Raw genomic sequence first — 57,671 nt, 5'->3', positions numbered from 1 at the left:
AGTTTTTTGCAGTTGGTGTAGCTACTTTACTTAAGTCGGTAGCTTTTCGTTCAATAATACCTATACCTTTAATGTAACTATCAACGAAGCCTTTCTTCCCATTTTTTAGAGAAACAAATAGTTCTGATCTAAATATTTTACCTGCATTTGTTGCTAATTCTTCTGTAAAAGCATTCATTACATTATTAAAACTATTTCCCCTCATAATATTCTGAAACCATTTCTGAGATTCCAAAATCATTTGAGACAAACATCTACCAGAATTATGAACCAGTAAAGCTAAGAGGCCTACAAAATAGGTATGAAAATGGGCTACCGTAAAGTTATAAACTTTTTTAGGTTCATAGCTATATTCTGTTTTTTCAATGGTAACTTTCTCATCATTTTTGGTTAGAATTTTTTCGCCTACTTCTAATTCTGAGGCATCTTTCCAGCCTTCTTCAGTATAGAAAGGATGGGTAGCCGTTGTTTCAATCACTTCAGCTTCCGTATAAATACTAATGGTATGGTCACTTTCATTAATGATAAGATCAATAACCGGCTGAAGAGCTACAGTATCTGTATCTTCATCATAAGCCCACACCTGATCTCCGATTCGGATATCTTCAATATTTTTAATTCCGTGTTCAGTATGCACGGGTGTTCCAGCCGGAAAACAGGCAAAAACACAGGTCTTAAGCAATTTTTTGGCTACATCATCTACACTTTTCTTCAAAGCTTCTTTGCTAAGCTTTTTCATCGCTGCTTTTCCCATCTGCTGAAGCGCTTCTTTAGATATGGCTTTTGCACCGGCTTTTATAGCGCCTTTCAATCCTGCTTTTGCTCCTTGCATAGCTACCGTTCCGGTTCCAAAAGAAACCACACCTACCGCAATAGAGGCTACATCCCATATTAAAAATCCGGCATTCATAAGGCTGCCGCCTACATCTCCGGTTTGTATATCATTGATAAGGTCACGACCGCTTCCCCACACAGGAATCATTCCTTCCACAAAACCTGCTTCCCCTACACTATTACCATTTCCGCTGTCATCAAGTTCACGCTGTGCCTGATCCTGCATATCTTTTACCTCCTGGGCAGCATCTTCCGGAAGAGGAACCTGTCCGCTGGTCATAAACTCTACCTTTCCTCCAACAGGACATTGACACGTACTTTTTCCTATCAAAGACCGGATTCCGTTAATTTTCACCTGCCAGGTATCCTGCCAGGTCATAGGAACTGTGGCAGGGGTACAGGGGCCACCACTAATCTTACATACCTTGAAGGAAGGTATGTTAACCAAAGGAGTAGCATCTTGATTCGTTGCTACAAGACAGCCATGAATCTTCACCTTTGTATTAAACGTAGGTTTGAAGAAATCCGGAGCTGCTCCCTGGTCACACATCATCAGGGCATTGAGGGTTATGTATTCTAACTCATCCATGATTTCTGTTTTAGCATTACATAATATTGGTATCTCCTGAAGACATTACAGCACTTGGTCCTCCTGTAATCGTAAGTGGTGAATCTGTACTAATATCCATTGGACCGCCTTTGCTTGACAATCCTAATGCTCCTGTAAGCGCGGTGATATCAATCATTCCTTTTCCTGCTGATGCCGTAATTCCTGCTTCGGATATCGTAATAGAATTATCTCCTACCTGTAATGTAATACTTGTTTTTCCGTCAAGAGTGATATTTCCGCCGGCATCCATTTTTAACAAGGATTGTGGTGGAGCATCTTTCTTACCTCCTACATTGATTACGTTAGTACTTCCTGCATTCACAGTATGGTTGCTATTGGCATTGGTGGTTGCATTTCCGGTTCCGTCAAAATTCATATTGGCACCACCCTGATCTTTAAGATTCATAGATCCTGCACCATTGTCATATTTTAATTCTGCGCCACTTCTGCCGCTGAAACTCATGATATTATTTCCTGAACCACCACCAGCTCCAATTCCGCCATGATACATTCCGCCCATTACAAAAGGACGGTCCGGATGAAGATGTACAAAATTAACAATCACCTGATCTCCCACTTCAGGAATAGACATAAATCCTCTGTTTTTGCCAACCTTTTCACTGCTTCCGGCGTCAGGAGACATTACACGGATAAATTCCGTAGTGTCTTGCCCACTCTGCCAGTCAAGCTGAACCTGTACTCGGCCTTGATTTTCAGGATCGGTATTGGAAATTACCTTTCCAAACTGAGGTTCTGCCACAGGAACAGTAAATTCCGGTCTTGGAATAAATCCGGTATCAGAAGCTATGGCCTGGAAAGATCCGTCATAATACCCACGGGCATCTACCTCATGAGTAACCTCTATGAGCATTAACTTTGTAAAATAGGAAGTATTGTTGGTATCTGTTTTACGCATTTGAATATCCGCAATACAGCCCGGATAAAGAAACGGGACCGTTGTATTTCCAGAAGTGATAAAAACCTGTGAAGCATTGCTTCCTGCTGTTCCTTTTTGAGAAGCATCAATATCCATAAAAGAAGAAGCTTTGATGGGAGCTACTCTTAAAGATGGCGTTTGAAAAGTCTTTTCTGAAATTTCATACGCGCGCTTAGCAATATCTGAGGTATGGGTTATTTTTGAACTTCCACCTTTAAATTTTTCATTTTTGCTGCTGTTGTATCCATAGAATGAAGGATTCACATGCTGAGCTTTCATTTTAATTTTAACATCGGTCAGGTTACTGCCATAGGTCAGCATTACAGGTTTTTCCTGTGGTGGAAGCTGTCCGAAGTGTAAGACTTCCCCATCGTAGAAAAATTGTTCCCCATAAGCTTCAGCAATTCTTGCCAGATAGTTATAATGGGTTTCTTCGTATTGAGAACTGTAAGAGACATTCCCATGACGGGCATCTACCCTAAAATCAAATTTTCCCTGTCCCAATCCTTCTTTAATCACTTCATTGGCAATACTGTTCAAACTGATAGGCTGTGCTCCTCCAAAACTTTGAATATGAGGTGCCGCATCTAGTAAGATTGTTGGGCTGAAGCCTGACAACACAAGATTACCCAGACTTCCTTTTTCCTGACTGAATCCGACTTCTGTGATAACTCCTACAAAATTTCTTTCCGCACCTCCTTCCACATCTTTATATTTGAAAACAACAGTAATCCTCTTTCCAAGAAAATTCTGTACTTCTTCAAGATTATGGTTTTCTGCACTTCCTAACGTATCATGGGCTAGAATAAGTTCAAATTCATGATGTTTAGTAGCGCTTTGCGTAAGTTTAAAATGTTTAAAATATTTTATAGGCTTACCTTCCACATGGATATCAAGCTTTACAACACGGTTGATTCCTGCTATCGCACTCTCCGGAATACTGTCTGCGTTGAATATTTTGGAAGTAGGCTGTTTTGCCCAAAGCTTTTCTTTGATAATAGCAGGTTCGTTTGGTAACAAAGGCTGATTCAGAAACTGTTTTCCTGTATTCACCACATTGACTGCATTATTTACTTTTGAAGCAACTTTCTTTACTTCTTTAATTTTCTTATTGTCTTGGATTTTGTTTACAAAACCTGTCTTGTCCGAATCTATTTCCGGTTTGGGAAGATTATTCTTTTCCTGAAACATGACATCTTTTTTTGGGTGTATGACTTAATTGGATATTCAACCTTTACAGGTGAGACCCTTTAGCTCAAGGAACCAATCTATAGCTTGCAACGGCCTCTGGAACAAGCCTTTCGATGATTGATCTGAGATGGGTGCAGTTGGAATTTTAGAAAAATAATTCCACTTTAAGTACTTAGTAATACTTTAAAAAGGGGTTGATTTCGGTATTTTTTCATAAGTTTTTTTAGTGATTTTGGTAATGCAATATATCACCTTAAATATTCACATCAAAATGAATTACCGATTATTTGAAAAATTGTAGTAGAACTACGACAATGAAATTTACAATGACTTTTCAACAAAGCTTTTTTCTCATTACTGAACAAAAAAATCCATGTTACGCTCAGTGTATCAGTAACATGGATTTTTAAATTTTAGTTGAAACTTATTAAAAATAGATTAAGCTTTATTTGAATTCTTAAGCTGTAAAGCTCTCTGATAAAAAGATTGACTGGCAATTTTTTCTTCAGCTTCATCAATGGCTTTTAGGAGATTATTTTCATTATCTGCAATTTCACCCAATACGATCGTAACCAGTTCCCATACTGGTTTCATTTTTTCAACTAACTCATTTCCTTTAGAAGTTAATAGAAATAACCTTTTACGTTCATCATTTTTATCTTTTTTCCATTCTAAAAGTTTGAGTTTTTCAAGTTCTTTGAGCAAAGTAATAGTAGAGGGATGGGTATAACCAATTTCATTAGCAATTTCAACAACACTGGCTAATTCTCTTTGATAAATAGTGTAAATTACAGGAAACCATTTAAGTTCGAAATCAATTCCAAAAGCTTTATAGATCAAGGCACCATCCTTTCTCAGCTGTTCACTGAGGCGGTGGAGCCTGGTGGATATGGCAAGAATTCCTGCTTCGTTGATAACATTCATGTTCAGTCAATATGTAAGTGATAAAAGATATCGTCAGCACTCATTAACGGAAAATATTCCGGAAGGTTTTCTTTTTTGATCTTCACAAAATTATTTCTTTCATAAAAACGCTGAGCTGCTTTTAATACCGTTATGGTTCCCAAATATAAATCATCTATTCCATTTTCATCACAGAAAGAAATTAAAACTTCTAATAATTCCTGTGCAATATTCAGCTCTTTTCCCCGGAATTCTTTTTTTACAAACATTTTTCTGATGGCTCCTGCTCTTTCGTCAAATTTGACCAAAGCAATGGTTCCCACAAGCCCTTCATCTATAAAAGCACCCCAAAAGTTTCCTCCGGCTTCAGTATAAAAACTTTCTATCTCAAAAAGATCCGGCTGGTCATGGATCGTAAGCGGAACATTAAATTCTTTTTGCTGAATATTCAAAATCAGGTCAATAGCCTGTTCTGAGTAAGCATTTCCTATAGGCTGAATGTATAATTTCATAGTATTCTATTTTAAAGTATAAAACTACGTAGTTAAATACATATATACAAATTAAATTTTGTATTTAACAGATATTAAGGTTTTTAAAGGATGGAAGTTATACTTGTCGTATTATCACTGTGAAGAAACCAATAAGTTTATCCAATTCGAGACATACTATTCAATTATTTTGAAAGCTTATTTAAAATAAAAAACGTGTGTCATTACTGACACACGTTTTATAATTGATCACAAAATATTTTTTATTTCCAGCCTCCACCAAGAGCCTGATACAGCTCTACGGCAGCCTTCATTTTATTATATCTTGCATTGGAAATATTAAGTTCTGCATTCAATGAGTTTACACTGGCATTTAAAACTTCAAGATAATTGGCCATCCCATAATTGACCAATTCCTGAGAATAGTCTACTGATTTTTTGTAGGCATCCAATTCTTTTTGTTTTAACTCAATAAATGAATCCTGAACAGAGAACACCCTGATAGCATCGGAAACTTCTTTTCCAGCAGTAAGAACTGTTTTTCTGAAGTTCAAATAAGCTGTTTCCTGGTTAGCAAGACTCACATCATAGTTCGTCTTGATCGTTCTTTTATTCAGAATAGGTTGTGCCAATCCAGCCACCACATTCGCAAATAATGAGTTTACATTAAATAGGTGGTCAATGTCTACAGACTGAAGTCCTCCTGTTCCTGTAAGCTTCAATGTTGGATAGAACTGAGCTTTTGCAGCATTGGTCAATTCAAATGCATTCATTAAGTTGTATTCTGCTCTCATGACATCCGGACGGTTAGCTAACAATTGAGCCGGGTATCCCAATTTCAAATCGATTGGAAGATTCTGGCCTTCCAAAGTAGATCTTTCAATAGTGTGTGACGGTTCTCCCATTAAAAGGCTCATGGTGTTTTCCAGCAGTTGAATCTGTGTATCAATATCAATCAATAAAGATTTTGCATTGAAAACAAGGGCTTCACTCTGTTGCACCGCTACCTCTGTAAGGGTTCCGGAAGCTTTCAATGCCTTTGTCGTTTCCAGATTCTTCTCACGAATCGCAATCGTTTCTGTGATAATCTTCTTCTGAGCATCAAATGTCAGCAACTGATAATATGCAGAAGCAATGGAAGAAACAAGACTGCTTTTTACTGCTTTATGAGCAGCAACAGTTCCTAAATAAGCCGCTAATTGTGCTTTTTCCTGTGCTTTCATTTTTCCCCATATATCAGCTTCCCAACCGAGACTTGCTGTAATGTCAAATTGATTGACATATCGTCTTTCTCCAATGATCTGTCCAAACTGAGTATTGATAGACTGTGTCTGGAAAGTATAATTGGGTCCTACCGAAAGAGTTGGAGCATAGGCTGCCTTACTTTGTTTAAGGTAAGCTTCTGCAGAAGTAATACTTTGTAAAGCAATTCTGATATCCAGATTATTATCTAGAGCTTTTGAAATATGTCCCTGAAGCAGGGGATCTGTAAAGATTTCCTTCCAGGAAACATTGGCAACGGTAGCACTGTCTGAAGGAAGCATATCTGTACGGAAAAGCTTTTCGTCAACAACGTTCTTCGGCCTTTCGTATTCCTTCCTGGCCATACAGGACGTGATGGCTCCCAGCATAATCGCTGAGAAAGTTATTCCTTTTATGATGTTTATTAAACTTTTCATTATTTGAAATTTAAATGTTCAAGGTTTCCGGCTTACCGTATTAAACTTTAAACCAGAAAACCTTAAACTAAATTAATTTACTCTGCTAAATTGATATCTTCTTTTTTGATAGGCTTAATCTTCTCCTGTATGCTTTCAAAAATCACATACAATACCGGAATTACAAAAAGTCCTAAAACAGTACCTATCAACAATCCTATGGCTGCTCCTGTTGCGATTGATCTGTTACCCACAGCACCAATTCCACTTGCTAACACTAACGGTAATAAACCGAAGATAAAGGCAAATGAGGTCATCAGAATCGGCCTTACTCTCGCTTTTGCTGCATTGATGGCAGACATCACGATTGTTTCACCATGATGCCTTCTCTGGACGGCAAATTCAACAATAAGGATCGCATTTTTCGCCAACAATCCGACGAGCATAATTAGAGCAATCTGGAAATAAATATTATTTTCCAAGCCCATAATTTTCTGTCCGAAATAAGCTCCCATTACCCCAAGAGGAAGAGAGATAACAACGATAAGCGGAAGGATATAACTTTCATACTGTGCAGAAAGGATAAAGTAAACAAAGACCAAACTTAACCCGAAAATCAGAAGGGTCTGAGATCCTGAATTTAATTCTTCTCTGGTTAACCCTGTAAATTCTACTGCATAGTTTTGATTCAGGGTTTCATCAGCTACCTGCTGTACAGCAGCAATAGCATCCCCGGAACTGTATCCGTCAGAGTTTGCTCCCGTCACCTTCACTGAAGTAAACAGGTTATAACGGCTTACAGATTGTGGTCCGTATGCTTTTTTCAATGTTACAAACTGTGAAATCGGAGACATGATACCTGAACCTGTTCTGACATAAAGCTGGTTCAGATTCTCAATATTCTGTCTGTTCTCTGGAAGTGCCTGAACCATTACTCTGAACTGTTTTCCATACTTGGTAAAGTCGGCAGTATAAATACCTCCAATATACCCTTGCATGGTAGCCAAAATATCATTCACAGAAACGCCAAGCTGTTTGCTGAGTGGAACATTAATTTCCATCTGATACTGAGGATATTTTGTGTTAAATGAAGTCTGAGCAAACTGAATTTCAGGTCTCTGCATCAGCTTACCGATGAATTCATTGGTTTTATTATCCAAGTCAGCATATTCTCCCCCTGATTTATCCAGTAATACCATTTCAAAACCAGCACTGTTACCAAATCCCGGTACACTTGGCGGTTGAAAGAATACTACTTTGGCATCAGGAACAGATCCTACAATTCCAAATAATTTTTTGGTGATATCTTCAGAAGTCTGACCATCTTTTTTCCTTTCTTCAAATGGCTTCAACTTAACAAAGGCAAGACCATTGTTACTTCCGTTTCCTGATAAGAATCCTCTACCTGTAGAAATCGTTACATTCTGTACTCCCGGAACTTTCAATGCTTTAGCCTGAAGTGTTTTCAATGCATTATATGTTCTTTCCATAGAAGCACCCGGAGGAAGCTGAACATCGGTAAAGATAATTCCTCTATCTTCTGTAGGAACGAAACCTTTCTTCATGGTTCCACTTGCCCAATATAGAATACCTCCTGTAACCGCAAAGATTACCAGGGTTACCCATTTATGTCTTAACAAAAATACAAATCCCCTTCCGTAACGCTCAGTTGTTGTTTTAAAAGCAATATTAAACTTATAGAAAAACTTCTGTAGCAGGTTTAAGTTCTTATACTCTGCATGATGCTCTGCGTGAGGCTTTAAGAATAATGAACATAAAACCGGACTCAACGTTAATGCATTAATAGCAGAAATGATGATCGCGATGATCAGCGTAATACCAAACTGTTGGTAGAATACTCCTGTCGGACCTGTAATAAACGTCACAGGGATAAATACCGCTGCCATTACTAAAGTAATAGAAATAATAGCTCCTGTAATCTCATCCATCGCTTCCACCGTTGCTTTTTTAGCATCGGAAATACCATGCTCCATCTTCGCATGAACGGCCTCCACGACGACAATCGCGTCATCCACCACAATACCAATGGCAAGTACCAATGCAAAAAGGGTTAACAGGTTTAATGAGTATCCGAATAAATTCAGGAAGAAGAACGCCCCTACGATAGATACCGGAACCGCAATGGCCGGAATTAAAGTAGATCTGAAGTCCTGAAGGAAAATATATACTACAATAAACACCAGGATGAAAGCTTCAATCAGTGTATGTACTACTTTTTCAATAGAAGCTTCTAAGAACTCGTTGGTATCAAAGTTAAAAGTATATTTAATTCCTTTAGGGAAAGTACTTTCTGCAGATTTCAGAGACGTTTTGATATTTTTAATAATCTCCTGTGCGTTGGAACCCGGCGTCTGGAAGATCCCCATACTGATGGAAGGACTGTTTCCGTTCTCCCCAATCCCTGTATAAGACTGGCCTGCCAATTCTACTTTAGCAACGTCTTTAAGCATAAGGTTTTGTCCGTTTGGAAGAGATTTGATGATGATATTATCATACTGTTCTTTATCGTTGAATTTACCTACATATTTGATAATATATTCAAAAGAACTTCCACTGTTCTGCCCAATGGAGCCCGCCGCAGCTTCTCTACTCTGCTCATTGATCGCATTGGTAACATCCGTAGGGGTAACACTATAAGCCGCCATTTTTGCAGGATCCAGCCAGATTCTCATGGAATAGTTTTTACCCCCGAAAACGTTGGCATCTCCTACACCATTTACCCTTTTTAGGTTTGGAATAATATTGATATTCAAAAAGTTCTGAAGGTATACATCATCAAGATCTTTGTTTTCCGAATAGAAAGACATATACATCAAGGCACTCGTCTGTTGCTTTTGAGTTACAACCCCTGAACGCGTCACTTCGGACGGCAACAAAGGAGTAGCTCTAGCCACACGGTTTTGTACGTTTACCGCCGCAATATCAGGATCTATTCCTTGTTTAAAGAAAACCTGGATCTGGGCAGAACCATCATTTCCTGCAGAGGAAGTAATATAGTCCATACCTTCTACCCCGTTGATCTGCTCTTCTAAGGGAACGACCACACTTTTCATTACAGTTTCCGCATTGGCTCCTGTATAGTTTGCAGACACACTTACTGTAGGCGGTGCAATATCCGGATACTGTGTAACCGGTAACGAGATCAGCCCTAGCACACCGAGAATCACAATCAAGATTGATATTACGGTAGATAAAACCGGTCTGTTAATAAAGTTTTTTATCATTAGAATTTCGGTTTTATTGATTGAACAAGACTATCCATTTTGATTGGTTTCGGTTTTACAGCTGTTCCCGGTTTCAATCCTCCGATACCTGCTGCAACCACTATTTCACCTTTATTAACTCCTGATTTTATAAGAGCTAAATTGTCGATTCTGTCAATAACATTTACTACAACGTTTCTTGCAGTATCTCCTTTTTCTACTTTATATACGTATACAATACCTTGTTGCTCGTAAGTAGCACTTTCAGGAACTACAAGAACATTATCATAATTCTGAGGGAATCTGATCGTTCCACTGTTACCATTGCTTAATAATTTTTGAGCATTGGTAAAGGCAACTCTGAACTGAATGGTTCCCGTAGTAGGATCTATCTGACCGGTAATGGCTTCAATTCTTCCTTTTTCAGGATAAAGACTTCCGTTGGCTAACTGAAGCTCAACCATTGGTAAGTTTTTGATTTTCTCAGGCATAGAAGCTCCTGGAGATTTTTCAAGGAAATCAAAATACTCCTTTTCATTCATCGCAAAGTAGGCAAAGATTTCAGAAGTATCAGAAATGGTTGTTAAAGGGGTCTGGTCAGACGGCCCTACCAAACTTCCGACTTTTAACGGAAGTCTTCCTACTACTCCTGAAATAGGCGCACGAATAATGGAATATTCAATATTAGCTTCTACTCCTTTGTAGTTGGCTTCAGCCTGTCTTTTTGCAGCATGTGCCTGCTGTAACTGAGCCTGAGCCTGGGCTAACTGAGCTTGTGCAGATTGTAACTGTACGTTACTGATAATATTTTTCTGAACCAGAGGTTTCAGTTTGTTGACTTCAACCTGAGCAGCATTTACAGATGCCTGTGCAGCGGCAATAGTAGATTCAGCGGCCCCGATTCCTGCTTTAGAAGCAGCGGCATTTTCGGTAAGGATATTGGTTTCCAAACGGAACAAAGGCTGTCCTTTGGTAACATATTGTCCTTCATCTACCAATACCTGGGTAATATATCCCTGTATTTTAGCACGTACATCATTGTTTACTCTACCTTGAATGGTAGCCGGAAACGTCTGATATCCTACTATATTTTTTGACTCCACAGAAACAACAGGGTACGGTTTGGCACCATCCTGTTTCGGAGCTTCTTTTTTGCAGGCTGTGAGAGAAAGCGCTGCAATGGAAAGTATAACTAGCTTATTATTCATTTTATAGTTTATTAAGAGATTCCTGAATATTTTCTATGTTTTTGTTTAAGAGTGCTTTGTAAACTTCTATTCTTTCGTTGTATCCATCGTCTTTACTTTTTTTAAAATTGTTTAAATCATCTAATAGCTTTAATTCGTCCTGCATTTTCTGGACAATTTTCTCAAATCGGATCTTTTTGTATTCATCATTGATAAAAAAATACCGTTTCCTCTCATCCATCTTATTATGATCTACGATGAGCTGTGCATTTAACAATAATGAAATACTGGTGGAAACGGAACTTTTGCTCGCAGAGAGCACTTCAACAAACTCGTCAAAAGTAATTCCTACTTTCTCATAATCAAAAAGAAGGTAGGAATAGATTTTTGAAGCTAAAGGAGGTAGGCTGAACACAGTGCCATAAAACTTTACGGCATCCTGAAATATTTTTTCATCAATTCCTATACTTTGGTGCATAATATAAAAATTTGAACAAAAGTAAAAATTAGTTCAGAACCAAACGAACAAAGCTGATAGAGATTATAAATACAGGGCGTTTTAAAAATTCAATGAAAATTGATTTAACTTTTGCCTTAAATTATAATCTTCTCAAAAGCTTTCCTTAATCCATCGGCTAAAACTACTTCTCCGCAATAAGAATATCCTTTGCTTTCAAGAATCTTCAGCATTGCAATATTATCATAGTTTGTATCTACCTTAACACTCTGGATACCATTAGCTCTCGTAAAGTCCTCTATATGATCGAAAAGTTTTTTAGTGATTCCCTGCCCTGCAAATTTTTCATCAATGGCCACACGATGTACCACCACAAATTCTCCGTTGCTTAACCACTCTCCTTCGATTTTGCTATAGGCAGGTTCATCGTTAAGGATCAAAGCCGCATATACTGCAATTTCCCCATCTACTGTAAGTACATATCCGAAACCTTTTGCGATATCACTTTCTACTGTTCCAAGATTGGGATAACCATTCTGCCATTGTGTACTTCCGTCCTGCTTTCTTCTTTCAATGGATTGCTGGATGATTCCCCAAATAATGTCTCTGTCTTCAATTTCCGATTTTCTTAGTTTGATTTCTGGATTCATGTTGTTGATTTTGATTAAAAAATATAGAGTTTAAAAGACTAAAATCAGAACTATTTACCTGTTGATCTTCTGAATTTAAAACTGATTTTATTAACGCAAAGGCTGCGACTTCGTCATAGAAGAAGCGATTGGCTATGTGATTACTTAATAAGAGGTTGTCTCAAAAGTCAATTAATTTGGCTTTTGTCATTCTGACGTAGGAAGAATCTTATTTGAAATCAATCGTTTGAGATTCTTCATTACATTTCATTTCATTTCATTCAGAATGACACTTTTGAGATAGCTTCTGTCTTTGCTTTCTTAAAAATATACCATAAGGTTACTAAAGCTTTGCGTCAAATTTTAAATCACCAATATAAGTTTCTATTGATCTAACTTTGGCTGTGATATAAAATAATAATTCTTCAAGTCATCTTTTAAATATTTAATTTTTTAATGTTTTAATGTTTGATTTAATTAAAAAACCGAAAACTAATTATAAAATTAATTTTCGGTTCGAAGTAGTAAAATTTAAAATTATGAAATTGTTTTATTAATTTTCACTTTGTTGAAGATAAGCATCAATAATTTCAAATGCTTTCTTTTCATCTTCCAGATCCACCATTACCTTTAGCGATGTTGCTGTAGGTGTTGTGGTAAATGTCAGATAGTTGTTTTCAATAGTGTTTGTAATTTGCGCATCATCCAATTTAGACTTAACCAACTGAATTTCTGAAGGGTTATCACTTTCGTAAACTGATACTCTCGTACTTCTTTCCATATTCTAATTGTTTGAGTATCTAAATGTACAATGTTTTTTTGAAAATTACAAATCTTTATTTTTAAATTTTATTAATATTGTTTTCAATTTTATCTAATGCCAATTGAATTTCTTCTTTGGTAACATTAAGATGTGGTCTGAAACGTAAAGACTGATCTCCACACGGAAGAATAATCAGTCCGTCATTAAATAATTCAGTCATCATTTTGTTTCTTTCTGCTCCGGATGGAAGATCAATAGCACACATTAATCCTCTACCTCTAGCATTGGAAATTTTTGAAGGATATTTCTCAGCCATTGCTTTTAAGCTCTCCAATAGGAAGTCTCCTACTACTCTTGCGTTTTCTACAAGGTTTTCTTTTTCAATAACTTCCATTACCAGTTGAAAACGAAGCATGTCGATAAAATTACCTCCAAATGTAGAGTTGATTCTTGAGCTTTCTCTAAAAACATTGTTCGGAATTTCGTCAAACTTTTCTTTGTTGGCCAATACTCCGCAAACCTGAGCTTTTTTACCGAAAGAAATAATATCCGGCTTCGCAGTAAAGTGCTGGAATGCCCACATTTTCCCTGTAATGGCAATACCCGTCTGAACTTCATCAAAAATTAGTAAGATTTCATTGTCGTCACAGATTTTTCTTAATCCTAACAAGAATTCATCTCTGAAATGGTTGTCACCACCTTCTGCCTGGATAGGCTCAATGATGATACAAGCTACTTTATCAGGATTCATCAGAATAGCTTCTTCAATCTGCACTAAAGCTAATTGTTCATTTTTGATGGTTTCTGCCAGATTTTCTTCTGTGATTGGGAATGATAATTTCGGATTTAAGATTCTCGGCCATTTAAACATTGGGAAATATTGATACTTCCTAGGATCCGATGTGTTTGTTAAGCTTAAAGTATACCCACTTCTTCCGTGGAAAGCCTGTTTGAAATGAATACAGATTCCTGCTTCAGTATCAAGACCTTTTTCGAAGTTCTTGCGGGTCTTCCAGTCGAAGCAAGCCTTCAATGCATTTTCAACGCCTAAAGTTCCGCCTTCAATAAAGAAAGCGTATTGTAGTTCTTCAGGAATCACTACTCTTTCGAATACTTCTAAAAAGTGAGCATATTCTTCTGAGTAAACGTCTGCCAAAGTTGGTTTATTGACAGCCATTCTTCCCAACCATTCTGATCTTTCTACAAGATACGGGTGGTTGTACCCGATGGAAGCTGATGCAAACATAGAGAACATATCCAGGTATTCTCTGTCTGTAAGTTTATCGTAAAGCCATGATCCATGAGATTTTTCAATGTCCATCACGAAATCAAAACCGTCAGCCAACACATGTTTTCCAACTGTTTCCTTTACTTTATTTGCTTGTATATCTAATGTGTGTTCCATAATAAATTGTTGTGTGATTTAATAAGTGAATGATGAAACGATCAAAAGGCTGAGTATCTAATCATTCAGGTTATTAAGTTTTTTTTTTTGTTTTTTTGGGTGCTTTAAGTAAAGCTTTTATAAATCAAATTTAATTCCCTGTGCTAAAGGAAGTTGTGCAGTATAATTTATAGTATTAGTTTGCCTTCTCATATAATACTTCCAAGCATCTGATCCTGATTCTCTTCCACCTCCGGTTTCTTTTTCACCTCCGAAAGCTCCTCCGATCTCAGCACCTGAAGTCCCAATATTTACGTTCGCAATACCACAATCTGAACCTGCATGGGAAAGGAATAATTCTGCTTCTCTAAGATTTTGTGTCATGATGGCAGAAGAAAGTCCCTGTGGAACATCATTCTGAATAGCAATTGCTTCTTCTAATGTCTTGTATTTGATTAAGTATAAAATCGGAGCAAATGTTTCATGCTGAACGATCTCATAAGAGTTCTTTACTTCAGCAACGCAAGGCTTCACATAGCATCCGGATTCGTAATCTTTTCCAGATAAAACGCCACCTTCTACAACGAATTTACCACCTTCTTTTTTACATTTTTTGATAGATTCCTGATATTGATTTACAGCATCCACGTCAATAAGTGGTCCCACGTGATTCGTTTCATCCAATGGATTTCCGATTTTCAACTGGCCATAAGCTTTTACCAATCTTGTTTTTACTTCATCATATACCTCTTCGTGGATAATCAGTCTTCTTGTAGAAGTACATCTTTGTCCTGCAGTTCCTACGGCTCCGAATACCGCTCCGATGATAGACATATTAAGATCTGCATCTTTAGTGATGATAATCGCATTATTCCCTCCTAATTCAAGGATAGATTTTCCGAATCTTTCTGCTACCTTAGAAGAAACCATTCTTCCTACTTTTGTAGACCCTGTGAAAGATACCAAAGCTACTCTCTTGTCATCTACTAATTTCTGCCCAATCTCATGGTCAGCAACCAATACACTTGAAATTCCTTCTGAAAGATTGTTCTCTTTCAAGACTTCATTCATAATATTCTGACATGCAATGGCACAAAGTGGAGTTTTTTCTGACGGTTTCCAGATGGTAACGTTACCACAGATCCATGCTAAAGCCGTATTCCAAGACCATACTGCTACCGGGAAGTTGAATGCAGTGATGATTCCTACTACCCCAAGCGGGTGGTATTGCTCGTACATTCTGTGACCAGGTCTTTCCGAATGCATGGTATATCCCTGAAGCTGTCTTGAAAGTCCTACAGCAAAATCGCAGATATCAATCATTTCCTGTACTTCTCCAAGTCCTTCTTGCAAAGATTTACCCATTTCATAAGAAACAAGTTTTCCAAGATCATCTTTATATTCTCTTAACTTTAAACCAAGCTGTCTTACGATCTCTCCTCTCTTAGGAGCCGGGATCAGCCTGAATTCCTGAAATGCCTTTTGAGCCGTTTCAATAACTTTGTCATAATCACTTTCTCCGGAAGTCTTTACTTTAGCAATTAATTTCCCGTCTGCAGGAGATACGCTTTCAATCGTCTTTCCTGAAGCGAAATATTTACCGCCCACTGAAGTCCCTTTATTCTCTTCTTTAATACCAAGGTTTTTGAGTGTTTTTTCGATTCCGAAATCCTTTACTTTTTTTGACATAAAATCTTACTTTTCGTTCTCTCTAAAGATAAAAATATTATGCGAACCTCAAAACTTTAATTTTTTAATATGTTATTTATTTGGACTAATTATAAACATGCTTATCTTTGTAGGGTAATCTTTTTGACAGTCACCAATGGAAAATTCACAAGAAAATAACTCAAAGTTTAAAAAGTGGTTCAAGCGTGTGGGATGGGCAGGGTTTGCTTTCTTTACCATTAAAGGCTTGATTTGGCTCGTAATATTCTACTTTGGAGCAGACACTCTTCAGAGTTGTATAAAATAAAAAAGCAGAGAAAAATTCTCTGCTTTCTTTTTTTAGAACATGTATTCAAACTTATTCTTTGACTATTTTAACAGCTCTTACTTCATTTTTTGTTTTAATTTTAACAATATATGCAGCAGGAAGGAGTTCAGAAAAGCTAACTTTTAACTGAAAGTTATTCACATCAGTATAATCTTTAATCTTTTTACCACTCACTTCATATACTTCAACTCCTTCTATTTTTGAATCCAAAGAGATATTAAGCATATCTTTTACTGGATTAGGATAAAAAGCAATGATGTCATTTTTCTTAGGCAAATCTGATGTAGCAAGTACAGATTCCGCACAGTATCCTGAAATAATTGCCAAAGGATAATGTTTTCCGCTTGAAAAATTACTTCCAAACTCTCCACAACACTGGTCTCCTGTTACCCACATGGTATTGTTATTTTTCTCAGCATATGTTGCAGCATATCCTGGGTAGATGTTTTTCCAGTCAGAATCCAAACCAATCCTGATTGGAGTTTTATAATTCAAAGTTCCATGATAGCCTGCTAGCTGTGATAGCCCGTTAGATCCCCAACCCCATAAAGTATTATCATATTTCAGAGCAACCACATGATATCCACCTGATTTAACAGATTTCCAATTATTGTCGGTACCTACCTGAATTGGGGTGTAAATCTGAGCACCCCATCCACCATTTCCTATTTGCCCACCATAGTTATCGCCCCATGCCCAAATAGTATTATCATTCTTTATTCCATAAGAACTAATGTATCCTGCAGATATATCTCTCCAATTTGTGTCTGTACCAATCTGGATAGGAGTTTTTACAGACGTATTTCCTGCTCCAACCTGCCCTGATGAGTTTAGCCCCCATCCCCAAATACTTCCATTATTTTTAAGCGCAATTGTATGGCTTCCTCCACTTGAAAGTTTCTTCCAATCTATATCTGTACCTACTCTAGTAGGTACAAGTACATCAGTCTTATTTCCTAATCCTAATCCATAACTACTGTTATTTCCCCAAGCCCAAAGCTCACCGTTTGTTTTAATAGCGAAAGAAGAGTATTCACCAGTCATTACAAAACTCCAATCATTGCCAGTCCCAATTTGTACGGGAGCAAACTGATTTACATTTGTTCCGTTACCTACTTGTCCGTAATTATTCAACCCCCATGCCCAAAGTGTGCCGTCTGTTTTTATGGCTAATGTATGATATCTTCCCAATGAAAAATTCTTCCAGGTATCCGAAGTAATCTGTTCTGGGAAATATGCTGCACTTTGTGTATTATTTCCAAGTCCTCCATACCCCTTTTCTCCCCAGGTCCAGAGTGTCCCATCAGTTTTTATACCTGCCGTATACCTTCCGGTTTTAGAAGGACTGAATTCTTTAAAGCATTGTGATGAAGATAACTGCCCAAGAATGACAGCTAAGGTTATTAGTGTTTTTTTCAAAATATTTTTTTGCAAAGATAAGTTTATAGAATCAATATTTTGAAAGACTTTGGGTAATTACACAAACTAAAGGCTTTTCTAAGATATTTTTCAAAAACACATAAAAAATCCGTCCTACAAAAACATGAAGACGGATTTTTAATTTCAAACCGGTTATTTATAGTTTATTCTTTCTTTTTTCTCCCCGAGTTAACAAGGCTCTGATGAAGCAAATATTCAATTTGTCCGTTCACACTTCTGAATTCATCATTGGCCCATTTCTCGAGGAGTTTATAGGTAGACTCATCTATCCTTAAGACAAAGGATTTTTTGCCTTTGTTTTCCGAAGTGTTCTGAGCTTTTTCTGATTTCATTTATTCTTGTTTTTGATGCAAGACGCATTGGATTATATTCCAGATTTACAACTTTGATAAACCTGGAATTATTGATTATTTTGATTAATTATACAGAGTTCCTGCATTCAGTATCGGGGTTGCCGCTTTTTCACCGCAAAGCACCACCATTAGGTTGCTTACCATTGCTGCTTTTCTTTCATCATCAAGCTCAACGATATTCTCTTCTGAAAGCTTTTTAAGGGCAAGATCCACCATTCCTACAGCGCCTTCTACGATTTTCGTTCTTGCTGCTACAATAGCCGTAGCCTGCTGTCTCTGAAGCATAGCCCCTGCTATTTCAGATGCATACGCTAAGTGAGAGATTCTGGCTTCCTGAATAACAATTCCAGCTTTTGAAAGGCGGTCCGTAAGTTCCTGCTCCAAAATAGAATTAATTTTATCACCTCCTTCTCTTAAGGTAATCGGCGCATGATCATCTTCTAAATTATCATAAGGAAAGCTCATTGCCAAATGACGTACTGCTGCCTCACTCTGCATTTTTACAAAGTCAGAATAACGTTCAACATCAAAAGCAGCTTTATAAGTATCCCCTACTTTCCAAACCATTACGACTGCAATTTCGATAGGATTCCCCATTTTATCATTTACTTTCAAAGTCTGACCCTGTAAGTTTTCTGAACGTAATGACATTTTCTGAGATGAATACAAAGGATTAATAAAAAACAATCCGTTGTCCTTAACTGTTCCTACATATTTTCCAAAGAAATTCAACACTCTTGAATGGTTAGGCTGAATAATCATTAAGCCTTTTAAGAAAAAGCAAGAAACCAGAAAGCAAAGCATTGCAATGACTACAAACGTAATACTTTGATCCACTCCACTGATAAAGAAATAAACTGCGGCAGCAAAGAGGATGAGGCAAATCACTAATGTAAGGTAACCCGACATGGGTTTTAATGTTTTTTCCATGATTGAATTTTTAATTTGATATTATTTTGATATCATAAAGTTAGCAGTAAATTTTGAATTGTAGATAAAAAAATTATTTTTTTTGAGGAGTTTTAAATACGAGATATGAGGTTCGAGGTTTTATACAGGAAGCAATTGTAGTTTGTAAGTTGAGAAGATGGGAACGTTGAGCTGTCGGATGAAGCAACTCCTTAAACGAAGTGTTTCTGCTAATAAAAAATAATCAGGCTTTATCATTAATAAAACCACAGATGACACAAACTTTCACAGATGTTTATGCTTTATCAATTACTATGTTATTGTAAATAGTCTCTTTTTGTTTAATGAAATTACCTACTATCATTGATGTAGTATTACCTGTGTCCGTCTGTAAAAATCTGTGGTTAAAAATTTTTAATCCGTAATCTTAAAAAGCAATACTTTATCTTTCTATTACCCACAAAAAAATCCCGGAAGTGAATTCCGGGATTTTAATTTGATATGGGTAAAAAGATTATTTCTTCGTTAAAGCTTTGAACTTGAAATAAGATACAGCTGCTAAAGTAATCATTGATGCGATTCCGATGTATACCCAAGCTGGTATTGGTACCGGATCACCTGCAGCATAAGAGTGCAGTCCGCTCAGGTAGTAGTTTACCCCAAAATAGGTCATTACCATTGAACAAAAAGCGAACATTGCTGCTACGTGGAACGCCCATCTGCTTCTTAATCCCGGAACTAATCTCATGTGTAAAACGAAAGCATACACCATGATCGAGATGAAAGCCCATGTTTCTTTCGGGTCCCAGCTCCAGTATCTCCCCCATGATTCGTTGGCCCATATCCCTCCAAGGAAGTTTCCTACCGTTAAAGCAAAAAGACCTACTGTTAAAGACATTTCAGAAACAATTACCAATTCCTTCAATGTTGTATCATGGTGAATTTTGTATGTTTCTTTGCTTGAAATAATATAGAATACTAAAGATAGTACAGCAATAATCATCGACAGGGCGAAGAAACCATAACTTGATGTAATGATTGCTACGTGAACAATCAGCCAATAAGATTTTAATACCGGTACAAGTGGTGTAATCTGTGGATCAAGTGCAGATCCTCCGTGTGCAAATCCCATCATGATAACGGCTACCATGAAACCTGATGCAGGAATCAAAGCATTTGAATTTCTATACAGAGCTAAACCTGCCGAAATACCAACCCATGAGATAAAGATAATCGCTTCATATCCGTTACTCCAAGGTGCATGTCCTGAAATATACCATCTTGCTACAAGACCTAAGAAATGGAATATATATCCAATTAAACCAATTGCGATAATTACTTTAATGGCTTTTTTTAATATTTTATTCGGTTTGAATAATTCTACAAATCCAAGAATTAGAAGAAGTCCTCCGATAATGGTATAGAAAATCAATAATTTGAAGTTGATATTCACATTGTTCATGAATACTTCAAGATCTACTTTAGACTGATCCGGAATTACGGCTTTTCCCCATTTTTTCTGATAGTCTGAAAGCTTCGCCAATTCAGAATCTGCCTTAGTCCAATCTCCGGATTTTTGTGCTCCGATTACTTCTGAAAAATAAGGTCCCATTACTTGCTGAGACTCCATGTCCGGTTCAAATTTCTGATCCAGCCATGAATGCCAAGTGTGATTAGCATCATTTTTCACAGGAACAATTCTTAAGAACTGGCCACTGAAAAATTCATTGAAAATCTGAACTCTTTCATTAAGTTTAATTACCTGCTTGTCGTATTCAGACTGGTCACCTGGTTTTTTGGCAAAAGCTGTGTTATAGTCTTTTTCCAGAATATAAGTTAACATTCCTGTTCTCTTATCTACTGGGAATAAATTCAGTAAAGAAGTATACCCCTCTTCATTGGCTTTTGTTTTTTCAAGAAGTGCTTTTCCTCCTTTTTCATCAACTTTGATTAAAGGAACTGATGTCCAGCTTTCCGTATCTGTATTGATAGAAAGGAACCATTGGTTAGCATCCAGAGATTTTCCGTCTGTTCCTTTGAAGCTGTCATGCTTGTAAAGTTTTCTTAAAACTTCTAAAGCCTGCGTATTCATTGGAATAATTCTCCCTTCGAAGTTCTGAACCAAAAGGTAGCCGAATTTCTCTGCGTGTTCTTTGCTGATTTTATTTCTCGAAATAATTTCATCAGCTGAAATGGTTCTCATTTTCCCCATTGGAGAGGCTAACGAGTTCTGTTTTATTTCAGTATCCTCGGTTGTTTTAGCTGTAGGATCCGGTGCTGCGTGTGTATGCCCGTCACCTTCTACATGTACATGGTCTCTGCTTCCGTCAGTAGTTCCATGTGTTTCAATTTTCTGAGCATTTAACCCGAAGCTTAAGAATAGTAAAAGTACTGCTGCGGCTTTCTTTTTGTTAGCATCTTTCAGCATTTTATTTAATTTCCAGAAGTGTGTTCCTTTCCAGAAGAAGATGACAAACATTCCTAAGAATAATAATCCATACCCAATATAAGAAACTAAAGTTCCCCAAAAATCGTGGTTTACAGACAATACAGTTCCCATTCTGTCCGGATCAAAACTTGACTGGAAGAAACGGTAACCTTTATAGTTTAGAACGTGGTTCATATAGATTTTATAAGGGGTTTCTTTTCCTTCATCAACAATTTTCACGTGACTTTCGTAAGCGCTCGGAGAGCTACTTCCCGGATAGGTTTCCATTACGAAATCATCTAACTTCAATGCGAAAGGAGTGTTATAAACTTTAGGCCCGAATCCAACCATAATGTTTAACCCATCCATCGTAATTTGTTTGTAAGCATTTGGATTTCCTTTTTCAACGGAAAGATCAACCAATTGTTTTGTTTTTGGCCCTTGCAATTCAATCTGAAGCATATCCGGAACGGCAGCATCTTTCTTTCTATCCCCTTCAATAGCCATCAGTTTTCCTTTTTTAAGGCCTTCAGGTACTACAAGCTTTAATTCATTGATGCTGTATAAGCTTCTCAATGCTAAAGGCTGGAATTCATCTTTTACAGTATTTCCGGTAGCCTGTGTTGCCATGGTCATGTAGCTTGCGTCTACTGGAGTCTTGATGAATAATTTACCCCCTTCATTTTTGAATTCAACAGCTCCATCAATGGCTCTGTTGAAAGTTACCAAAGTTCCATTAATGGATTTTGTATCTCCTGCTTTGATATAAATATTCTGTCTTCCTGTTGTTCCTGTGGAAACTAAGTGAAGGTATTCAGTTCCGTTAGGCTCAGCCAGTAAGCTGTCTTTTTTTCTCTGAATATATTCTTTTGCAAAGATCTTTACTTCTTTTCCGTGGAAATCGTAAGTAGCATTAAGATCTTTGTGAAGTGGAGACATCAGGTAAGGAATATCCTGGTAGTTTAGGACATCTCCTTTTTCCTCGATCTGGATTTTAAGGAAGTTTTTATCCGTTACAATTTCGTTGGATGTTTCCCCTTCTCTGATGTGCATTTGCCCCTCAAAACTGATGTATCTTGTGATGGCACCACCAATAAAAATGAATACAAAGGCAAGGTGAAAAACTAAAACCGGCCATTTATCCTTTTTCCATAGTCTGTATCTTCCGATATTTCCTATGAAGTTAACAATAAGCAGCACCATAATGAGTTCAAACCATTTTGCCTCATAAATTAATGCTTTTGCTGTAGGAGTTCCGTAGTCGTTTTCTAAGAACGTTGCATAGGCCATTGCGAATGCATAAACCAGTAACAATACAGCCATTGTCCTGGTTGAGATAATAATATCCTGGAGCTTCTTCATGTTTATATGTACTTGACATGCAAAAATAAGGATGATAAACCATAAAGAGCTGAAAAAAAGCTGTTTTTTATCATTTTGAAGCCTGTTTCCCTTATTTTGAATCGTTCTTAATAATATTGGAGTTATTATGAAAAAATCAATTTCTAACCCCGAAAAAATACGGATTCATAATACCTATCTTAATGATTGAAGACTTCTATTTCAATAACCTTATTTTTTGTAAAAACAAACCCAAAAGGAACAATCTATCAAAATTTCTCTACTTTGTAAACCGAGGTACAAAAAAACGATCCCAATCATAAACCCTGGCCACGCTGTTGCAAATTTCAAGCATAAACTCCTGATTATTGGTATTGGTCATCACGACTACTCCATATCCCTTATCAAGACTTCCATAAGAGGCACAGGTAAAACCTTCATTACCCCCATTATGATTAAAGTAATAGACTCCATTTTTGTATCGGTGAAATACCCCTAATGCTACTTTACTTTCGTTGTAATTCACAACCGGAGTAAACCTTTTCTCCATATACTTTTGAGCTAAAACTTTTTCAGACTTACCTTTTAAAGCCAGTTGACACTCAATCATATATTTGGCAAGATCTTCAGGAGTTGTCCAGAGTCCCGCTGCCGAATATTCCGGATACAAATGGTATTTTCCTTTTACTTTCTTTCCATCGGAATAATATCCTGAAGCGATATTTAAAGTATCATTTTTCAAAGAATATGTGCTATGCGTCATTTGTAAAGGTTCAAAAACCTCTTTCTTCATAAACTCTTCGTAGCTTTTTCCTGAGGTATCGGTAAGAATCAATTGAGAAACCACTGTTCCACCACCGGAATAATCAAACTCCAATCCGGGAGCCTTTATGGAACGGACCGATTTAGAATTGGCAGGCGAAATACCATCCAGAACTTGTACAATATCAGGAATTGGCCCATTTCTTTCATACCCCATGAATCCCGAAACCCCCAATCCAGCTGAATGGCTTAATAAATTTCGTGAAGTAATGATCTTATGTTTAGAAATGCTGTCGTAAGGGAACTTCCAGCTTTTGAGATAAGTATTGATATCTTTATCGAGATCTATGCTGCCCAACTGTACCAGCTTCATAAATCCTAAACTATTGATGGTTTTGCTTATTGAGGCAGCCTGAAATAATGTATTGACATCAACTTTTCGTCCTTCTTCTTCGTCCGCATATCCATACCCTTTGATCCATTCTATTTTATAATTATTGATGACCGCAATACTTACTCCTTTTACATGGAACTGTTTCATCCGGTCAAGAATGTTATAAGACGGAACTTTATCACTTCCTGAAATAACAGATGGGCTTAAAGAATTTTCAACTTTAAGAATTTTATCCCCAATATCACTATTCAGTTTTTGAGCAGATATAAAAAACGAAAAAGCGATAAACAGCAACAATGAGCACTTTTCTATATTTTTCATTATCAACAAATTAGTCCAATTGTTTTTCTTTACAATGTACTCATTTTGTTAATTCGGATAAAAAAAATATAGTGGCTATATACAATTTTACATCATTGTCATTGACTACGTCGAATCTTCGATTTCTGACAAAGGAAGAATCTCATAATATCGCTTAGATTCTTCATTTCACTTCTGAACTACGTTCGCAGACCTTCAGTCTGTATTCAGAATGACAGAGTCATAGTAATAAGATAACCGCATTAGTGTACAATTGCATATAATTACCCAAAATATAATCACAAACTATTTCTCCAAGGAAACCTTTTTTCTGATCTTGCTTAAAAATTCATGGGTAATTCCAAGATAGGATGCGACCTGTTGCTGGGTAAGCTTCTGTTCAAGTCCAGGGTATTTCTGTAAGAATTCAAGATAGCGCTTATCTGCTGTTTTTCCTGTTAAAGACAAAATCCTTCTCTGTAACGCCACGGACGACTGCTGATTCATGATCCTGAAAAGCTTTTCAATCTGAGGCATTGTTTCATAAAGATACTGCTTATCTTTTTTTGAGATCACCAATATTTCGCTATCCATAAGAGCCTCAATATTCAAAATACTCGGAACATCGTTAATCAGGCTGTCAATATCCGTGATCCACCAGCCTTCTTCAGCAAAATACAAGGTTTGTTCAAATCCGGCTTCATTCAGATAATAAACTTTGAAACAGCCATTCAGAACAAAACCTTCAAAAAGACAATAATCTCCCTCTTTCAGAACAGCATCCTTCTTTTTAAAGCTTTTCAACTTGAAAGGAGCAGAAAACTGACTGAACTCTTCCTCAGAAAGAGCAATATACCGGCTGACATTTTTATAAAGCAAATTGAACATGATAATATTGATCAAAAATAAAGATACCAATATTCCTGATATCTTTATTCATTAATAAGTTGGCGAGTTCTATTTTCCTTTTAAGAAATCCTCTGTATTGATGATATTCGCGTAAAGACCACCCAGTGCAGATATTCCTGCGAGGAAAGACTGTTGAACATCCGATGCTTTTACAACCTGCCCGTTCAGCTCCCTATCTCTTGTTGCTGTAGCATCACCAATAATCGTGTTATTGAAACCAAAATCAAAAGCAGCTCTTGTCGTAGATTCCACACAGACATCCGTCATCATTCCCGTAATGACAAGGTTTTTAATATTTTTTGATTGAAGGGATTTCAATAGATCCGTATCCCTGAAACTGTTAGGAAAATGTTTTTCAATCACTTTCTCATCAACTGAAGGTGAAACCAGTGAATGAATTTCCGCTCCTGATGTCCCTGGCAAAAAGAAGACAGCTCCCTCATTGGTTGCAATATGGCGGATATGGATGACAGGAAGATTATTCTCCCTGAAATATCCCAAAACCTGCTGAACATTTTTGCCTGCCTGTTCAGCTCTTTCTAATATCATTTTTCCTCCGGGAAAATAATCGTTCTGTACGTCGATAATTAATAATGCGGTGTTTTCCATTTTTCTTTTTTGTTGTGCGTTAGTTAATATCAGTGATAATAGAGTCAGACATAGAGTCAGTACGCTTTTCGATATATTTTTCATTGATTACATTTTATGACACAAAATTATCCAACCTCAAACATCAAACCTTTGAACTAGTTCAAAAACATATATCATCGACAAATAAAAAACCGAAGGAAAATCCCCCGGTCTCATTCTTTTATCTTATTTCCAATAGCTCCATTTCAATCCATCAAATACCGCCATAGTTTTACTCACCGTGTCATAACACATCATTCCCGGATAAGGACTTTTAACATTAATATGGGGATCTGCTATTTTGGGTAGTATTAAAGCTTTATCAGCCGACTCTAGCACCAATACCCCGGGAACCGCTGTTGTAGAATTTCCTATAATTACTCTATTAGGTCCCGGTACTTCAGCATTGGTATTGAAAGTAACATTATCAATAGAACCGGCATCACTAAGGGCAACCCATTCGGAACTATTTTTCATTTTTATGATTTTATCATTTTTATCCATGAGAATCGTTCCGGCTCCAGCATCATTAGGCAATGTTTCTACTATGGGAAGTATAATACCATTAGTCGTATTAGCCGCAAAATCTAGAATTCCATCTCCATCTACCGTTTCTTTACTAATACCTACTTGAGCAAACATAAGATTAGTAAATAAAAATCCTGTGAGTACTATTATATTTTTCATTTTCTCTTTTTAAATCTAAACTATTATTCATTACAAGATCTTACAATGCAATTCCATGACGTACCGTTATATAGCTTAAAACAACTATCAGCAGTATCGAATATCAGCATTCCTTCTACCGGAATAGCAATACTTGCAGCTGTGGTCCTGGTAATAACAAGACCTTTATTTCTTGACTCTAGAGCAATAAATCCGTTCGGAATAATGCCTGGCCAATTTGCCTGCATCCCTGTCTGACCTGTAATTCCAAATTTTGTCATACTATCAGGCGTCCCCGCAGCAGGATCTTTAGTACAATAGGTCTGAAGATTAGTTCCGAAAGTAAAATATTGATTAGTAGGAAACAAATAATTGAATACAGCTTTGCCATTTACAAAACCTGTAGCTGGAATCAACTTTACATTTTGGGTAAATCCGGCGTCATCGGCTACCAGCATAAATATTTTATCTGTTGGTAATATATCAGTATATCTTGAAAGGTCTGCCTGTAACCATGTTGGGTCCTGATCATTCATTTTCTGTGCCAACCAACTTCTCTGAATAATCTTTCCTGAAGTTGTCCCAAAATTTACTAATGGTAGATCCTGAATGTTATTATCCCCCATTACCAAAAAGGTGTTATCTTTAGAAAAAGCTGTTCTGCTTACATCAGCATTTGGTACAATAAAATCATTAGTTGTAGCGGCTATAAGCATACTATTATTATCCTCATTAATACTATTGCTTACTTTTTGGTTCAGAACCGACATATCATCTCTCGCAATTCCAAAAATATTATTATTGAAAGCAGCATTCAAACTAGAATCCCATGTAACTGCCTGATCAGAATTCAGATAATTTAGGGGCTGTTCTAACGTAATTCCATACTTGATACCAAGATAAGAATTCACTCTCTGCCTTTCTATAGGAGTTTGTGTTTCTGAATATAAAATAAATTCTCCTATTCGGTCTCCAGCAAGCGATGACGAACCTGATCCACCATCATTATCCATTAAAAGGACCAACCCCGGATAATTGTATATAGAAGAAACATCATTTGATGGACCGCCATAGGCAAGACCATTGTTATCAAAAAAATATTTCACATCTTCACCTACGATATCATTATAATATGACTGAATACTGGGTACATTAGTTTCTATGGTGTTGATAGCATTTGTTCCAAAAAAAACGTCACCGGATTCTTTTTCATTATAAAACTCTGGACGATTGGTTCTTGTTCCAAAAAATGGAGATTGCCATACGCCGGCAATATCTGTAGGATTGGAACTTCGGGTAGTTCCATTCATTACAAAAACGGTTCGGTAGGTGGCTGATGCTGTTCGGGTAAGATGGGTATATGAAGTAAGTGATTTTGTAATATCATCAGGAAAACCTGATGGAAATTTGTATCCGGATCTATACCCATTAGTACTGACAACTTCTATAGCAGGATTAAAATTAAAGCTCGGAATTGATGTAGCAGAACGATAAACCGGTATAGCTTCTACTCCAGGATCTGCATAATAACCTGGGATTCCCTGGTTGGCTATACCATTTACTCCACCTGTTTTTTGATTCTCCCAGATGGAAACTTGTGTATTGTCAGTTGTTGTAGCTGTACCCGCATCGGCTTTCACCCATATCTGTAAATTACTGGAAACACCACCCGGAGATTGCGCCCATAGCATACAATTACCCAACAAGAACACTAAGAGCAGTTCTTTTCTCATTGATCTATTTTTAATGTTTGTATCTATTTTCAAATCAGCAAATCAAGTAAAGAATCACCAATTCACTAAGAAGGATGGAATATGGAAGTTGATTAAAAAGTAAAATTTATACAGTTTTTTTTCCTTATGTATACTATCTATTAAAATGGTAAAGCATACAACATAAAAAACTTATTAATTTCAACCAGATCACAAATATATGAAATATTTTTTTTCAATTTAAGAAAGGTAATTTGATTGAAATAATTAATATTTTTTATATATTTTAAATTCAAATTCAAGTATGTTTTTGAAACATTCTAAAAGAAATACCGATCAATTAATATAATTTAACAGCTCTGTATTTGGATAAACAAAAAAAATAACCTTATTTTTATTTCAGCCAATATTTATAACACAAAATATTTTTTAATCAGCTTTAAATAATTGTAGTAAAAAGTGAGCATTACAAAATGTTTTTTGAAGAAAAAGATTCTTTTTAGTATTGAAAAAACATTAAATTTGCCACATTGATATTTATGGATAAAAAGACACAAAAAAAACCGACTGAATCGCCTGAAAAAGGCAGGATTTTATCTAAGCCACGCATATTTTTCGGGCTTACTTTTATACTGTTCTCCGCTGTTCTCGCTTTATCATTCATTTCCTATTTAATGAACTGGAAATCTGATCAAAGCCAGGCCGGAACTATGCTGGACAAAAGTATAAAATCATCAAATATTTTCGGTAAGGCCGGAGATTGGTTTGGAAACATTTTCATATTTGAAAGTATTGGTATAGCCTCATTTATTATAGCCTTTTTATTTCTTGTTGTTGGAACATTGATCCTTAAAAAGAAAACTTTCAAGCCATGGAAAACAATTGGTCATTCCCTGTTTTTCATTTGCTGGCTTCCTATTTTTATGGGAGCACTTACCAAAGGACAAGGAGTTCTGGGAGGTGTTTACGGATACCAGATTATGGATTACTTAAATGCTATTATCGGATCTGTAGGATTATGGACTGTATTGGCTGCAAGTATCCTTTTGTATTTTATTCTTGAATTTAATCTTCGCCCAAGTTCTATTAAAGCAAAACTAAACAAGATCAACGAGAACACCATTGGAAAAGTAAAATCAATGATGCCTGACTCTGATGAAGATTTTGAAGCTGATGAAGAATTAAAAGAAGAAACGGACGAAATAGAAATCGAAGAACATACAACACCTAATGTTACGGTAAGTGATATTACCAATTCTACATCTAATAATTCAATCAATAAGGGTAAGGAACCGGAACCGGTAAATATTCCAAAGGGATTCCCTGAAGTTTCTGCCACAAATACTATTGATACAATATCTACTCCTAATCATACATCATTTGACAATGAGCCTCAGGAGGCTTCTCAACCTGTCAGTTTAAACCTTTCTGCAAAACCAACAGTTCCGGTTTCAAGCCCGGAGGAAGCTTTTGACATCAGGCCTTCTGCTCCTGTTACCGCTCCGGCACCTGTAGTTCCTGTATCACCAGCCTCTACACAGGAAAACATTAAATTTAATGTAGAAGTAGCACCAGTAATTGATGTTTTGGATGATTCCGATAAAAAATCCCAGGAACTGGTAGATAAGCATGGCTTATATGACCATACATTAGATCTGGCTAATTTCCAGATGCCACCTGTTGAGTTGTTAAAAGACTATGGTAACGAAGAAATTTCCATTAACAAAGAAGAATTAGAAGAAAATAAAAACAAAATCGTTGGACTTCTGAAGAACTTCAACGTAGGAATTGCCGAGATCAAAGCAACGATCGGTCCAACAGTTACGCTATACGAAATTGTTCCGGAAGCAGGAATTCGTGTTGCAGCGATTAAAAAATTACAGGACGATATTGCATTGAACCTTTCCGCATTGGGAATCAGAATCATTGCTCCAATGCCAGGAAAAGGAACAATCGGTATTGAAGTACCGAGAAAAAACCCAACAATGGTTTCGATGCGTTCTGTCATTGCATCTCATAAATTCCAGAATACAGACATGGATCTTCCGGTGGTTTTCGGAAAAACGATTTCCAATGAAATTTTCATGGCTGACCTTTCCAAAATGCCTCACTTATTGATGGCGGGAGCAACAGGACAAGGTAAATCTGTCGGAATTAATGCTATTCTTACTTCCCTACTCTACAAGAAACACCCAAGCGAACTGAAATTCGTAATGGTTGACCCTAAGAAAGTAGAGCTTTCTCTATATTCAAAAATTGAAAGACATTATTTAGCGAAATTACCGGATGCGGAAGAAGCTATCATCACAGATACCAATAAAGTAATCAATACCCTGAACTCTCTGTGTATTGAAATGGATACAAGGTATGACCTTCTTAAAAATGCGTTCTGTAAAAACCTGAAAGAATACAATAAAAAGTTCGCAGAAAGAAAATTAAACCCTGAAAACGGTCATCGTTTCCTTCCTTATATCGTATTGGTAGTAGACGAATTTGCAGACTTAATCATGACTGCCGGAAAAGAGGTAGAATTACCGATTGCCCGATTGGCACAGCTGGCAAGAGCCGTGGGAATTCACCTTATTGTTGCTACCCAAAGACCCTCTGTAAATGTAATTACAGGTATGATTAAAGCTAACTTCCCGGCAAGAGCTGCCTTTAGAGTAATCTCAAGTGTCGATTCAAGAACAATCCTTGACTCTCCCGGAGCAGACCAGTTGATTGGTAAAGGAGACATGCTGTACTTCAATGGTAATGAAATTTTAAGACTTCAGTGTGCCTTTGTAGATACTCCCGAAGTGGAAAGACTTGCAGAATATATTGGTGAACAAAAAGGATATTCATCTGCATTCCTTCTACCGGAATATGTTTCAGAAGATGCCAACAGTTCTGCTGTAGGTTCTTTTGATCCTAATGAAAAGGATGCTTTATTTGAAGAAGCGGCAAGAATCATTGTTTCTACACAACAGGGATCTACTTCAATGCTTCAAAGACAATTGAAACTAGGATACAACAGAGCCGGAAGAATCATGGATCAGCTGGAAGCAAGTGGTATTGTAGGTGGATTTAATGGAGCGAAAGCAAGAGAAGTTATTATTAGTGACCTTCATTCTTTGGAGCAATTCCTTGAAGATCTAAGAAACTAATCAATCATAAAAAGTATTCTACTACAAAATAATCCCGGGTATTTTTAAACAATATTGCCCGGGAAATATTATATAATATTCGTTAAAACTATGATCATGAAAATTACAATAAAACAATCTATCAAATTGGGTCTTTTTGCCTGTACCCTTACACTATCTTCATGCGCTTTACGATCCGTTCCCAGCGACTATACTTCTGTAAAAATGGAAGTCATTGACAATAATACCCTCGGAAACGGCAAAGTACTTATTTATAATGGAGCAGGTGCTCTCCACAAAATGGATAATACGGCAAGATTAAACATTGTACTTGATGGTAAATCTCTGGGGCAGATCAGACCAAAAGAATATGTTATTGTTGATTTAGAGAATGGAAAACATGAGTTCACTGCTCTTCACATAGATATGGTAAATATGAGAAGTAAACATCAGGTTGAAATCAATCCAAACACTAAAGTTATTAAAATTGAACCTACCATTACTTCTAATAAATTAACTGTAACCAATATTCTCCCTGAAAACTTTGAAAGGTATGTTGAAAGGCCTGAGACCAGATAATTTGCAACACAATACATATTAAATTAACCATAAAACTTTACATGAGAAAATTATTATTTGGGCTGTTCTTTACTTCAGCTGTAGTATGCCTGTCTGCTCAGAGTTCTGCTTCCAATACCCTTAACAAGGAGTATTTTAAAGAGAAAACATTAGTTTTTACTTATAATACATCCAGTGTTGAGAACTTTAATGTAGAAGGGCCTCATGCAGGTATGTTTATTCAGCCTGATGTAAAAAAGACATTCGAAGAGGCTGTATCTGAAATGGCGAAAGAAACCAAAATCAACTTAATTAATGGTAATGATTCCAGTGCAGATCAGATAGATTCAAAAATACTGGATATTACATGGGAGTTCAAACTATTTAGTGCAGAACTGACAACAAAAGTAAACTTTAATGTCAATAACCAGAATTATATGAGTACCGGAAGCTTTAAAAATATGGGTGGAGGGTCCGAGAGAAAAAATCTGAAAAAAGCTTTAAAAAATTCAATTCATAATTTTTTACTTGAGTATCAAAAATAAGAAGTATTTTTTGGAACAGTTTTTGGAAGAATAGCATAAATACAAGGAAAAAGCGTTATTACTTTACCCTTGAAAGTTTAAAATTATCTAAAGATTATTAAATAAGAAAAATGAAGAATATTATTTCAAAAGTTATATTGGGAAGTTTTGTGGTAGGTGCAGTAGGTATGGCGAATGCTCAGAAAATAGATGCAAAAGCTAAAAAGATATTGGATGACATTACAGCCAATTACAATTCTAAAAAGAATTCTTACTTCAAATTTTCTTTTGGAAGCGGATTGAACGGGCAGGTTAATAAAACAGAGCCCGGTATTTACTATACTGCGGGAGATAAATACAAGTTGAAGATCATGGATACAGAACAGATCTTCGATGGAAATAAAATCTACAATATCAACGCTGATGATATGGAAGTCACTATTGCAAAACCTAACGGAAGCAGTGCTATGTTCTCCCCTATCAACTATCTTACGAACTACAGAAACGAATACAACGTAACTTATAACGGTAAGAAAACAGTAAATGGAGTAAACACAGATTTCATTAAGCTTACTCCGGTAAAAGCCAACGGAATTCAATTTGTATATCTTTTTGTAGACTCTGCAAAAAAACAAATGGTAAAACTTGAGCAACACGGAAACAACAAAGATGTTGCAGTGATTGCGATCAAAGAATACAAAGAGAATCAGGATCTGGATCCTAATATGTTCGTTTTTGACAAAAATAAGTTCAAAAACTATGTCATTACAGAACTTTAAAAGTTGATAATCAAAAAAGTAAATTCACTTTTTGATTATTTCACTTCTGAAAAAAAATAACAAAATATAAAAGCCGCAAGTTTGCGGCTTTTTGATTAATTTTGGCGCATGTTAAAAATACTAGACAGATATATCATAAAAACCTTCTTTGGACCGTTTTTCTTTATATTCAGCGTATTGTTTTTCATTTTCATTGTAAACATTATCTGGGTTCAATTAGGGCAGTTTATGGGAAAAGGATTAAGCTACTGGCAGATCCTTAAACTTCTTTTTTACCTTGGGGTGAACGTTATCAGTATGGTTCTCCCCCTCACTATTCTTCTGGCGAGTATCATGTCATTTGGAGAATTTGGAGAACGCTATGAACTTGCAGCTATGAAAGCAGCAGGAATACCTCTTACCCGAGTAATGGCTCCTCTATTAGGAATTACCACGATTCTTGCCATCATGTTGTTTTTCTTTTCCAACAATATCATTCCGGATTTCCAGAGGAAGGCAAAGAATATGCTTTTTAACATTGCTCAAACAAAACCGGCCATCAACTTTACTCCCGGACAGTTTATTGACCAGATCCCGGGATACATGGTGAAGTTTGATAAGATCTATGGTGAAAACGGAGAAAATATTGAAGGTGTTTTTGTTCATAAAAAAGCCAATACTTACGAAAACCAACAGTCTGTTGTGGCTGAAAAAGGAAAATTTGTACCGGCAACCAACAAAAACTTTCTAAAGCTGATCCTTTATAATGGGTACGTATTTGAAGATAACTTTGCAGGAAAGGGAGAAGATGTAAGAAAAAAACAACCTGACCAGGCAATTAAATTCGATACACTCGTGAATCATTTCGACATTAGTGAGCTTATCAACAAAGCTATCGAAAAAGAGCAGATTACAGATGACTACCGTTTTCAAACTTATAGCGAGCTTAATAAAACCGTTGCCATTAGTAAAAAGGAAAATGCAGTGTTCTTTAAAAACATTGGAACGGATGTTTTAAACCAGACCAATACTGTAGTTGCTTATATGGATCAGGCCAATAAACCTAAGGTAGCTCCAAAAGCACAAATAAAACTGGATACCGTAAAGAGTGACAAAAAGCTTGAGATGATCTATAGTTCCTACAATAGACTTGACAATCTGAAAACAACACTGGAAGCTAAAAAGAATGAATTTAGTACGAATGTAAAATATTTCAGTAAAGTTGTTATTTACCAGCAGAGATACATCTCTTATTCAGTAACCTGTCTTATTTTCTTCCTGATTGGAGCAAGTTTAGGTTCTATCATCAGAAAAGGAGGAATGGGACTTCCGGTAATCATAGCGATTGTTATCTTCATCATTTTCTATGTAATTAATGTTGGGGTGGAAAACATGTCTTGGAGTGGTAAAATGAACCCTTATTTAGCGGCGTGGCTTCCCAATTTCATTCTTCTTCCGTTTGGAGTGTGGATGACTTTCAAAGCACTTACAGATTCACAATTGTTTGATGCAGAAAAATACAAAGCATTATTCAAACCGATTACGAAAAGATTCTCAAAAAGTAAAGAACATAAGAGATATCAATAATTTCAAAAAAAGGTCCGGAAAATCCGGGCCTTTTTGTTTTTTAAAAGATTAAACCACAATTACCTCCCTCTTCCAGTTTCCTACCCCTAAACTATAGTAAAAAAAGCTATATTTGCAAAAAAATAAAACTATAACTATATGAAAAAAGTACTGGCTTTAAGCCTGTTTGCACTGGTTTCTTTTAATGCTTACGCACAGGAGGACAACAATACAGATTATGAATTAAGAGGTGATGAAAGATATGGGTATATCATCGACAAAAGTGGCAAAAAAATAGAAGGAATTGTAAGATTAAACGGAGATGCTATGTCTCCCTGGGATAATCAGAAAAAAGTAAAATTTGTTGCTGTATCTGATATTGATAAATCTAAAAAGAAACAGAAGTTCAAAACACTGGATACTGATGACATCAAAGAATATGTCGCCATTGATAATAACAATATCGAAAGACACTTCGAAAATATCAAATATACCAATACTAAAGAAGGGTTTAATACGGCAACGGGAGGTTTAAGTGGTAACCTCAAAGCCTTCAACAACCTTACAAAAAGCACACAGTTTGCTGAAATTGTAACAGATGGAAAAATCAAAGTATATAAGCTATACGGTTATCCTACTACCTTTTCAGCCGGAAGTCAGATTGCAGTTGCTGAAGCTGAAACCAAGAGAATGAGAGAAATGCCTTCTTATATTTATAGCAAGAAAGGAGGTAAAATTGAAGAACTCACCCTGGCTAAAGCAAAAATAATTATTGCAGACTGCAGCTATGCTAAAGGCAAGGTTACCAGCGGTGCTTATGCTTCCCTGAAGAATGATGAAAAGAAAAGATCCGGTCTCGGCAGATTAATCAAAAGTCAGATTGACGATGTAATGTCAAACATTCCGGAAATTGTAGAAGAAGTCATTATAGATTACAACGAAAACTGTAAATAAATTATCGAATACGATAAAAGAGGCTCCAAATTTGGGGCCTCTTTTTTTGTTAAAACATTATTTATAAATGATTAAAATTGATAGACAAAAGCATTAATATTCATCCCCGCTCCTACTGAAGCAAACAAAACAACATCATTCTTTTTGATCTCATGATCTTCTAATTCACCTTTTAAAATCATGGCAAGTAAGGATGGAATAGTTGCAACACTGCTATTGCCAAGTTTATGAATTACCATTGGCATGATGTGTTTCGGGGTTGGAGTATTATACAATTGATAAAACCTGTTAACAATGGCTTCATCCATTTTTTCATTAGCCTGATGAATAATAATTTTATTTAATTCATGAATTGAATATCCACTATTATCCAGGCATTTTTTCATAGCTTCAGGAACATGCAGAAGGGCAAATTCGTAAATTTTTCTTCCATCCATTTTAATATATTTGGTATCCGGACATTTCTCATTGTTATAAGATTTACCAAAATATAAATAGTCCTTTTCTGTGAAGGTAAAAGATGCAGACAAATGAGATTTTATTCCAGACTCATCATCCATATTAGCTTCCAAAACAGCTGCTCCTGCACCGTCAGCATAGATCATACTGTCTCTGTCGTGAATATCCGCCACACGGGAGAGCGTCTCAGCTCCAATCACCAAACAACGCTTGGCAATACCTGCTTTGATAAAGGCATTGGCTTGTATTACTCCTTCAATCCAACCCGGACACCCAAACAAAACATCATATGCAACACAGAAGTTGTTCCGTATCCCCAATAAATGCTTCACCCGGGCAGCAAGACTCGGAACTGTATCAGACTGCACAGTACCAAAACGCACATCTCCAAAATTGTGAGCGAATATAATATAATCCAGTGTTTCAGGATCTATTCCTGCATTTTCTATAGCCGCCTGAGCTGCTTTAAGTCCTAAATCTGAAGTGACTTGTGTACTTTTGGCATATCTTCTTTCTTCAATGCCTGTAATTTTTTTTAATTTCTCTGTTATTGAGGCATTATTGTCTTTTAATAAAGCTCCATCCTCATTGAGGAAAATATGCTTGTCAAAAAATAAATTGGTAATTGTTTCTGACGGGATATAATTCCCCACTCCAATAATTCTGGTCATCATCTTTATGTTATTCATCCTGTTTTTATAGTACTTCAGGAATAATTCGATAAATATAACGATAATACTTATCAATATATTATAACATCTAGATAATTCTAATTAATTTGTAAATATTTTAATAAAAAAAGAGGATTCCAAACCGGAATCCTCTTTCATTATTTTCAAAACTGAAAATTATACTTTCATAATTTCAGCTTCTTTTGTCTTAAGATGCTCATCGCAAAGCTTTGTGTACTTATCTGTGTAAGTCTGGATTTCTTCTTCCACCCCTTTCACAACATCTTCAGAAACACCATCTAGCTTTTTAAGTTCTTTCAAACCTTCCTGTCTTGCATTTCTTACAACGATTTTTGTCTGCTCAGTTTCGCTTTTAGCCTGTTTTGCCAATTCTCTTCTTCTTTCCTCTGTTAGAGGCGGTACATTAAGAATAATGTTTTCTCCATTGTTAGAAGGTGCAAAACCTAAGTTTGAATTGATAATAGCTTTTTCAATAGCGTTGATCGCTGTTCTGTCCCAAGGTTGAATAGAAATGGTCATTGCATCTGGAACGGAAACATTGGCAACCTGGTTAATAGGAGTAGGTGCTCCATAGTATTCAACCATTACATCCTGAACCATTGCTGTAGAAGCACGTCCTGCTCTGATTCTTTGAAATGCATGGTCAAGGTGTTTTACCGCTGCGTCCATGTCCTGTTTTACAGATTCTAATATTAAATCTAATTCTTCCATTATTATATTAAAGTTTGATAAATTGCACATTAGTGATAAATGATGAGTAAAATGATGAGTAATTAATAATAAACAATGAGTGATAGTAAACTCTTTAGTTATTATCTGCTACCTATCCCGATCACCTGATTACAAATCAACCAGGGTACCTACATTTTCTCCATCCACGATTCTTACTAAATTCCCATCTTTATTCATATCGAATACAATAATAGGCAATTTATTTTCGTGACTCAAAGTAAAGGCAGTCATATCCATTACCTTAAGGTTTTTCTCAAATACTTCATCGAAAGATAAGGAATTATATTTTACAGCATCAGCATTCTTTTCAGGATCACTGTCATAAATCCCGTCTACTCTTGTTCCTTTAAGAATAACATCTGCGCCAATTTCAATTGCTCTCAATGTTGCCGCTGTATCTGTTGTAAAATAAGGATTTCCTGTACCTGCACCGAAGATCACTACTCTCCCTTTTTCAAGGTGTCTTACGGCTCTTCTTTTGATGAAAGGCTCGGCAACTTTATCCATTTCGATCGCAGACTGAAGTCTTGTCTTGATTCCAGCATCCTCCAATGCCCCTTGTAATGCCATACCATTGATTACAGTAGCTAACATTCCCATGTAGTCTCCCTGTACTCTGTCCATTCCTTTTGCAGCTCCAGCTACACCACGGAAAATATTTCCTCCTCCAATGACGATCGCTACTTCACAGCCTTTTTCAACTACTTTTTTAATCTCAGCAGCATATTCCTGCAGTCTTTCGTTGTCAATACCGTATTGTCTGTTCCCCATTAAGGCCTCACCGCTAAGTTTTAGAAGGATTCTTTTATATTTCATCTTTTATTTTTAATAAACTTTTTAATAGAGTTGTTTCTCCAAAATTTGATTTTGCAAATATAATCATTAAAAATATTGATAAAAGAAAAATATTTAATTAGAAATAATGTAAGAAATATTTTGAAAAGTACGAAAAAGGATTATTTTTGCATTAATTATAAATTGAGTTGAAGAAAATTATCATTTTTTCATTATTTCTATCAGGAATTGTTTCTTATGCGCAAACAGGAACAAATGTGTATCCGTTCTTAAATGTACCTGTATCTGCAAGACAGGCAGCCTTGGGTGGAGATGCAATTTCGATAAGAGATTATGATGTTTCCTTTGCTATTGCAAACCCGGCCCTGTTAAATAAAGATTCAGACAAGCAGCTTTCTGTAAACGCTACCGCTTATCTTGCCGACTCCAAATACGGAACCATTGCGTATGCCAAAGACTTTGAAAATGGCCACATGGCCACTATCAATGCAAGGTATATGAGCTACGGAAGTATCCCGAGAACTGATGAAAGTGGTTTTCAGGACGGAGAATATAAGGCTTCTGATGTAGCTATTGGTGCCGGATATGCTTACCAGTTTGAAGAAGACTGGACCATTGGTGGAGGATTAAATTTCGTTACCTCAAAAATAGACAACTATACTTCTTCCGCAATCTCAGGAACTGCCGGAATTACATATCATAATAAAAAGAACAAAGAAGTTCTGTCTCTTGTATTAAGAAACTTCGGTTTTCAACTGAAATCATTCAATGGAACCCGTGAAAATCTTCCGTTCCGAGTGGATATAGGATATACAAGAATATTGAAAAACTTCCCTCTTGCTATTACCATTACTGCACATGACCTTCAAGAGTTTAATATTTCATCAGAATATAATAAGGATGGGCAGAAAGTGAATGCAGGCAGAAAAATTGCCGATCACTTCTCTTTAGGAGCAGAATTATTTCCCGAAAAAAACTTTAATATCAGATTGGGATATAATGTAAAAAGAGGAAATGAACTTGCTGTGGCAGATCAAAGAAACTTTTCAGGACTTTCTGGCGGATTTGGAATTAAAGTTTCAAAATTCCGTATAGATTATGCCCACATAAGATACCATAACTCATCTAACGTCAATCAGATAGGTATTTCCATGGATCTTTCCAGCCATAGAGGAGAATAGAAAAACTCTTAAATACCTCTTAAAATTTCTTATTAGTTCTTGATTTTCTAAAAAAAATCTAGAAATTTGCAGTATGAAAAAACCTGTAATAGCTATCGATGGGTACTCGTCTACCGGAAAAAGTTCTATCTCCAAAATCATTGCTGATAAGCTAGGACTTATTCATATGGATACAGGAGCGCTTTACAGAGGAGTTACCTGGTTTGCTCTGCAACATTGTCTGAATGAAGAAGGTGGCATTGATCTGAAAACTTTATTTTCATCCTTAGATCAGATTCACCTTGAATTTAAAAACAATGACGGAACACTTGTTATTTATCTTAATAATGTAGATATTTCTAAGGAAATCCGTACCAATGAAGTTTCTGATAATGTAAGTCTTGTAGCCAAACAAAAAGAAGTAAGAGATTATTTATTACAGTCTCAGCGTTCTATAGCAGAAAAAGGAGGAGTCATCATGGACGGACGTGACATTGGGACAGTAGTTCTGCCAAATGCGGACTACAAATTCTTTCTTACTGCCAGTATAGATGAAAGAACCAACAGAAGATTTCTCGAATTAAAAGGACTGGGAATTCAAGCTGATAAAGAGCAGGTAAAGCAAAACCTGATTGAAAGAGACAAAATCGATAGCGAGCGTGAAATTGCCCCATTGAAGCAGGCTGACGACGCTACGGTAATTGATAATTCTGAGCTTACTAAAGAAGAAACCATAGAACTGATTCTTTCTTACATCGAAAAGATTTAACAATTTTTAATAGGCAGAAAGCCTCCTTTGGTATACAAATTGTAAGTTTTATTAGTGTAAAAACTAATCTATTATTAACTATTAAAAAACTTAAAATGTCTAAAAACGGAAAAAATACAGCAGGTATATTGGCGGGACTTCTTGCAGGTGCTGCAGCAGGTGTAATCTTAGGGATGTTATATGCACCGGAAGAAGGAAAAGAAACCAGAAAAAAAATCAAGACTAAAGCGAATGATTTAAAAGATCAGGCTAAAAACAAGTACGGAGAGGTTTCTGAAAAAGTGAAAGACCAGTATGGCAATATTTCTTCTACTTTTAAAGAAACAGCTAGCAACGTAGCACATACTATGAAAGACGGGTATGACAAATACAAAGATCAGATTGTTTCTAAAACTGCAGACGTAGTAAAGGATGTAGAAGCGGAACTGAATGATCTTAAATCATAAGTAATTTATCTTTTTTAAGTAAATTACAGAAAGGAACTTTTGTGCGAAAGTTCCTTTTTTTGTAACTTTAAAAAAAAACAATGATAGAAACTATTAAAGAATATGCCTCGAAGAGAATAGACCTTCTGAAAATTGAAGCTACTGAAAAGTCTTCTCTTTCTGCCGGGCTCATTACCTACTTTGTAGTACTGCTTGTTGCTTTTGCTTTTTTTATTATCCTTTTCAACTTCGGAATTGCTTTTCTTATTGGGAAAGCATTGGATAATTATTCATACGGATTCTTAATCGTTGCAGCATTTTATGCTTTGGTAATGGCTTTTGTCATTGCATTTAAAAACAAAATTGTGAATACCGTTGCAGATCAGGTTATTAAATTTTTAAATCATTAAACTATGGGCAGAAAATACGAAAGCATAGAAGAACTAAGAAGAAAGAAAAAACTGCTCCAAGGTGAAATTAATGATCTTGAAAATCTTCTTACTTTTAAAAATACAAAAGAAAGTCTTAGTGCATTCACCAACGGTCTCAGCGATCAGTATCTCCAGGAAAAAGTAGACGAAGACGGTGATGAAAAAGTTGTTTTGAGAAAGGATGTCATTGCCAAGCAGCTTACTTCTGAAGTAAAAGATCTTCTGATCAGTAAGAATACCGCTGTAGGACTTGCAAGTTCTGCTTTCAAAGGAAACATTGCAGACAGCATTGTTAAACTGGGGGTTACAGCCATTGTAGGGAATTACGCCAAGAAGAACATGAAAAGTTCTAACTGGAAGAATAAGTTGGTAGGAGCTGCTTTAATTTACCTTGCTCCTATTGCTTTGAAGTTTGTCAGAAAAAAACTGGAAGAATACCAGAAAAATAAAAGTGTTTCCAGCATGGAACAATTGATATAGAAACTTTTATAGGTTTTAGATATCAGATTTCAGATCTATCAATTGGGTAATCAATTTTCCCACGCGGATAATGTCTGAAATCTGATATCTGAAGTCTAAAATCTATTTAGAAAATAGCTGTCCTAAAATAATCCCGGCTGCCATTGATACATTCAGGCTTTCTGTAGACTGGGATTTTCCAAACCTTGGAATGCTGATGCATTTTTGCAGTAATTTTTCTGTTTCCGGTCTCATACCATTTCCTTCATTTCCAAGAATCAGATTTATTTTTTCAGGCTTCTCGAAGGTATAGATGTTTTCTCCATCCATATCCGTTCCGATATTTACATTTTCGGTTTTAGAAAGATATTCAACAAGGTTTGTATAAACGATATTTACTCTTGTAAAAGATCCCATTGTTGCCTGGATCACCTTTGGATTGTAAAAATCTACGGTATCTTCACTACAAATGATCTGTTCTATTCCGAACCAGTCTGCCAATCGGATAATGGTACCCAAATTTCCCGGATCCTGAATACCATCCAAAACAAGTTGTATATTCTTATCTGCCCATGATTCTTCCTCTGGCAGATAACATACCGCAACGGAATCTTTTGGGGTTTTAAGAAAACTGATTTTTTTTAACTCATTTTCAGAGATATGAGTAATAGGGCTATCAGTACGGTCCAATTTTTGTGGATCGGTTGATAATATTTCTTTAACTTTAAAGTTAGAATTGAAAAGTTCACAAATGATTTTATTACCTTCAACCAAAAACAAATTGTATTTTTGTCTGAACTTCTTTTTATCTAAAGATTGTAAAACTTTTATTGTATGAGCTGTAAGCATTATAAGAATTCTCCTCAAAAATATTATAAAATTATCTCATTTGCAACATTTGTTGGTCTCCTTTATGCTTGTAGTACCACAAAAAAGGTTCCAGATGGTGATTATCTGCTTACTAAGAACAATTTTGAATTCGAGGATAAGAAAGAATTTTTTGATGAGGAGCTGAAAGATTATGTCCAGCAGAAGCCTAATAAGAAGCAAATTCTTTTTATGCCTTTAGGCCTTATGTTTTATAATATGGCCAATCCAAAATACGATACTATCCTTAATGAGTACATGACGTATCCCCGTGAAATGAGAGATCAGAAACTGAGAGACTCATTATTTATTAAGTATAATATGAAAAATAGTGTCGGGAAAAATCTTTTCTTTGACCGTTTATTGCATACGTGGGGATCTCCACCTGTTATTCTGGATCAGACCAGAAGTGAAAAAGGGGCAGAATCCATCAAAAAAAGGCTGACCTACAGAGGGTACTGGGATGCAGAAGTGAAATACAAGCATAGTTTAGACTCTGCATCTAAAAAAGCAGCAGTCAATTATTTCATCAAACACAATGACCCTACCTATATTAAAGATTACTTTTTTAATATTCCGGACCAGGGTATCAAACAGATTTACAATACGCATCTGAATAAAACGCTTGTAAGATCAGGTAAAATTCTTGACCAAACTGTTCTTGAAAAGGAAGTAACAAGGATTACTGACTTAATGAGAGAATATGGATATTATAAGTTCAACAGTACCAATGACGAGGTCTATTTCGTTGCTGACTCTTTAAAAAGCAAAAAGCAGGTTCCTCTTACTTTGGAAATTCATAAAGATTCTTTAGACCGTCCTTATAAGAAAGCTACTTTTGGAAATATTGATGTTGCCATCGTAGATGAAGCTAGTGATTATCCTAAAAATACAGTAAAAGACAGTTTAAGAAGGATAAGATTCCATAAAATGAATGATAAATATAAGACATCTTCATTATGGAGAACCATCATTGTAGACAGCAAGCAGACATACGATCAACAAAAACTGGACGTAACCAAGAGAAACCTTTTAACGATGAACAATTTTAGCATCGTAAAAGCAAGAGACTCTCTAAGACGCGGGGGCGTTACTTCCCCTAATGACAGTATTGTAGATGTCTTATATATATTGAAACCGCTTCCTAAGTATGAACTGAAAGTAGGAACGGATCTTAATTATTCCCAGATCTTGAATCTTGGAATCTCTCCTTCTGTAGACCTTACTACCCGAAATCTTTTTAAAGGAGCAGAAAACCTTTCTACAAGTCTTTCAGGCACATTCGGGTCTATTGCGAGTACGGAGAATACTGATAAAAGAGTATTAGCCTATGAAATATCAGCTCAGGCATCTCTAAACTTCCCAAGATTGTTACTGCCTTTTAATTATTATAAATTTATCCCTAAAAGATATACTCCTACTTCATCTATTCTATTGGGAGCATCCATACAGAATAATATTGGATTGGGGAGAGTTAACTTTAATACCGGATTAAACTATCAGGCAACCGTTAATGAACAAGTATACCATAAACTGACGTTATTTAATACTCAGATCAGTTTAACGAAAAATAAAAATGCTTATTATGATTACTTCGTTAACGATGAAGTGGTCAGAAAAGAAATAGTTGCTAACTATTCTGCTCATTACGGGATTGATCTTGAAGCAGATATACAATCCGGAAAAACTACAAAAGATGACGTATCTCAGAAAATCATTAATGATGACAGCTACCGAGCTACTCTTAATCCACAAGGCTTAGATTTACTGACAACATTCAGAGGAAGTCTTATCAATAAAGAAAGACAAACCCAGGATGTCTTTATTTCTTCTATGATCTATAATTTTGTTTATAATGAAATTGGAAAGAAGGATTATCCAAATGCATTTTACTTTAATGGAAAAGTTGAACTTGCTGGTAATATTTTAAGTCTGTTCAATAAGAAAAGTAATGATGGAGGCGTTGTTTCAGCACCGCAAAAAACAATCTTTGGAATCCCTTATGCTCAATTTGTAAAATTTGATATTGATACAAGGAAATATTTTAAATTCAACGGCAATCAGACCTTAGTTCTCCGTCAGTTTATCGGAGTGGGTATTCCTTATGGAAACTCAGATGACATGCCTATTATTAAGTCTTATTTTAACGGTGGTTCCAATGATATCAGAGCCTGGGTGGCCTTTGGAGGACTAGGTCCTGCTGATTCTCAGGTAGATGAGAGGGTACGTGCTTACATGACCAATGATGTAAAACTGACGACCAATATTGAGTACAGAATTCCATTTAATAATATGTATGAGGGAGCCCTGTTTACAGATATAGGAAATACATGGAGTCTTCGTAATCATAATGATGCCCATCAGGATCAGTTCAGATTTAATAAATTCTTAAGTCAAATGGGTGTTGGTAGTGGATTTGGGCTAAGAATAAATGTGGCATATATTACCCTGAGATTAGATTTTGCTTATAAAATCTTTGATCCGAATAAACCTGAAGGAGACCGATGGAGATTCAAAACACTACAGCCTTTCAAGCCAACAATTAACTTTGCTTTCGGATATCCTTTCTAATCCGGAGAAACTCCCAAAATAAAATACACTACAGCAATAACACGGGCGAGGATTTCCCTCGCCTGATTTCTGTAGAAACTTTCAGGTTTCGTGACATCCTGTGCATCAAACCCCAGTGCATTCATATCATTATTTCTTGCAAAAAATAAAGCACGAAGGTTATGATATCCTTGAGAAACAATAATGACATTTTTCTTCTTATAAACATCTTTACAACGAAGAATACTTTTGTAGGTATTAAACCCTTTAGGATCTTCAACAATAATATCCTCCGGAACACCTTCCTGATAGATCAGATAGTTTTTCATTGCAGCAGGTTCATTGTAACCTTTACTCTTCTCTCCACTTACAATAATTTTCTTGATCTTTCCATGATGGTAAAGAAGGGCAACGGCATCCATTCTCTTGGTAAAATAAGGATTAGAAAGGCCTGATCTCATCTTTGGAGAAGTTCCAAGCACCAGAGCCACTTCCCTTGGCGGAATTTTTGAAATTTTGGTATAGGTACGGCCATTCGTGAGTCCAAAAACCCACACATTACAGAAACATATCATTAAAATTCCTAATTCCAATGATATAAATCCTAAGTTAAATATGTTCCTGATAATTCTCAACTAAGATCAAAGTTAAGCTTTATTTTTTTACTTTTCACTATTGACATGCAAGCTAATATATGCCCCTGTATTTCTTCTTTTTCGGTAAGATATTCATTTTCCAACAGTTCCACTTCTCCTTCTTCCAAAGAACATTCACAACTTCCGCAAATTCCGGATTTACATGAATAAGGAACAGGGAATTTCTGAAGCAAAAGCTGTTGTAGTATTCTATCCTTATTATCAGGAAGTTGGGTAGTATATTTTTTCCCAAGCATCGTAAATTCTACCTCTATATTTTCAATCAGCGGAAATTCTTTTTCTACAGGATAAATATCATCATTATATTCTTCAAAAAGTTCAAAATGAATATTTCGTTTTGGAATTCCGTGATGGTAACAGGCGTTTGCTAAGGTTTTAATCATCTCCCCTTTTCCGCAAATCAATACTTCATCCACAGCATCCCAAATCGTGGATTCTTCATCAGTATCGTCCAAATGCAGGATCTGATTGATAATTAAATTTAATTTTTTTTCATCCAGCCTACCATAGAAAAACTGATCGGCAGTTTTTTCCTGTGAAAAGAAGTAAAAGATCTGTAGCCTGTCACCACAGGTTCGGGCAAGGGTATCCAGCTGATCTCTGTAAATCAGGTCTTCTGAACTCTTATTTCCAAAAAACAAAAATAATCTTGTTCTTGGTTCGTTATGAAGGATATTTTTAAAATGGCTTAAAATAGGAGTAATTCCAATGCCGGCAGCAAAAGCAACTATTGTTCTGAACTCACTGGGCTTAGATACTATGGTAAATCTTCCGGCAGGTTCACTTACCATTAATTCATCACCTTCATTGTAGTTTTGAAAAAGCTGAGAAGTAGCTCCATCAGGAGCATTCACTTTTATTCCCAAACATATTTTTTCTTCATAAGGAGCGGAAGTCATCGAATAATCATTAATCACTTCTTCTCCATGCGATTGAAATTTTACACTAACGAACTGCCCGGCATCAAACTTAAAGTTTTCTTTCAAACTCTCCGGAATAACGAACTCCAGAGAAAAAGTATTTTTGGTCAGCTCTACCTTTTTCGCTATTTTTAACGGATGAAACTGTATTAGTTTCCCTTTATAGATTTGTTGTTCCATACTTCAATTCAAAAATAGATAAAAAATAATTTATGAAGAAAATAATTTTATCAACGTTAATTCTGGCTGCTCTTTACAGCTGTAAGAAAGAAAATTCAAAAGCTGAAGGCAGTACTAGTGTTACCGATTCTGTTGCTGTAGCACAAAACACAAAGGATCAACCGGCTACATATATTCCCAAAGAACTGTCTCCTGAAAATGTAGGTCAGCAATTAGCTAAAAATAATGATACCCTCTATGTTACTAATTTTTTTGCAACCTGGTGTGGACCTTGTATCAGAGAAATCCCAAGTTTTAAAAATAAAATGCAGGAATTAAAAGATAAACCTGTAAAGTTCACCTTTGTAAACCTTGATGACAAAGCTGATTGGGATACCAAAGTGAAAGATTTTGTGATAGAACACAATCTTGGAGCTAGTGTTATCTTACTGGATGGGCAAAAATTAGATCCGACTTTCTTTTCCAATAATTTCAAGCAATGGGATGGAGGTTCAATTCCTTTTACCTTTATGAGAAAAGGAAATCAAACAGACGAATATTTAGGAATGATGACAGAGGAAGTATTGAACTCTAAAATCAATGCATTTCTAAAATAAAATATACATCTTTCTGAATCATGTCAAAAAGATTTAAAATCCTGTGTTTATTATTGGCCATTGCCATCCTTGGAGGAGCAATCGTTAATCTGAACACAGGATTTTTGAGTTTAAATCTTCAGGATTTTTTCCAGGATTCTGCACAGAGTCAAATTGCAGAAATCCGTATTAACAGGGTTCTTGTCATGCTGTTAGCAGGAATCTCAATTCCGACATCAGGATTCCTGATGCAGGAATATTTTCAAAATCCACTAGCCGGACCTGATATCCTGGGAATTACTTCTGTGGCCAGTTTATCAGTAGCATTTTATATTTTCTTCTCTCACAATATTTTGCTTCCGGAATTTCTCCAAAACAGTTTCCTTAGCTTATCGGCGATTGGAGGAAGTTTATTATTGATGCTGATTCTGTTATCCATGTCCAATAAATTTCAGGACAAATCTTACCTGATTATTTTCGGGTTTCTGGTATCTGCTTTTGCCGGAGCCATCGTTTCACTGTTACAGTTTTATGCGGAGAATCAAAGTCTTAAAAACTACATCCTGTGGTCTTTTGGAGCCAATAATATGGTCACCAGAGATCAAATCTATGTATTATTCATTTTAGTATTGATAGGATTGTTTTTCTGTTTTAAATCCATAAAACCGTTAATCGGAAATTCATTAGGAACTTCATATGCACAGAGTTTGGGAGTTAATCTGAAGCATTTAAAACTTTTAATCATTATAGCTTCCTCTCTCCTGTCAGCATCTATTACTGCTTTTTTAGGACCTATCCTCTTTATAGGAATTATTGTTCCTCACTTTTGCCGATTGATCTATAACCCTTCCAAATTATGGCAGCAGTGGATCTTAAATATGTTTCTGGGAATGCTGGTTATGTTGTTCTTCTCTGTCATTGCGGAAAAAACTCAAATCCCATTGAATGTGATAAGTTCTGTCTTTGGAATTCCTGTGATCTTACTGATGCTTTTGAAGCAGAATAAGGTTTAATGTTTTTTATTGGAAACGCGAAGGCGCAAGTTTTTTGCCTGCTTCATGCTTTAAGGCGCAAAGATTTTATCTACGATAAAATTGAATACAGTAATATATATTTAAATCCAAAATTGCACGCATAGAAACCTATTTGGTATTGATGGTCCTTTTGAAGTAGAGTAAAGTGTGATTTTTTTGTTGGATTAACGCCAAGACGCAAAATTATTTACCATCACCGTACTTTAAGTCGCAAAAGATTTTATCTACGATAGAATTGAATACTGTAATATATATTTAAATCTAAAATTGCACGCATAGAAACCTATTTGGTATTGATGGCCTTTTGAAGCAGAATAAAGTGTAATTTTTTTGTTGGATTAACGCCAAAGACTCAAAACTATTTCCCAGCATCATGCTTTAAGGCACAAAATATTTTATCTACGATAAAATTGAATGTATATATCTAAAATATATTATTAAGTTATGCAATCACGCTTGCTGAAAATCTTTGATTTTCTTGCGCCTTAAAAATACACGTAACGCATAATAAATCCTTGCGTCTTTGCGATTACCCAACAAGAAACCTCTAATCAAAATATATATAATAACAAAAACACATTCCCATGCTTGCAAAAAAAATCTGATTTTCTAAAATATCATAAATCTTTTCTATTTATGTATTTATCCAACAATCCTTATATTTATAATTACAAAAACACACAACAAATGACAGAAAACGAATTATCAAAAATTGTTTTTGATGCTGGTTTAAAAATTCACAAAAAGATTGGTTCAGGATTATTCGAAAATGTTTATGAGGAATGTATGTTCTATGAATTAACAAAATCAGGATTCTTAGTGGAAAGACAAAAACTGCTTCCTATTATTTATGAGGATTTGAAAATTGAAAATGCTTTCAGGCTTGATATGATTATAGAAAACAAAGTTATCTTAGAAATAAAAACTGTTGATTATATCAGCCCTGTTCATAAAGCTCAACTCTTAACTTATTTAAAAATGGCCAATTGTAAACTGGGTATGTTACTCAATTTTCAATCTGATGTTTTCAAAAATGGAATTTCAAGAATTGTAAATAATCTATAAAAATTTGATAAAGTCAAATTCCATGCGCCTTAAAACAGTATTTTTGTACTACAATCTGCAACTTTGCATTTTAACCAACATCAAGCATGCATATACAAATCAAACAAGCCAATATCGGATACAACAAAACATTAATTTCAAATGCTAATGCAGAATTAAAGCTTGGTGATGTATGCTTATTGATTGGAAATAATGGTGTAGGAAAAACGACTTTAATCAAATCTATTCTTCATCAGATTTCATTACTGGATGGAGAAATCTTAATTCATAATAAGAATGTAAAAAGACTTTCTGTAAAGGAAATTGCAGAGAATATTGCTATTGTTTTTTCAAAATCGGTTATTCCACAGCATTATACGGTAGAAGATCTTATTTCATTGGGAAAATACATCTACTATCCTTTTTATTTTGAATTGAAGAAGGAAGATCGTGAAGAGGTTGCTCACATTATTGAGGAACTGGAGCTTGGACAATACAAATATACACTCCTTAAAAACCTTTCAGATGGAAACCTTCAAAAAGCATTTATCGGACGTGCTATTACCCAAAACTCTCCCGTTATTATTCTGGATGAACCGACTACCCATTTAGATGAGAAAAATAAGATCATTATTTTGAAAACCCTGAGAAAGCTGGCAAAGGAACAAAACAAACTTATCTTATTTTCTTCACATGACTGGCGTCTGGCTAAGGAGTTTGCTGATAAAATATGGTATGTAAAAGACAAACAGCTTTATTCAGGAATTGTGGAGGACGTATTGCTTCAGCATGATGAGCTTACCAATGTTTCATTATTTCAAATACATGAGAGTTTTATTCCGCCACATATCTCTGCACCGCCCGTTCAGAAGGAAATGCTCTATTCTTTGCTTCAAAAAAACTTCTCAAAAGACCTTTCTTCTCTTCATTTTGAATTTCAGAACAGTTTTTGGGTAATTACCAACGATTCTCAGAAACAACAATGCGAATCCTTCGAAGAAATCATAAATTTCATTGAAAACATTTACTAATCAACGATTTTCTTTAATTATTTCACATACTATGCATGCATAGTATTATGCAAATCATACAATTTAACTCTTTTACTATCAACTTATTAACAAAATTTAACGTTAATAAATATTATGCATGCATAATATTTACTAAATTTGGGTAAAACCATTAGCGCAAAAATGATGGATAATAATAAGGAAAAAATAGAAAACGTAGATTTAATTTTAAAGCAGACCTGGTTGGCTGTTTCTAAAATGTACACAGAATTGGCTCAGGAACATGATTCCACAGCAGTGCAAGCCCTCACCCTTCTTAAAATTGATCCCAAAGAAGGCACACGAAGTACGAATCTTGGACCTAAAATGGCCATTGAACCCACTTCCCTAACGAGAATTATTAAACTTTTGGAAGATAACGGATATATCTATAAGGAGAAAACCACCACAGATAAAAGAGAGGTGATTATCAAACTTACCGATAAAGGTTTAAACTCCAGAAATATGTCTAAAGAAGTAGTAGTCAACTTTAATAAAAAGGTGATGGAAAAGATCAGCCCGGAAAAGATGGATGCTTTCAAAGATGTGATGACTGAGATCATGAAAATAGCCAATGAGCTGCTCAATAACAGAAAATAAATTATCATGAACTGTTCGGTTCATATAACCTTATAAATAATAAAAAAATAGATATGAAAAGAAGAATCAAACACGTAACAGTTCTTGGTTCAGGAATTATGGGTAGCGGTATCGCAGCTCACTTCGCCAATATTGGTGTGGAAGTGTCACTTTTGGATATTGTACCTTTTGAATTGACTGAAGCTGAACAGAAAAAAGGTTTGACCAAAGAAGACAAGGCAGTAAGAAACAGAATTGCTGCTGAAAACTTCGAAAAACTTAAAAAAGCAAGCCCTGCACTTCTTTATTCACCAAAGTTTGCAGACAGAATCAAAATTGGAAACTTCGATGATGATTTACCAAAAATTAAAAATACAGACTGGATTATTGAAGTAGTTGTTGAAAGACTTGACATCAAAAAATCTGTCTATGAAAAAATTGAACAGTTCAGAAAGCCGGGAACATTAATTTCTTCTAATACTTCAGGGATTCCTATTCATTTCCTTACAGAAGGAAGAAGCGAGGATTTCAAAAAATACTTTGCAGGAACTCACTTCTTCAACCCGGTAAGATATCTTCCTCTTCTTGAGATTATTCCAACAAACGATACAGATCCGGAAATCATAGATTTCTACATGAATTATGGGGCTAAATTCTTAGGTAAAACTACCGTTTTAGCAAAAGATACTCCAGCGTTCATTGCTAACAGAATCGGGGTATTCTCTATGATGGATCTACTTCACAATGTACAGAAATTAGGACTTACTGTTTCTGACGTTGATAAATTAACAGGTCCTGTAATTGGACGTCCAAAATCGGCAACTTTCAGAACTGCTGACGTGGTAGGTCTTGATACTTTAGTTATGGTAGCCAACGGTGTTCGCCAAAGCGGTGCTGAAGCCAATGACTTTAATGATGTATTTGCTCTTCCTCCTTATATCCAAAAAATGATGGATAATAAATGGCTGGGTTCAAAAACTGAACAGGGATTCTATAAAAAAGTGAAAAACGCAGATGGAAAATCTGAAATTCACGGATTGAATCTTGATACTTTAGAATACGAACTTCAAGGCAAATCTTCATTCCCTACTCTAGAATTAACAAAGTCTATTGATAAACCAATTGACAGATTCAAAGTATTGATCGGAGGTAAAGATAAAGCAGGTGAACTATACAGAAAATCATTAGGTGCATTATTCGCTTATGTTTCTCATAAAGTTCCTGAAATTTCCGATGAAGTTTACAAAATAGATGACGCTATGAGAGCAGGTTTCGGATGGGAAAATGGTCCATTTGAGATTTGGGATGCTGTAGGTGTTCAAAAAGGTATTGAATTAGCAAAAGACGCAGGTTATGAAGTTTCTGACTGGGTTAAAAATGTAGAAACTTTCTATAAAGTTAATGATGAAGGACAAAGCATTTATGTTGATAAAAATTCAGGAGAATACAACAAAATCCCTGGACAGGATGCTTTCATTATCCTTGATAACATCAGAAAAAACAAAACGCTTTGGAGCAATTCAGGGGCTGCAATCCTTGATTTAGGTGATGGTATCATCAACTTCGAGATCCGTTCCAAAATGAATTCTCTTGGGGGCGAAGTTTTAGATGGGCTAAACAGAGCTATTGATTTGGCAGAAAAAGAATACGATGGATTAGTAGTAGGAAACCAAGGAGCTAACTTCTCTGTAGGAGCTAACCTTGCCATGATTCTTATGATGGCAATTGAGCAGGATTGGGATGATTTGAATATGGCGATTGCTTATTTCCAGAAATCAATGATGAGAGTACGCTACTCCTCTATTCCTGTAGTCGTTGCTCCTCACGGAATGACCTTAGGAGGAGGATGTGAAATGACAATGCATGCAGACAGAGTGGTTGCAGCCGCAGAAACTTATATCGGACTGGTAGAAACCGGAGTAGGTGTAATTCCTGGTGGTGGTGGTACTAAAGAACTTACTTTAAGAACTTCTAGAGAATTCCACAGTGACGATGTTAAAAACAACAGACTTCGTGATGCATTCATGAATATCGCTATGGGTAAAGTAGCTACTTCAGCATACGAAGCTTACGATATGGGAATCCTTGAAAAAGGGAAAGATATTGTTTCCGTAAGCAAAAACAGACAGATTGCTGAAGCTAAAAAAGTTGCAAAACTATTAGCGGAACAAGGCTATACTCAACCTATCGAGCAAAAAGTAAAAGTTTTGGGTAGAGATGCATTAGGAATGTTTTACGTAGGAACAGATCAGATGTTAACAGGAAAATATATCTCCGAGCACGACAAGAAAATTGCAGACAAATTAGCCAACGTAATGGTAGGTGGAAACTTATCTGAACCTACAGTAGTTACCGAGCAATACTTATTGAACCTTGAAAGAGAAACATTCCTTCAGCTTTGTGGTGAAAGAAAAACTTTGGAAAGAATTCAGTATATGTTACAAAATGGGAAACCACTTAGAAACTAGATCTTTTGTAAAATGTAAAAAGTATTAATGTATTAACGATGCACAATTTCAGAGATTTAGAAGTTTGGACAAAATCAATGAAACTTTGTAAAATATTTTACCTGGCTTCAAATAATTTTCCAAAAGATGAAATGTTCGGATTGACATCACAATCAAGAAGAAGTTTATATTCAATTTCTTCTAATATTGCTGAAGGCGCAGGTCGAGATACAAATGCTCAATTTTCACATTTTTGAATATTGCATTAGGTTCTTCATTTGAATTTGAAACCCAGATATTAATTGCTAATGATTTGGGGTTCTTTAAAAACGATGATTTTAATATTACTTATTCTGAAATCAAGCATATACAAAATATGTTGGTGAAATTGAAGCAAAAATTTAATACTTAAACATTTTAATCATAAATACATTTTACATAAATACTTTAATACAAAAAAAATGAAAACAGCATACATCGTAAAAGGATTTAGATCAGCAGTAGGAAAAGCACCAAAAGGTTCCCTACGCTTTACACGTCCTGACGTTATGGCAGCAACAGTTATTGAAAAGTTAATGGCTGAGCTTCCGCAATTGGATAAAAACAGAATTGATGACCTTATTGTAGGAAATGCAATGCCTGAGGCAGAGCAAGGATTAAACGTAGCCCGTCTGATCTCCCTAATGGGTCTAAATACAGATAAAGTTCCGGGAGTAACTGTAAACAGATACTGTGCTTCAGGAAGTGAGGCTATTGCAATTGCTTCTGCAAAAATCCAGGCTGGAATGGCAGATTGTATCATTGCAGGAGGTACAGAATCTATGTCTTATATCCCGATGGGTGGCTACAAGCCGGTTCCAGAAACTGATATCGCTAAAACAAACCCTGATTATTATTGGGGAATGGGTTACACTGCTGAAGAAGTAGCAAAACAGTACAATATTACCAGAGAAGAACAAGATCAGTTCGCATTTGAATCTCATATGAAGGCTTTAAAAGCTAACCAGGAGGGAAAATTTGCCAACCAGATTGTTCCGATCCCTGTAGAATATAATTTCCTTGATGAAAATCAGAAGCTTCAGACGAAGAAATTCGATTTCTCGGTAGATGAAGGTCCAAGAGCTGATACTTCGCTAGCAGGTTTAGCTAAACTTAGACCTGTTTTCGCTAACGGAGGGAGCGTAACTGCCGGAAACTCTTCTCAGATGAGTGATGGTGCCGCTTTCGTCATGGTAATGAGCGAGGAAATGGTAAAAGAATTAGGTCTTGAGCCGGAAGCAAGATTAGTAGCTTATGCAGCAGCAGGTCTTGAGCCAAGAATTATGGGAATGGGACCTATCTACGCTATTCCAAAAGCATTGAAACAAGCTGGTCTTGAATTAAAGGATATTGATTTGATCGAATTAAACGAAGCTTTCGCATCACAATCAGTGGCTATTAAAAAAGAGCTAGGTTTAAACCCTGATATCTTAAACGTAAACGGAGGAGCCATCGCTCTTGGTCACCCACTTGGATGTACAGGAACAAAATTGACCGTACAACTTCTTGACGAAATGAGAAAACGTGGGAACAAATACGGAATGGTTTCTATGTGTGTGGGAACCGGACAAGGAGCGGCTTCAATCTTTGAACTACTTTAAAGCGTACTGATGTATTTACGTAAAATGTATTTATGACTTACAAGCATAAAATCATGAACATATTCTACATGAATACTTTGATACAAAATAATCAATTAAAAAAAACAAAATAATATATGGCTACATTAAAAGGAGGTGAATTCCTGATCAAGGAAATTCCTGCAAATGAAATTTTCAGTCTTGAAGAACTGAGCGAAGAACAAAAAATGCTTCGCGATTCTGCGAAAGAATTTATAGATAGAGAAGTTGTTCCACAACATGATCGTTTTGAGAAAAAGGATTATGCATTGACTGAAGAGAAAATGCGTCAATTAGGAGAAATGGGACTTCTTGGAATTACTGTCCCTGAAGAATATGGAGGTCTTGGAATGGGATTCGTGAGTACAATGTTGGCTTGTGATTACGTTTCAGGTGGAAATGGATCATTAGCAACAGCTTATGGAGCGCATACAGGAATAGGAACACTTCCTACTCTCCTTTATGGAACTGAGGAATTAAAAAAGAAATATCTTCCGGATTTAGCGAACGGAACAAAATTCGGTGCTTATTGTTTGACTGAACCGGATGCGGGTTCTGATGCCAATTCAGGGAAAACCAGAGCAAAATTGTCAGATGATGGAAAACATTACATCATCAACGGACAAAAAATGTGGATTTCCAATGCAGGTTTTGCTGATACTTTCACTTTATTTGCTAAAATTGATGATGATAAAAACATCACCGGTTTCGTTATCAACCGTTCTGAACTGGAAAACCCTGAAAGCTTAACTTTTGGAGAAGAAGAGCATAAATTAGGAATTCGTTCCTCTTCTACACGTCAGGTTTTCTTCAATGATATGAAGGTTCCTGTAGAAAATATGTTGGGTGAAAGAAATAATGGTTTTAAAATCGCTTTGAATGCATTAAATGTTGGTAGAATTAAATTGGCTGCAGCAAATCTTGACGGACAAAGAAGAATTTTGAATCATTCTATTCAATATTCAAATGAAAGAAAACAATTCGGAGTTTCGATCTCTACTTTCGGAGCGATCAGAAAGAAGCTTGCTGAAATGTCAACCGGAGTTTTCGTAAGTGAAGCAGGTTCATACCGTTTAGCAAAAAATGTTGAAGATAAAATCGAAGAATTAGTTTCCGGAGGAATGGATCATCAACAAGCTGAATTAAAAGGGGTTGAAGAATTTGCGGTAGAAGCTTCTATTCTTAAAGTTTTTGTATCTGATCTTACCCAAAATACTGCTGATGAAGGAATTCAGATTTATGGTGGAATGGGATTTTCTGAAGATACTCCTATGGAATCTGCCTGGAGAGATGCGAGAATTGGAAGAATCTATGAAGGAACGAACGAAATCAACAGATTATTAGCAGTAGGAATGCTTATTAAAAGAGCAATGAAAGGTGAATTAGACCTTTTATCTCCTGCAATGGCCATCAGCAAAGAATTGATGGGTATTCCTTCATTTGAAGTTCCTGATTATTCTGAATTCATGAGTGAAGAGAAAGCTATTATCGCTAATCTTAAGAAAGTATTCTTAATGGTTTCCGGAGCAGCTCTTCAAAAATATATGATGGACATTGAAAAGCAACAACACTTATTACTGAATGCTTCTGAGATCCTTAACCAGATCTATATGGCAGAATCTGCAATATTAAGAGCTCAAAAACACTTCTCTCCTGATTCTGTAGAAGCAGCTATGGCTCAATTGAACCTTTACAAAGCGGTTGAGAAAATCATTGTAGCAGCTAAAGAGGGAATCATTTCTTTTGCTGAAGGAGATGAGCAGAGAATGATGCTTTCAGGATTAAGAAGATTCACTAAGTATACTAATCATCCGAATGTAGTAGCATTAACTGAAAAAGTAGCAGCTCACTATATCGAAAAAGGAGCTTATTAGTCTCTATAACATAAATTTGATTTCAAAACGTCCCATTTTGGGGCGTTTTTTCTTATTTATTCGTTCACAAAAGAGAATCTTGAAAAAAATTCAGATTTCAATATTTTTTCTCTAACTTTATGATAATAAAACCTTTAACCAAAATACAAACTTATGGGAAAATTTATTATTTCTAAAAGAACCAACGGAGATTTTCAGTTCAACCTTAAAGCCGGAAACGGCCAGGTAATTTTAACAAGCCAGGGATACAGTACAAAACCATCCTGTGAGAACGGAGTCAGTTCTGTAAAAATCAATTCTCAGGAAGATGCCAAATTTGAAAGGAATACCGCCAGAGATGGCAGATGTTATTTTAACCTTAAAGCCGGAAATGGGCAAATCATCGGAACCAGCCAGATGTATGAATCTGATAACGGGATGGAAAATGGAATAGAATCTGTAAAAAATAACGCTCCCAATGCTTCTGTAGAGGATGAAACAAATTTCTAGAATATTACTAAATAATCTTAATAAAAATGCCTTATATTTTTAAGGCATTTTTTATTTTTGTACTCTATTTTCATAGAAAAATGACAAAAGAAGAACTACTCAATAAAGCTATAAAGATTGCCGATAAGGCTCATAAAGGACAAACTGATAAATACCACGCTCCTTATATTGCACACGTTATGCGTGTCATGGAATATGGTAAAACAATTGATGAAAAAATCGTTGGTGTGCTGC

At 35.9% G+C, this 57,671-nt stretch carries 49 protein-coding genes and 1 pseudogene (2 of these 50 cut by a window edge); 23 read left to right on the top strand and 27 right to left on the bottom strand.

Translation table 11 applies throughout. The annotated features are described in order from the left end of the window. The 21 genes from NBX25_RS18100 to NBX25_RS18000 all read right to left on the bottom strand — a co-directional run. On the bottom strand, positions 1-1,423 hold the 5' portion of the coding sequence (locus NBX25_RS18100; protein ID WP_250254726.1) for a polymorphic toxin-type HINT domain-containing protein. 176 nt of this gene lie to the left of the window's left edge; the window shows 1,423 of its 1,599 coding nt (coding positions 1-1,423); it begins with the start codon at positions 1,421-1,423; its stop codon lies off the left edge, out of view. 16 nt (positions 1,424-1,439) lie between these two features. Continuing rightward, positions 1,440-3,572: a type VI secretion system Vgr family protein gene (locus NBX25_RS18095; protein WP_123911617.1), complete on the bottom strand. Its 2,133-nt coding sequence runs from the start codon at positions 3,570-3,572 to the stop codon at positions 1,440-1,442. Positions 3,573-4,010: 438 nt separating this feature from the next. Beyond that, complete coding sequence (locus NBX25_RS18090) at positions 4,011-4,496, bottom strand: winged helix DNA-binding protein (RefSeq protein WP_250254725.1); 486 nt, start codon at positions 4,494-4,496, stop codon at positions 4,011-4,013. A 2-nt stretch (positions 4,497-4,498) separates the two neighbouring features. Continuing rightward, the gene (locus NBX25_RS18085) at positions 4,499-4,987 is read right to left on the bottom strand and encodes a GNAT family N-acetyltransferase (RefSeq protein ID WP_250254723.1); all 489 of its coding nucleotides are present in this window, start codon (positions 4,985-4,987) and stop codon (positions 4,499-4,501) included. Between the two features lie 242 nt (positions 4,988-5,229). Then, positions 5,230-6,645, bottom strand: coding sequence for an efflux transporter outer membrane subunit (locus NBX25_RS18080; RefSeq protein WP_123911620.1), 1,416 nt, complete (start codon positions 6,643-6,645; stop codon positions 5,230-5,232). A 77-nt stretch (positions 6,646-6,722) separates the two neighbouring features. Further along, positions 6,723-9,869: an efflux RND transporter permease subunit gene (locus tag NBX25_RS18075; RefSeq protein WP_250254721.1), complete on the bottom strand. Its 3,147-nt coding sequence runs from the start codon at positions 9,867-9,869 to the stop codon at positions 6,723-6,725. Then, complete coding sequence (locus NBX25_RS18070; protein ID WP_250254719.1) at positions 9,869-11,056, bottom strand: efflux RND transporter periplasmic adaptor subunit; 1,188 nt, start codon at positions 11,054-11,056, stop codon at positions 9,869-9,871. The genes NBX25_RS18075 and NBX25_RS18070 overlap by 1 nt, the downstream gene beginning before the upstream one ends. 1 nt (position 11,057) lies before the next feature. Next, on the bottom strand, positions 11,058-11,513 hold the full coding sequence (locus NBX25_RS18065; RefSeq protein WP_123855736.1) for a transcriptional regulator: 456 nt from the start codon (positions 11,511-11,513) through the stop codon (positions 11,058-11,060). A gap of 116 nt (positions 11,514-11,629) precedes the next feature. Beyond that, positions 11,630-12,142 (bottom strand): GNAT family N-acetyltransferase, encoded by a 513-nt coding sequence (locus NBX25_RS18060; RefSeq protein ID WP_250254718.1) that lies wholly within the window; start codon positions 12,140-12,142, stop codon positions 11,630-11,632. A 532-nt stretch (positions 12,143-12,674) separates the two neighbouring features. Beyond that, on the bottom strand, positions 12,675-12,902 hold the full coding sequence (locus tag NBX25_RS18055) for a DUF2007 domain-containing protein (protein ID WP_123911625.1): 228 nt from the start codon (positions 12,900-12,902) through the stop codon (positions 12,675-12,677). A 61-nt stretch (positions 12,903-12,963) separates the two neighbouring features. Continuing rightward, the gene (gene lat, locus NBX25_RS18050) at positions 12,964-14,289 is read right to left on the bottom strand and encodes an L-lysine 6-transaminase (RefSeq protein WP_123911626.1); all 1,326 of its coding nucleotides are present in this window, start codon (positions 14,287-14,289) and stop codon (positions 12,964-12,966) included. Positions 14,290-14,406: 117 nt separating this feature from the next. Continuing rightward, positions 14,407-15,957: an L-piperidine-6-carboxylate dehydrogenase gene (gene amaB / locus NBX25_RS18045; RefSeq protein WP_250254716.1), complete on the bottom strand. Its 1,551-nt coding sequence runs from the start codon at positions 15,955-15,957 to the stop codon at positions 14,407-14,409. Positions 15,958-16,294: 337 nt separating this feature from the next. After that, positions 16,295-17,683: a T9SS type A sorting domain-containing protein gene (locus NBX25_RS18040; protein WP_250254714.1), complete on the bottom strand. Its 1,389-nt coding sequence runs from the start codon at positions 17,681-17,683 to the stop codon at positions 16,295-16,297. A 164-nt stretch (positions 17,684-17,847) separates the two neighbouring features. Further along, positions 17,848-18,036, bottom strand: a complete 189-nt coding sequence (locus tag NBX25_RS18035; protein ID WP_068943158.1) for a type II toxin-antitoxin system antitoxin — start codon at positions 18,034-18,036, stop codon at positions 17,848-17,850. A gap of 84 nt (positions 18,037-18,120) precedes the next feature. After that, positions 18,121-18,987, bottom strand: a complete 867-nt coding sequence (locus tag NBX25_RS18030) for an SPFH domain-containing protein (protein ID WP_123911629.1) — start codon at positions 18,985-18,987, stop codon at positions 18,121-18,123. 493 nt (positions 18,988-19,480) lie between these two features. Then, positions 19,481-22,756: a cytochrome c biogenesis protein CcsA gene (locus NBX25_RS18025; RefSeq protein WP_250254713.1), complete on the bottom strand. Its 3,276-nt coding sequence runs from the start codon at positions 22,754-22,756 to the stop codon at positions 19,481-19,483. Between the two features lie 259 nt (positions 22,757-23,015). After that, on the bottom strand, positions 23,016-24,212 hold the full coding sequence (locus NBX25_RS18020; RefSeq protein WP_250254711.1) for a serine hydrolase domain-containing protein: 1,197 nt from the start codon (positions 24,210-24,212) through the stop codon (positions 23,016-23,018). A gap of 285 nt (positions 24,213-24,497) precedes the next feature. Further along, a complete protein-coding gene (locus NBX25_RS18015; protein ID WP_250254709.1) occupies positions 24,498-25,079 on the bottom strand; it encodes a Crp/Fnr family transcriptional regulator in 582 nt (193 codons plus the stop codon). Between the two features lie 69 nt (positions 25,080-25,148). Continuing rightward, positions 25,149-25,793, bottom strand: coding sequence for a cysteine hydrolase family protein (locus tag NBX25_RS18010; RefSeq protein WP_123911633.1), 645 nt, complete (start codon positions 25,791-25,793; stop codon positions 25,149-25,151). Between the two features lie 123 nt (positions 25,794-25,916). After that, positions 25,917-26,417 carry a hypothetical protein gene (locus NBX25_RS18005; protein WP_250254707.1) on the bottom strand — a complete coding sequence of 167 codons (501 nt, stop codon included), beginning with the start codon at positions 26,415-26,417 and terminating at the stop codon, positions 25,917-25,919. 23 nt (positions 26,418-26,440) lie between these two features. Then, positions 26,441-28,129 carry a DUF8202 domain-containing protein gene (locus NBX25_RS18000; RefSeq protein ID WP_250254706.1) on the bottom strand — a complete coding sequence of 563 codons (1,689 nt, stop codon included), beginning with the start codon at positions 28,127-28,129 and terminating at the stop codon, positions 26,441-26,443. A 518-nt stretch (positions 28,130-28,647) separates the two neighbouring features. Here NBX25_RS18000 and NBX25_RS17995 point away from each other — a divergent pair. The 6 genes from NBX25_RS17995 (at position 28,648) to NBX25_RS17970 (ending at position 35,593) form a co-directional block, all read left to right on the top strand. Next, the gene (locus tag NBX25_RS17995) at positions 28,648-31,254 is read left to right on the top strand and encodes an FtsK/SpoIIIE family DNA translocase (RefSeq protein WP_123911636.1); all 2,607 of its coding nucleotides are present in this window, start codon (positions 28,648-28,650) and stop codon (positions 31,252-31,254) included. A 96-nt stretch (positions 31,255-31,350) separates the two neighbouring features. Further along, positions 31,351-31,812, top strand: a complete 462-nt coding sequence (locus tag NBX25_RS17990) for a hypothetical protein (protein WP_250254704.1) — start codon at positions 31,351-31,353, stop codon at positions 31,810-31,812. A 41-nt stretch (positions 31,813-31,853) separates the two neighbouring features. Further along, positions 31,854-32,336: a hypothetical protein gene (locus NBX25_RS17985; protein ID WP_123911638.1), complete on the top strand. Its 483-nt coding sequence runs from the start codon at positions 31,854-31,856 to the stop codon at positions 32,334-32,336. 110 nt (positions 32,337-32,446) lie between these two features. Next, positions 32,447-33,094 carry an outer membrane lipoprotein periplasmic chaperone LolA1 gene (gene lolA1 / locus NBX25_RS17980; RefSeq protein ID WP_123911639.1) on the top strand — a complete coding sequence of 216 codons (648 nt, stop codon included), beginning with the start codon at positions 32,447-32,449 and terminating at the stop codon, positions 33,092-33,094. A gap of 108 nt (positions 33,095-33,202) precedes the next feature. After that, positions 33,203-34,660, top strand: coding sequence for an LptF/LptG family permease (locus NBX25_RS17975; protein ID WP_250254702.1), 1,458 nt, complete (start codon positions 33,203-33,205; stop codon positions 34,658-34,660). 138 nt (positions 34,661-34,798) lie between these two features. Beyond that, complete coding sequence (locus NBX25_RS17970; protein ID WP_123911641.1) at positions 34,799-35,593, top strand: hypothetical protein; 795 nt, start codon at positions 34,799-34,801, stop codon at positions 35,591-35,593. 71 nt (positions 35,594-35,664) lie between these two features. Here the strand turns inward: NBX25_RS17970 and NBX25_RS17965 are convergent, their stop codons facing one another. The 3 genes from NBX25_RS17965 to pyrH all read right to left on the bottom strand — a co-directional run bounded on the left by NBX25_RS17965 (position 35,665) and on the right by pyrH (position 38,292). Beyond that, entirely contained in the window at positions 35,665-36,726 is a 1,062-nt protein-coding gene (locus NBX25_RS17965) for a 3-oxoacyl-ACP synthase III family protein (RefSeq protein ID WP_123911883.1), read from the bottom strand. A gap of 174 nt (positions 36,727-36,900) precedes the next feature. Next, positions 36,901-37,455 carry a ribosome recycling factor gene (frr, locus tag NBX25_RS17960; protein WP_123911642.1) on the bottom strand — a complete coding sequence of 185 codons (555 nt, stop codon included), beginning with the start codon at positions 37,453-37,455 and terminating at the stop codon, positions 36,901-36,903. A 129-nt stretch (positions 37,456-37,584) separates the two neighbouring features. Beyond that, positions 37,585-38,292 (bottom strand): UMP kinase, encoded by a 708-nt coding sequence (pyrH, locus tag NBX25_RS17955; RefSeq protein ID WP_123911643.1) that lies wholly within the window; start codon positions 38,290-38,292, stop codon positions 37,585-37,587. Between the two features lie 167 nt (positions 38,293-38,459). Here pyrH and porQ point away from each other — a divergent pair, with 167 nt between their 5' ends. From porQ to NBX25_RS17930, 5 genes are all read left to right on the top strand, one after another. After that, on the top strand, positions 38,460-39,452 hold the full coding sequence (gene porQ / locus NBX25_RS17950) for a type IX secretion system protein PorQ (RefSeq protein ID WP_123855715.1): 993 nt from the start codon (positions 38,460-38,462) through the stop codon (positions 39,450-39,452). A 73-nt stretch (positions 39,453-39,525) separates the two neighbouring features. Next, positions 39,526-40,200, top strand: a complete 675-nt coding sequence (gene cmk / locus NBX25_RS17945; protein ID WP_123911644.1) for a (d)CMP kinase — start codon at positions 39,526-39,528, stop codon at positions 40,198-40,200. A 95-nt stretch (positions 40,201-40,295) separates the two neighbouring features. Then, a complete protein-coding gene (locus tag NBX25_RS17940) occupies positions 40,296-40,646 on the top strand; it encodes a YtxH domain-containing protein (protein ID WP_123911645.1) in 351 nt (116 codons plus the stop codon). Positions 40,647-40,726: 80 nt separating this feature from the next. Further along, positions 40,727-41,035 (top strand): phage holin family protein, encoded by a 309-nt coding sequence (locus NBX25_RS17935; RefSeq protein WP_047496002.1) that lies wholly within the window; start codon positions 40,727-40,729, stop codon positions 41,033-41,035. Positions 41,036-41,038: 3 nt separating this feature from the next. Next, the gene (locus tag NBX25_RS17930; RefSeq protein ID WP_123911646.1) at positions 41,039-41,536 is read left to right on the top strand and encodes a phosphoribosyl-ATP pyrophosphatase; all 498 of its coding nucleotides are present in this window, start codon (positions 41,039-41,041) and stop codon (positions 41,534-41,536) included. Between the two features lie 102 nt (positions 41,537-41,638). Here NBX25_RS17930 and NBX25_RS17925 read toward each other — a convergent pair whose 3' ends face one another. Further along, positions 41,639-42,364 carry a TrmH family RNA methyltransferase gene (locus tag NBX25_RS17925; RefSeq protein WP_250254701.1) on the bottom strand — a complete coding sequence of 242 codons (726 nt, stop codon included), beginning with the start codon at positions 42,362-42,364 and terminating at the stop codon, positions 41,639-41,641. On the opposite strand from NBX25_RS17925, the gene tamL reads away from it, so the two are divergent. Then, positions 42,350-44,953, top strand: coding sequence for a translocation and assembly module lipoprotein TamL (tamL, locus tag NBX25_RS17920; RefSeq protein WP_250254699.1), 2,604 nt, complete (start codon positions 42,350-42,352; stop codon positions 44,951-44,953). The genes NBX25_RS17925 and tamL overlap by 15 nt on opposite strands. Here tamL and NBX25_RS17915 read toward each other — a convergent pair. Together NBX25_RS17915 and NBX25_RS17910 are read right to left on the bottom strand one after the other, a co-directional pair. Then, on the bottom strand, positions 44,950-45,507 hold the full coding sequence (locus NBX25_RS17915) for a SanA/YdcF family protein (RefSeq protein WP_378170560.1): 558 nt from the start codon (positions 45,505-45,507) through the stop codon (positions 44,950-44,952). The genes tamL and NBX25_RS17915 overlap by 4 nt on opposite strands. Positions 45,508-45,563: 56 nt before the next feature. Further along, the gene (locus NBX25_RS17910) at positions 45,564-46,688 is read right to left on the bottom strand and encodes a ferredoxin--NADP reductase (protein ID WP_250254697.1); all 1,125 of its coding nucleotides are present in this window, start codon (positions 46,686-46,688) and stop codon (positions 45,564-45,566) included. Positions 46,689-46,720: 32 nt separating this feature from the next. Here NBX25_RS17910 and NBX25_RS17905 point away from each other — a divergent pair, with 32 nt between their 5' ends. The 11 genes and pseudogenes from NBX25_RS17905 to NBX25_RS17850 all read left to right on the top strand — a co-directional run. Then, on the top strand, positions 46,721-47,284 hold the full coding sequence (locus NBX25_RS17905) for a TlpA family protein disulfide reductase (RefSeq protein WP_123911651.1): 564 nt from the start codon (positions 46,721-46,723) through the stop codon (positions 47,282-47,284). Between the two features lie 20 nt (positions 47,285-47,304). Then, the gene (locus NBX25_RS17900; protein WP_250254695.1) at positions 47,305-48,276 is read left to right on the top strand and encodes a FecCD family ABC transporter permease; all 972 of its coding nucleotides are present in this window, start codon (positions 47,305-47,307) and stop codon (positions 48,274-48,276) included. Positions 48,277-48,984: 708 nt separating this feature from the next. Then, the gene (locus NBX25_RS17895; RefSeq protein ID WP_123911653.1) at positions 48,985-49,362 is read left to right on the top strand and encodes a GxxExxY protein; all 378 of its coding nucleotides are present in this window, start codon (positions 48,985-48,987) and stop codon (positions 49,360-49,362) included. 86 nt (positions 49,363-49,448) lie between these two features. Beyond that, positions 49,449-50,372 carry an ABC transporter ATP-binding protein gene (locus NBX25_RS17890; protein ID WP_123911654.1) on the top strand — a complete coding sequence of 308 codons (924 nt, stop codon included), beginning with the start codon at positions 49,449-49,451 and terminating at the stop codon, positions 50,370-50,372. A 165-nt stretch (positions 50,373-50,537) separates the two neighbouring features. Continuing rightward, positions 50,538-50,990, top strand: a complete 453-nt coding sequence (locus NBX25_RS17885; RefSeq protein ID WP_123860527.1) for a MarR family winged helix-turn-helix transcriptional regulator — start codon at positions 50,538-50,540, stop codon at positions 50,988-50,990. Between the two features lie 53 nt (positions 50,991-51,043). Beyond that, positions 51,044-53,437, top strand: coding sequence for a 3-hydroxyacyl-CoA dehydrogenase/enoyl-CoA hydratase family protein (locus NBX25_RS17880; RefSeq protein ID WP_123911655.1), 2,394 nt, complete (start codon positions 51,044-51,046; stop codon positions 53,435-53,437). A gap of 38 nt (positions 53,438-53,475) precedes the next feature. Then, positions 53,476-53,828, top strand: a pseudogene (locus NBX25_RS24815) (four helix bundle protein). Between the two features lie 49 nt (positions 53,829-53,877). Continuing rightward, on the top strand, positions 53,878-55,056 hold the full coding sequence (locus NBX25_RS17865) for a thiolase family protein (protein ID WP_123911657.1): 1,179 nt from the start codon (positions 53,878-53,880) through the stop codon (positions 55,054-55,056). A gap of 116 nt (positions 55,057-55,172) precedes the next feature. Next, entirely contained in the window at positions 55,173-56,948 is a 1,776-nt protein-coding gene (locus NBX25_RS17860; RefSeq protein ID WP_123911658.1) for an acyl-CoA dehydrogenase FadE, read from the top strand. A gap of 153 nt (positions 56,949-57,101) precedes the next feature. Next, complete coding sequence (locus NBX25_RS17855) at positions 57,102-57,437, top strand: YegP family protein (RefSeq protein ID WP_123911659.1); 336 nt, start codon at positions 57,102-57,104, stop codon at positions 57,435-57,437. An 80-nt stretch (positions 57,438-57,517) separates the two neighbouring features. Further along, a protein-coding gene (locus NBX25_RS17850) for a phosphohydrolase (RefSeq protein ID WP_123855698.1) crosses the window boundary here: on the top strand, positions 57,518-57,671 show its 5' portion. 293 nt of this gene lie beyond the right edge of the window; 154 of the gene's 447 nt are visible here — the first part of the coding sequence; it begins with the start codon at positions 57,518-57,520; the stop codon falls past the right edge of the window.

Origin of the sequence: Chryseobacterium sp. Marseille-Q3244 (genome assembly GCF_940807095.1) — a bacterium.
In the GTDB taxonomy this organism is placed as follows: domain Bacteria; phylum Bacteroidota; class Bacteroidia; order Flavobacteriales; family Weeksellaceae; genus Chryseobacterium.
The sequence above is the reverse complement of the archived record's forward strand: the minus strand, read 5'-3'. Positions and strand labels throughout refer to the sequence as shown.

Coding starts and splice junctions, on each gene's coding strand:
- lat (WP_123911626.1), bottom strand. CDS start 14,289: ATGGAACACACATTAGATATACAAGCAAATAAAGTAAAGGAAACAGTT.
- NBX25_RS18090 (WP_250254725.1), bottom strand. CDS start 4,496: ATGAATGTTATCAACGAAGCAGGAATTCTTGCCATATCCACCAGGCTC.
- NBX25_RS18080 (WP_123911620.1), bottom strand. CDS start 6,645: ATGAAAAGTTTAATAAACATCATAAAAGGAATAACTTTCTCAGCGATT.
- NBX25_RS17865 (WP_123911657.1), top strand. CDS start 53,878: ATGAAAACAGCATACATCGTAAAAGGATTTAGATCAGCAGTAGGAAAA.
- NBX25_RS18075 (WP_250254721.1), bottom strand. CDS start 9,869: ATGATAAAAAACTTTATTAACAGACCGGTTTTATCTACCGTAATATCA.
- NBX25_RS17910 (WP_250254697.1), bottom strand. CDS start 46,688: ATGGAACAACAAATCTATAAAGGGAAACTAATACAGTTTCATCCGTTA.
- NBX25_RS18020 (WP_250254711.1), bottom strand. CDS start 24,212: ATGAAAAATATAGAAAAGTGCTCATTGTTGCTGTTTATCGCTTTTTCG.
- NBX25_RS17925 (WP_250254701.1), bottom strand. CDS start 42,364: ATGCTTACAGCTCATACAATAAAAGTTTTACAATCTTTAGATAAAAAG.
- NBX25_RS18015 (WP_250254709.1), bottom strand. CDS start 25,079: ATGTTCAATTTGCTTTATAAAAATGTCAGCCGGTATATTGCTCTTTCT.
- NBX25_RS17905 (WP_123911651.1), top strand. CDS start 46,721: ATGAAGAAAATAATTTTATCAACGTTAATTCTGGCTGCTCTTTACAGC.
- NBX25_RS18095 (WP_123911617.1), bottom strand. CDS start 3,572: ATGTTTCAGGAAAAGAATAATCTTCCCAAACCGGAAATAGATTCGGAC.
- NBX25_RS17930 (WP_123911646.1), top strand. CDS start 41,039: ATGGGCAGAAAATACGAAAGCATAGAAGAACTAAGAAGAAAGAAAAAA.
- tamL (WP_250254699.1), top strand. CDS start 42,350: ATGAGCTGTAAGCATTATAAGAATTCTCCTCAAAAATATTATAAAATT.
- NBX25_RS18005 (WP_250254707.1), bottom strand. CDS start 26,417: ATGAAAAATATAATAGTACTCACAGGATTTTTATTTACTAATCTTATG.
- lolA1 (WP_123911639.1), top strand. CDS start 32,447: ATGAAGAATATTATTTCAAAAGTTATATTGGGAAGTTTTGTGGTAGGT.
- NBX25_RS17985 (WP_123911638.1), top strand. CDS start 31,854: ATGAGAAAATTATTATTTGGGCTGTTCTTTACTTCAGCTGTAGTATGC.
- cmk (WP_123911644.1), top strand. CDS start 39,526: ATGAAAAAACCTGTAATAGCTATCGATGGGTACTCGTCTACCGGAAAA.
- amaB (WP_250254716.1), bottom strand. CDS start 15,957: ATGTCAAAAAAAGTAAAGGATTTCGGAATCGAAAAAACACTCAAAAAC.
- NBX25_RS18065 (WP_123855736.1), bottom strand. CDS start 11,513: ATGCACCAAAGTATAGGAATTGATGAAAAAATATTTCAGGATGCCGTA.
- NBX25_RS17975 (WP_250254702.1), top strand. CDS start 33,203: ATGTTAAAAATACTAGACAGATATATCATAAAAACCTTCTTTGGACCG.
- NBX25_RS17915 (WP_378170560.1), bottom strand. CDS start 45,507: ATGATATGTTTCTGTAATGTGTGGGTTTTTGGACTCACGAATGGCCGT.
- NBX25_RS18085 (WP_250254723.1), bottom strand. CDS start 4,987: ATGAAATTATACATTCAGCCTATAGGAAATGCTTACTCAGAACAGGCT.
- NBX25_RS17890 (WP_123911654.1), top strand. CDS start 49,449: ATGCATATACAAATCAAACAAGCCAATATCGGATACAACAAAACATTA.
- NBX25_RS17880 (WP_123911655.1), top strand. CDS start 51,044: ATGAAAAGAAGAATCAAACACGTAACAGTTCTTGGTTCAGGAATTATG.
- NBX25_RS17855 (WP_123911659.1), top strand. CDS start 57,102: ATGGGAAAATTTATTATTTCTAAAAGAACCAACGGAGATTTTCAGTTC.
- NBX25_RS18070 (WP_250254719.1), bottom strand. CDS start 11,056: ATGAATAATAAGCTAGTTATACTTTCCATTGCAGCGCTTTCTCTCACA.
- NBX25_RS17900 (WP_250254695.1), top strand. CDS start 47,305: ATGTCAAAAAGATTTAAAATCCTGTGTTTATTATTGGCCATTGCCATC.
- NBX25_RS17860 (WP_123911658.1), top strand. CDS start 55,173: ATGGCTACATTAAAAGGAGGTGAATTCCTGATCAAGGAAATTCCTGCA.
- NBX25_RS17965 (WP_123911883.1), bottom strand. CDS start 36,726: ATGATGACCAGAATTATTGGAGTGGGGAATTATATCCCGTCAGAAACA.
- NBX25_RS18035 (WP_068943158.1), bottom strand. CDS start 18,036: ATGAAATCAGAAAAAGCTCAGAACACTTCGGAAAACAAAGGCAAAAAA.
- NBX25_RS18000 (WP_250254706.1), bottom strand. CDS start 28,129: ATGAGAAAAGAACTGCTCTTAGTGTTCTTGTTGGGTAATTGTATGCTA.
- NBX25_RS18010 (WP_123911633.1), bottom strand. CDS start 25,793: ATGAAAAATATATCGAAAAGCGTACTGACTCTATGTCTGACTCTATTA.
- NBX25_RS17895 (WP_123911653.1), top strand. CDS start 48,985: ATGACAGAAAACGAATTATCAAAAATTGTTTTTGATGCTGGTTTAAAA.
- NBX25_RS18060 (WP_250254718.1), bottom strand. CDS start 12,142: ATGAATCCAGAAATCAAACTAAGAAAATCGGAAATTGAAGACAGAGAC.
- NBX25_RS18030 (WP_123911629.1), bottom strand. CDS start 18,987: ATGGAAAAAACATTAAAACCCATGTCGGGTTACCTTACATTAGTGATT.
- NBX25_RS17995 (WP_123911636.1), top strand. CDS start 28,648: ATGGATAAAAAGACACAAAAAAAACCGACTGAATCGCCTGAAAAAGGC.
- NBX25_RS18055 (WP_123911625.1), bottom strand. CDS start 12,902: ATGGAAAGAAGTACGAGAGTATCAGTTTACGAAAGTGATAACCCTTCA.
- frr (WP_123911642.1), bottom strand. CDS start 37,455: ATGGAAGAATTAGATTTAATATTAGAATCTGTAAAACAGGACATGGAC.
- NBX25_RS17935 (WP_047496002.1), top strand. CDS start 40,727: ATGATAGAAACTATTAAAGAATATGCCTCGAAGAGAATAGACCTTCTG.
- NBX25_RS17970 (WP_123911641.1), top strand. CDS start 34,799: ATGAAAAAAGTACTGGCTTTAAGCCTGTTTGCACTGGTTTCTTTTAAT.
- NBX25_RS17885 (WP_123860527.1), top strand. CDS start 50,538: ATGGATAATAATAAGGAAAAAATAGAAAACGTAGATTTAATTTTAAAG.
- NBX25_RS17990 (WP_250254704.1), top strand. CDS start 31,351: ATGAAAATTACAATAAAACAATCTATCAAATTGGGTCTTTTTGCCTGT.
- NBX25_RS18025 (WP_250254713.1), bottom strand. CDS start 22,756: ATGAAGAAGCTCCAGGATATTATTATCTCAACCAGGACAATGGCTGTA.
- pyrH (WP_123911643.1), bottom strand. CDS start 38,292: ATGAAATATAAAAGAATCCTTCTAAAACTTAGCGGTGAGGCCTTAATG.
- NBX25_RS17940 (WP_123911645.1), top strand. CDS start 40,296: ATGTCTAAAAACGGAAAAAATACAGCAGGTATATTGGCGGGACTTCTT.